40 protein-coding genes, 1 tRNA gene and 2 pseudogenes are annotated in these 55,742 nt (G+C 37.1%); 18 read left to right on the top strand and 25 right to left on the bottom strand.

What is annotated here, in order from left to right:
- Window positions 1-597 precede the first annotated feature (597 nt).
- The 7 genes and pseudogenes from NEOC84_RS00965 to NEOC84_RS00935 all read right to left on the bottom strand — a co-directional run.
- Window positions 598-1,368 (bottom strand): annotated as a pseudogene (locus NEOC84_RS00965) (helix-turn-helix domain-containing protein); the annotation flags it as partial.
- A 146-nt stretch (window positions 1,369-1,514) separates the two neighbouring features.
- Window positions 1,515-2,239: pseudogene (locus tag NEOC84_RS09840) on the bottom strand (IS5 family transposase); the annotation flags it as partial.
- Window positions 2,240-2,488: 249 nt separating this feature from the next.
- Window positions 2,489-6,430: a DUF4116 domain-containing protein gene (locus tag NEOC84_RS00950; RefSeq protein ID WP_166154438.1), complete on the bottom strand. Its 3,942-nt coding sequence runs from the start codon at window positions 6,428-6,430 to the stop codon at window positions 2,489-2,491.
- Between the two features lie 136 nt (window positions 6,431-6,566).
- Window positions 6,567-10,073 (bottom strand): tetratricopeptide repeat protein, encoded by a 3,507-nt coding sequence (locus NEOC84_RS00945; protein WP_166154436.1) that lies wholly within the window; start codon window positions 10,071-10,073, stop codon window positions 6,567-6,569.
- 150 nt (window positions 10,074-10,223) lie between these two features.
- Complete coding sequence (locus NEOC84_RS00940; RefSeq protein ID WP_166154434.1) at window positions 10,224-11,435, bottom strand: hypothetical protein; 1,212 nt, start codon at window positions 11,433-11,435, stop codon at window positions 10,224-10,226.
- 140 nt (window positions 11,436-11,575) lie between these two features.
- Window positions 11,576-11,704, bottom strand: a complete 129-nt coding sequence (locus NEOC84_RS10025) for a hypothetical protein (protein WP_278248287.1) — start codon at window positions 11,702-11,704, stop codon at window positions 11,576-11,578.
- 266 nt (window positions 11,705-11,970) lie between these two features.
- Entirely contained in the window at window positions 11,971-12,330 is a 360-nt protein-coding gene (locus NEOC84_RS00935) for a hypothetical protein (protein WP_166154432.1), read from the bottom strand.
- Between the two features lie 803 nt (window positions 12,331-13,133).
- Between NEOC84_RS00935 and NEOC84_RS00930 the strand changes: the two genes are divergently transcribed.
- Window positions 13,134-13,439 carry a hypothetical protein gene (locus tag NEOC84_RS00930; protein ID WP_166154430.1) on the top strand — a complete coding sequence of 102 codons (306 nt, stop codon included), beginning with the start codon at window positions 13,134-13,136 and terminating at the stop codon, window positions 13,437-13,439.
- 227 nt (window positions 13,440-13,666) lie between these two features.
- On the opposite strand, the gene NEOC84_RS00925 is transcribed toward NEOC84_RS00930, so the two are convergent.
- From NEOC84_RS00925 to ung, 3 genes are all read right to left on the bottom strand, one after another.
- The gene (locus tag NEOC84_RS00925; protein WP_166154428.1) at window positions 13,667-14,830 is read right to left on the bottom strand and encodes a hypothetical protein; all 1,164 of its coding nucleotides are present in this window, start codon (window positions 14,828-14,830) and stop codon (window positions 13,667-13,669) included.
- A gap of 59 nt (window positions 14,831-14,889) precedes the next feature.
- The gene (locus tag NEOC84_RS00920) at window positions 14,890-15,288 is read right to left on the bottom strand and encodes a hypothetical protein (protein WP_166154426.1); all 399 of its coding nucleotides are present in this window, start codon (window positions 15,286-15,288) and stop codon (window positions 14,890-14,892) included.
- Between the two features lie 341 nt (window positions 15,289-15,629).
- Window positions 15,630-16,319, bottom strand: a complete 690-nt coding sequence (ung, locus tag NEOC84_RS00915) for a uracil-DNA glycosylase (RefSeq protein WP_166154424.1) — start codon at window positions 16,317-16,319, stop codon at window positions 15,630-15,632.
- 206 nt (window positions 16,320-16,525) lie between these two features.
- On the opposite strand from ung, the gene NEOC84_RS00910 reads away from it, so the two are divergent.
- A complete protein-coding gene (locus NEOC84_RS00910) occupies window positions 16,526-16,780 on the top strand; it encodes a hypothetical protein (protein ID WP_039386540.1) in 255 nt (84 codons plus the stop codon).
- An 11-nt stretch (window positions 16,781-16,791) separates the two neighbouring features.
- Window positions 16,792-16,866, top strand: a tRNA-Pro gene (locus tag NEOC84_RS00905).
- 748 nt (window positions 16,867-17,614) lie between these two features.
- Here the strand turns inward: NEOC84_RS00905 and NEOC84_RS00900 are convergent.
- Window positions 17,615-18,739: a class I SAM-dependent RNA methyltransferase gene (locus tag NEOC84_RS00900; RefSeq protein WP_166154422.1), complete on the bottom strand. Its 1,125-nt coding sequence runs from the start codon at window positions 18,737-18,739 to the stop codon at window positions 17,615-17,617.
- A 257-nt stretch (window positions 18,740-18,996) separates the two neighbouring features.
- Here NEOC84_RS00900 and NEOC84_RS10020 point away from each other — a divergent pair, with 257 nt between their 5' ends.
- The 3 genes from NEOC84_RS10020 to NEOC84_RS00890 all read left to right on the top strand — a co-directional run bounded on the left by NEOC84_RS10020 (window position 18,997) and on the right by NEOC84_RS00890 (window position 20,895).
- Entirely contained in the window at window positions 18,997-19,131 is a 135-nt protein-coding gene (locus NEOC84_RS10020; RefSeq protein ID WP_278248286.1) for a hypothetical protein, read from the top strand.
- 131 nt (window positions 19,132-19,262) lie between these two features.
- Window positions 19,263-19,946: a UDP-N-acetylglucosamine diphosphorylase gene (locus tag NEOC84_RS00895; RefSeq protein ID WP_166154420.1), complete on the top strand. Its 684-nt coding sequence runs from the start codon at window positions 19,263-19,265 to the stop codon at window positions 19,944-19,946.
- Window positions 19,947-19,995: 49 nt separating this feature from the next.
- Window positions 19,996-20,895, top strand: coding sequence for a polyprenyl synthetase family protein (locus NEOC84_RS00890; RefSeq protein ID WP_166154418.1), 900 nt, complete (start codon window positions 19,996-19,998; stop codon window positions 20,893-20,895).
- A gap of 45 nt (window positions 20,896-20,940) precedes the next feature.
- On the opposite strand, the gene NEOC84_RS00885 is transcribed toward NEOC84_RS00890, so the two are convergent.
- From NEOC84_RS00885 to pilM, 5 genes are all read right to left on the bottom strand, one after another.
- Complete coding sequence (locus NEOC84_RS00885) at window positions 20,941-22,041, bottom strand: hypothetical protein (protein ID WP_166154416.1); 1,101 nt, start codon at window positions 22,039-22,041, stop codon at window positions 20,941-20,943.
- A gap of 2,079 nt (window positions 22,042-24,120) precedes the next feature.
- Window positions 24,121-25,191 (bottom strand): recombinase RecA, encoded by a 1,071-nt coding sequence (gene recA, locus NEOC84_RS00880; protein ID WP_166154414.1) that lies wholly within the window; start codon window positions 25,189-25,191, stop codon window positions 24,121-24,123.
- 231 nt (window positions 25,192-25,422) lie between these two features.
- On the bottom strand, window positions 25,423-26,706 hold the full coding sequence (locus NEOC84_RS00875) for a hypothetical protein (protein WP_166154412.1): 1,284 nt from the start codon (window positions 26,704-26,706) through the stop codon (window positions 25,423-25,425).
- A 5-nt stretch (window positions 26,707-26,711) separates the two neighbouring features.
- Complete coding sequence (locus NEOC84_RS00870) at window positions 26,712-27,332, bottom strand: hypothetical protein (RefSeq protein WP_166154409.1); 621 nt, start codon at window positions 27,330-27,332, stop codon at window positions 26,712-26,714.
- Between the two features lie 20 nt (window positions 27,333-27,352).
- Window positions 27,353-29,038 carry a pilus assembly protein PilM gene (gene pilM / locus NEOC84_RS00865; protein WP_166154407.1) on the bottom strand — a complete coding sequence of 562 codons (1,686 nt, stop codon included), beginning with the start codon at window positions 29,036-29,038 and terminating at the stop codon, window positions 27,353-27,355.
- Here pilM and NEOC84_RS10120 point away from each other — a divergent pair.
- The 3 genes from NEOC84_RS10120 to NEOC84_RS00850 all read left to right on the top strand — a co-directional run bounded on the left by NEOC84_RS10120 (window position 28,971) and on the right by NEOC84_RS00850 (window position 30,838).
- Window positions 28,971-29,411, top strand: a complete 441-nt coding sequence (locus NEOC84_RS10120) for a YggT family protein (RefSeq protein WP_347566620.1) — start codon at window positions 28,971-28,973, stop codon at window positions 29,409-29,411. The genes pilM and NEOC84_RS10120 overlap by 68 nt on opposite strands.
- On the top strand, window positions 29,408-30,451 hold the full coding sequence (gene dusB, locus NEOC84_RS00855) for a tRNA dihydrouridine synthase DusB (protein ID WP_166154402.1): 1,044 nt from the start codon (window positions 29,408-29,410) through the stop codon (window positions 30,449-30,451). The genes NEOC84_RS10120 and dusB overlap by 4 nt, the downstream gene beginning before the upstream one ends.
- A gap of 87 nt (window positions 30,452-30,538) precedes the next feature.
- Entirely contained in the window at window positions 30,539-30,838 is a 300-nt protein-coding gene (locus NEOC84_RS00850) for an acylphosphatase (RefSeq protein ID WP_166154399.1), read from the top strand.
- A 422-nt stretch (window positions 30,839-31,260) separates the two neighbouring features.
- Here NEOC84_RS00850 and NEOC84_RS10015 read toward each other — a convergent pair whose 3' ends face one another.
- Window positions 31,261-31,389 carry a hypothetical protein gene (locus NEOC84_RS10015; protein ID WP_278248285.1) on the bottom strand — a complete coding sequence of 43 codons (129 nt, stop codon included), beginning with the start codon at window positions 31,387-31,389 and terminating at the stop codon, window positions 31,261-31,263.
- 163 nt (window positions 31,390-31,552) lie between these two features.
- Between NEOC84_RS10015 and NEOC84_RS00845 the strand changes: the two genes are divergently transcribed.
- On the top strand, window positions 31,553-31,780 hold the full coding sequence (locus NEOC84_RS00845; protein WP_166154396.1) for a hypothetical protein: 228 nt from the start codon (window positions 31,553-31,555) through the stop codon (window positions 31,778-31,780).
- Between the two features lie 230 nt (window positions 31,781-32,010).
- Here the strand turns inward: NEOC84_RS00845 and NEOC84_RS00840 are convergent, their stop codons facing one another.
- The 5 genes from NEOC84_RS00840 to NEOC84_RS00820 all read right to left on the bottom strand — a co-directional run bounded on the left by NEOC84_RS00840 (window position 32,011) and on the right by NEOC84_RS00820 (window position 37,546).
- The gene (locus NEOC84_RS00840; RefSeq protein ID WP_166154394.1) at window positions 32,011-32,463 is read right to left on the bottom strand and encodes a hypothetical protein; all 453 of its coding nucleotides are present in this window, start codon (window positions 32,461-32,463) and stop codon (window positions 32,011-32,013) included.
- Window positions 32,464-32,746: 283 nt separating this feature from the next.
- Window positions 32,747-33,199 carry a hypothetical protein gene (locus NEOC84_RS00835; protein ID WP_166154392.1) on the bottom strand — a complete coding sequence of 151 codons (453 nt, stop codon included), beginning with the start codon at window positions 33,197-33,199 and terminating at the stop codon, window positions 32,747-32,749.
- A 632-nt stretch (window positions 33,200-33,831) separates the two neighbouring features.
- A complete protein-coding gene (locus NEOC84_RS00830) occupies window positions 33,832-34,053 on the bottom strand; it encodes a hypothetical protein (protein ID WP_166154390.1) in 222 nt (73 codons plus the stop codon).
- 178 nt (window positions 34,054-34,231) lie between these two features.
- Window positions 34,232-34,534, bottom strand: coding sequence for a metal-sensitive transcriptional regulator (locus NEOC84_RS00825; protein ID WP_166154388.1), 303 nt, complete (start codon window positions 34,532-34,534; stop codon window positions 34,232-34,234).
- 360 nt (window positions 34,535-34,894) lie between these two features.
- A complete protein-coding gene (locus NEOC84_RS00820; RefSeq protein WP_166154386.1) occupies window positions 34,895-37,546 on the bottom strand; it encodes an ATP-binding protein in 2,652 nt (883 codons plus the stop codon).
- Window positions 37,547-38,856: 1,310 nt separating this feature from the next.
- On the opposite strand from NEOC84_RS00820, the gene NEOC84_RS00815 reads away from it, so the two are divergent.
- Together NEOC84_RS00815 and NEOC84_RS00810 are read left to right on the top strand one after the other, a co-directional pair.
- Window positions 38,857-41,874 carry a Rossmann-like fold-containing protein gene (locus tag NEOC84_RS00815; RefSeq protein ID WP_166154384.1) on the top strand — a complete coding sequence of 1,006 codons (3,018 nt, stop codon included), beginning with the start codon at window positions 38,857-38,859 and terminating at the stop codon, window positions 41,872-41,874.
- Window positions 41,875-43,567: 1,693 nt separating this feature from the next.
- Window positions 43,568-44,983, top strand: a complete 1,416-nt coding sequence (locus NEOC84_RS00810; protein WP_166154382.1) for an F-box/WD40 repeat-containing protein — start codon at window positions 43,568-43,570, stop codon at window positions 44,981-44,983.
- Between the two features lie 323 nt (window positions 44,984-45,306).
- On the opposite strand, the gene NEOC84_RS00805 is transcribed toward NEOC84_RS00810, so the two are convergent.
- Entirely contained in the window at window positions 45,307-47,568 is a 2,262-nt protein-coding gene (locus NEOC84_RS00805) for a helicase C-terminal domain-containing protein (protein WP_166154380.1), read from the bottom strand.
- A 307-nt stretch (window positions 47,569-47,875) separates the two neighbouring features.
- Window positions 47,876-49,540, bottom strand: coding sequence for an RNA polymerase sigma factor (locus tag NEOC84_RS00800; RefSeq protein WP_166154378.1), 1,665 nt, complete (start codon window positions 49,538-49,540; stop codon window positions 47,876-47,878).
- Window positions 49,541-49,816: 276 nt separating this feature from the next.
- Between NEOC84_RS00800 and NEOC84_RS00795 the strand changes: the two genes are divergently transcribed.
- Window positions 49,817-50,689, top strand: coding sequence for a competence protein CoiA family protein (locus NEOC84_RS00795; protein WP_166154376.1), 873 nt, complete (start codon window positions 49,817-49,819; stop codon window positions 50,687-50,689).
- 64 nt (window positions 50,690-50,753) lie between these two features.
- On the opposite strand, the gene rpsT is transcribed toward NEOC84_RS00795, so the two are convergent.
- A complete protein-coding gene (gene rpsT / locus NEOC84_RS00790) occupies window positions 50,754-51,044 on the bottom strand; it encodes a 30S ribosomal protein S20 (RefSeq protein WP_166154374.1) in 291 nt (96 codons plus the stop codon).
- 140 nt (window positions 51,045-51,184) lie between these two features.
- Between rpsT and NEOC84_RS00785 the strand changes: the two genes are divergently transcribed.
- The 5 genes from NEOC84_RS00785 to NEOC84_RS00765 all read left to right on the top strand — a co-directional run bounded on the left by NEOC84_RS00785 (window position 51,185) and on the right by NEOC84_RS00765 (window position 55,483).
- Window positions 51,185-52,030: an RluA family pseudouridine synthase gene (locus tag NEOC84_RS00785; protein WP_166154372.1), complete on the top strand. Its 846-nt coding sequence runs from the start codon at window positions 51,185-51,187 to the stop codon at window positions 52,028-52,030.
- Window positions 52,023-52,478 carry a hypothetical protein gene (locus NEOC84_RS00780; protein ID WP_166154370.1) on the top strand — a complete coding sequence of 152 codons (456 nt, stop codon included), beginning with the start codon at window positions 52,023-52,025 and terminating at the stop codon, window positions 52,476-52,478. The genes NEOC84_RS00785 and NEOC84_RS00780 overlap by 8 nt, the downstream gene beginning before the upstream one ends.
- A 407-nt stretch (window positions 52,479-52,885) precedes the next feature.
- Window positions 52,886-54,118, top strand: coding sequence for a hypothetical protein (locus NEOC84_RS00775; RefSeq protein WP_166154368.1), 1,233 nt, complete (start codon window positions 52,886-52,888; stop codon window positions 54,116-54,118).
- Between the two features lie 81 nt (window positions 54,119-54,199).
- Complete coding sequence (gene rsmD / locus NEOC84_RS00770; RefSeq protein ID WP_166154366.1) at window positions 54,200-54,811, top strand: 16S rRNA (guanine(966)-N(2))-methyltransferase RsmD; 612 nt, start codon at window positions 54,200-54,202, stop codon at window positions 54,809-54,811.
- Between the two features lie 210 nt (window positions 54,812-55,021).
- On the top strand, window positions 55,022-55,483 hold the full coding sequence (locus tag NEOC84_RS00765) for an F-box protein (RefSeq protein WP_347566619.1): 462 nt from the start codon (window positions 55,022-55,024) through the stop codon (window positions 55,481-55,483).
- Window positions 55,484-55,742 lie beyond the last annotated feature (259 nt).

Below are 55,742 nucleotides of genomic sequence, written 5' to 3'. Positions count from 1 at the left end.
AACAAGTATTTTAGAAATAATAAAAGGTTTTGTTTCACTCACGATTTCCTCCTAGAAATCTAGTTGAATAATGAATGTTACCACTTAATCCAACCTCTTTGCTCCAGCTGCATTACCAGCCTTCTTTGCTACTACAGGTTGTTCCGCCCCCGTTCTTGGCATCGGTACTCTCATTCTTATGATTTTAGTCATTTGAATTTCTCTCTTATCATCCAAGCGACTGGTTCCCACAGTTCCGTACAAACGCCCAAATCAGACTCACGCCATCTATACGCCGGATGCCATCTACACAGTAATCAGGTATCTTGTAGATTCTTTACAGAAGATCGAAGCGCCCCTGCTTTTGACATCAAATTTCTGGCTTACGACGCGTCAACAATGGTTTAAGGTTTATTCGTCTTTCTGATTTATACCTTCCGATTTTATCTCGACTTTTCCTTAATGCTCACTACCATTACTCTTAATAACAGCAGCTTAAGGTGGTTTGAAGCCCGTTCCTGAAAACCGACTTCGGAGGGCCTTCTCCATCATTTGTACAGCTTAAGCACAAAGTTTTAGTTCATATTGAACTTCTTTGCGCGCCTGCGGCGCACCTTCAATAGCCAGATAAAGTTCATACTCATGATGCTCTCTTGCTCCACAGTACTCTGTCCCACGATCGGTCAATATATTCTTAAGACACGAATAGCTTGCTCTTCAAACCAGGGAATGACTTGGTCATTCAGCATATCCGCTGCTACCAACGCATTTTTCCTATCGTAGAGTTTGACAAAAGCTACCTTAGAATAGGTATCGATCACTGTCTGTTGATAAATGCGTCCTACGCCTTTAATAGTGCCTACATAATAGGTATCTTGAGATAATAAATAGCCTGGATGTTCAGTTTCAATTTCGCCCTGTGCTTCTTTTTCTTCCTTGGCTTTTTCGAAAGCTTTTAGTTGGTCCTCTGTTAATATCATTTCTTCCTGAGCTACTTTAGCTTCCAATGCTTTGAGACGTTTTTGAAAAGTCTCAAGATTGTATCGTAGCCAAACAGAACGCACACCTCCTGGCGAAATGAAAACCCCTTGTTTCTTAAGCTCGTTACATACTCTTAATTGTCCATAAGCAGGCTTTTGAAGAGCAAAATCAACCACAGCTTTTTCGATAGACTCGTCCACTCTGTTTTTTATGCAGGGTTTTTTACGCGTCATATCCTGAAGAGCTGCCTCTCCACCTGTTTCATATAGTTCTTTGAATCTATAAAAGCTATCTCTAGAATACCCCATCATCTTACACGCTTTAAGATACATTTCCTAATGTTTCAGCTAGCTTTAAAACACCAAGTTTATTTTTTATAACTTTTTGATGAGTTGCTAAATTTGACATTTTGACACTCCTTATTGGTTTAAGTCGCTCGCTTCAACTTCCCTGCTATCACTTTTAATGAGCAACAGGGCTTCAAGCTTCGCGACTTATAAATCGTGTTTCCTTTATTTTTATCACAAATGTCAGATTAAGTCCTATCTATTACACTTAAGGAGGCCAATCATGTTTTCATTGGCAACTCTTTCTCTGGATAAACTTTGGTTTGTTCTTTTATTCTCTTGAGTTAAAGGCTTCTTCTTACTTTTTTTCTTAGGCATTTGGGTTTGGGCATGCAGCTTTGTTAATCCTTGATACCCTGAATCGGTTAACACTCTTATTTGTGGATTGATTTTAACTTGGGATTCTTTGAATAGCCTAAAATCATGCTTTTTGCCATTGCCATGTGAGGTATATATTACTTTTTTACTCTTCTTATCGACTACTACTTGGGTCTTTAGGGTATGTTTTTTCTTTTTCCCTAAATAATAGCGCTTTTGTTTTTTTTAGGGCGCTCAATAGGCGTTTCTGTAGCATCAACCAAAATAACCTCATATTCTGTATCGCTTTTCAAAAGCTCTTTACGCCCCGGTAAAGCAAAATTTGGATGCTTGATTAACGTATCTTCAATCCATTTCACCGCTTTATAAGCTGAGCTTTCACTAATTCCATAGCTTTGGCTAATATGGAAATAGGTCCTATATTCGCGCATATATTCCAAGGCCATTAACAGCATATCTTCTAAACATAGTTTATATTTACGCCCGCCTTTAATCTTCTTGGCCGTATCGGCTTCCTGTAAAATTTGCACCATCTTATCAAAAGTACTACGCTTTACCCCTGTCAATCTGCGAAACCGTTCATCATCTAATTTCTCTATCTTATCAAATTTCATGGTGCCTCCTTTAAATGTTGAGTCACCATTTTACTAAAATTTACATTTTATTCCAGTTTCGAAAGAGGTCTAATAAAAGAACACCTATAGGAAAGTATTGTTTTGGCATGACGCCTTTACAAACATTCTTAGATGCCAAGCGTCTTGCACACGAAAAGATATTAAGATAAGTTACAACTGACAGAAATAGTATCTGCCAGGTAACTCCTGCTTGTCAGAGCAGGTAGTGTCTATGGCATATTATGTGATTTAGCTAAACAACACTGTGATTGGCTTACCATCTTGCTGATTTAGAATAGCTACCCTTAATGCTAATTCATTTCGCAGAACCTCAGCTTTCTCCAAATTATTATCCTGAATGGAGTGGAAGATAGCGATCCCAAGTTGCAAGATATATTGCTTAATACTAGCACGCACAATCTCCTGATTGTCTTGTAATCCCACATGAGCGAAAGAAAAAGCCCAGTAATCTTCTTGCACAGCGGCTAATACAATCTCTCTATCATTCTTAAGCTCTTCGCTGGCATACTGAAGTGCTGCACCTCTTTGCTTAACGGCAGCAAGCACGACTTCTTTATCTTTCTTTAATTCCTGGCTTGCAAACTGAAGTACCCAGCCATTCTGCTTAACAGCAGCAAGCACAATCTCTTTATCATTCTTAAGTGTTTCCTGTTCTAACTCCAATACTCTGCCATCTTGCTGAACAGCTGCAAGCACGATTTCTTTATCTTCTTTTAACTCCTCGCTGGCGTAGTAAAAGGCTAAGCCATTTTGCTTAACTGCAGCCAGTACAAATTCTTTGTTTCTCCTTAGCTCTTCGCTGGCATGCCCGAATGCCAAGCCATCTTGCTGAACGGCAGCAAGCACCACTTCTTTATCCTCTTTTAACTCCTTACTTGCATACTTAATTGACCTGCCATCTTGCTGAACAGCAGCAAGCACGACTTCTTTATCTTGTTTTAATTCCTGGCCTGCGTAATTAAGTGCCCAGCCATTTTGCTGAACAGCAGCAAGCACAATCTCCTTATCATTCTTAAGTACTTCCTGCGTCAACTCCAATACCATACCATCTTGCTTAACAACAGCCAACATAAATTCTTTATCTTCTTTTAGCTCCTCGCTTGCGTGATAAAAGGCTAAGCCATTTTGCTTGACAGCGGCAAGCACAATCTCCCTATCATTTTTAAGAGCTCCCTGCACCAACTCCAATACCCTGCCATCTTGCTGAACGGCAGCAAGCACCACTTCTTTATCCTCTTTTAACTTCTCGCTTGCATACTCAAGTGCGAAGCCGTTCCGCTTAACAGCAGTAAGCACGATCTTCTTATCATTTTTAAATGCCTGGCTGGCGTGCCCAAGTGCCCAACCATGTTGCTGAATGGCTGCAAGCACCACTTCTTTATCCTCTTTTAACTCCTCACTTGCATACTCAAGTGACTTGCCAGTTCGCTTAACGGCAGCAAGCACCACTTCTTTATCTTCTTTTAGATCCTCGCTTGCATACTCAAGTGCCAAGCCATCTTGCTGGACGGCAGCGAACACCATTTCTTTATCCTCTCTTAACTCCTCACTTGCATACTCAAGTAACCTACCATTTTGCTGAACTGCAGCAAGCATTACTTCTTTATCTTCTTTTAACTCCTCGCTTGCAAAATGAAGTGCCCTACCATTTTGCTTAACGGCAGCAAGTACCACTTCTTTATCTTCTTTTAACTCCTCGCTTGCAAAATGAAGTGCCCTACCATTTTGCTTAACGGCAGCAAGCACTACTTCTTTATCTTCTTTTAACTTTTGGCTTGCGTATACAAGTGCCCTACCACGTTGCTGAACGACAGCGAGCATAAAACTTTTATCGTTTCCAAGTCCTTTATGCGCATACTCAAAGATTAGGCTACCTTGGATTAGGTTATCTTGCTTAATAATGGCAGCAAGCACCACTTCTTTATCCTTTTTTAACTCCTCGCTTGCATGCTCAAGTGCCAGTCCATCTTGTTGAACAGCAGCAAGCACCGCTTCTTTATCTTTCTTTAATAGCTGGCTTGCGTGCTTAAGTGCCAAGCCATTTTGCTGAACGGCAGCAAGCACCACTTCTTTGTCTTCCTTTAGTGCCTGGCTGGCGTATTTAAATGCCAAGCCATTTTGCTGAACGGCAGCAAGCACTACTTCCTTATCTTTTTTTAATTCCTCGCTGGTGTATAAGAATGCTGAGCCAGTTTGCTGGACGGCAGTAAGTACCACTTCTTTATCTTCTTTTAGCCCCTCGCTTGCATACTCAAGTGCTAAGCCATCTTGCTGGACGGCAGCAAGCAGCACTTCTTTATCTTCTTTTAACTCCTCGCTTGCAAACCGGAGTGCCAAGCCATTTTGCTGAACGGCAGTAAGTACCACTTCTTTATCTTCTTTTAACTCCTCGCTTGCGTACTCAAGTAATCTGCCATTTTGCTGAACGGCAGCAAGCACAAACTCTTTATCATTTTTAAGACCTTCATGCGCATACTCAAAGATTAGGCCACCTTGGATTAGGTTATCTTGCTTAATTTGGAATAGGTTATCTTGCTTAATAATGGTAGCAAGCAAAACTTCTTTATCTTTTTTTAACTCCTCGCTTGCGTACTCAAGTGCCATGCCATTTTGCTTAAGGGCAATAAGCACCACTCCTTTATCTTCTTTTAACTTTTGGCTTGCAAACTTAAGTGCCAAACCATCTTTCTTAACGGCAGCAAGCACAACTTCTTTATCTTCTTTTAACTCCTCGCTTGCGTAACGAAGTAGCCAGCTATTTTGCTTAACAGCAGCAAGCACCACTTCTTTATCTTTTTTTAGTTCCTGGCTTACGTACTCAAAAGATCGGCTATCTTGCTTAATGGCAGCAAGCACCACTTCTTTATCTTCTTTTAACTCCTGGCTTGCATACTTAAGCGCTCGTCCATCTTGCTGAACGGCAGCAAGCACCACATCTTTATCTTCTTTTAACTCCTGGCTTGCAAACTGAAGTGCCCAATCATTTTGCTTAACGGCAGCAAGTACAATCTCTTTATCATTTTTAAAGGCTTCCTCCATATACTGCAATACCCTGCCATTTTGCTTAACAGCAGCAAGCACCACATCTTTATCTTCTTTTAACTCCTCGCTTGCGTACTTAAGCGCCCGGCCATCTTGCTGAACAGCAGCAAGCACTACTTCTTTATCTTTTTTTAACTCCTCGCTTGCATACTCAAGTGCCATGCCAGTTCGCTTAATAGCAGCAAACACCACTTCTTTATCTTCTTTTAACTCCTCACTTGCAAACTTAAGTGCCAGGCCAGTTCGCTTAACAGCAGCAAGCACAACTTCTTTATCTTCTTTTAACTCCTGGCTTGCGTACTCAAGTGACCTACCATTTTGCTTAAGGGCAACAAACACCACTTCTTTATCTTCTTTTAACTCCTCACTTGCAAACTTAAGTGCCAAGCCATCTTGCTTAACGGCAGCAAGCACAACTTCTTTATCTTCTTTTAACTCCTGGCTTGCGTACTCAAGTGACATACCATTTTGCTTAACGGCAGCAAGCACCACTTTTTTATCTTTTTTTAGACCTTCGCTTGCGTACTCAAGTGACATACCATTTTGCTTAACGGCAGCAAGCACCACTTTTTTATCTTTTTGTAGGTATACGCTTGTGTACTTAAGTGCCAAGCCATCTTGTCTAACGGCAGCAAGCCGATTTCTCTTTTCCTTATTTAATTGTGGGTCTGATGACCAACCCCCCAAATACCACGACTCTTTTTGAACAGCAACAGCTTCCTTATTTTTCTCTTTTTCTAGGTTAAGCTTCGCAGGCTCAGGGGTCCAACCGTTTTGCTGGACAGCGGTAAGCATAGCGGCTGTATTACTGGAAGGAAAGCTAAGTTGTGGAGATCCACGAGGTGTCGGCGGCGGGGAGTTAGGGTAGCATTTTTGATGGGTAAAGTCCCAAATACCTACAATTATATTTCCTAGAATAGGGATTAGCAAGATAATACACCGTTTAAAGCTTTTCTGGCTAAGATGTCGATAATAGGAGCTTTTGTTTATATTTTCTTTTTGTTTAGAGCGTAAAATGACCTGTTTTTGAAAAATATCAAATAGGTTAGTTACTGTACTGACGATGGGTATGTAATCAGCCACCTTATCTATATAACTGCAAGCTTGAGATAACTTATTTATTTCCACTGAATATTCCTCAGTAACGAGCTTAAATTAAAAGTAACTGAATACACTTATATTATTAAATTTAAAAGAAAGCAACAAGGTAATTAAATACAGCCTATTAGATAAAGTAGCTGTCCCTTCCTTAAAATGATTATTTTTACATAAGTAGGCAAATCTCTTTTTTATTTTTACTCTGTTTCTTTAGCTTATTTAATTCTCTTTCCTTACTTGCTTTTATCGTGATTATCCTCAAATTTATATGTTTCAACATTTTTTGTGCATCCTCTTTTTCCTCTATTGCATGCAATTGCTGGTAAATAGTTAAAGCTTCTTCCATATGTTTCTTGGCTAAATCGTATTTCTTCAGATCAACGAATAAAATGCTTAAATTAAATAAAGAATTAGCTACACCTTCGTGACTTTGGGTAGGATGCAGAGCACGTTGTATTTCTAATTCTTCTTGAAAATGCTGTTTAGCTTGTTCAAATTGCCTTAAATCTTTTAAAGCTCCTCCCACTGCTCTTAAAGAAGCGGCTACGTCAGGATGGGGCTTCAAGTTATAAAGACTACGTCTTATCTTTAAAGATTCTCTATAATGTTGCTCAGCAGCTTCAACCTCTTTCAAATCTTCTAATATTATTCCTAAATTGTACCACGCATTAGCAAGCTCAAATGATGGCAAAATAGCGTAGTTTAAGCGATAAATTTGCAAAGCTTTTTCAAAATAGGGTTTTGCTGCTTCGCGTTCTTTCAATAAGCGCATCACAGCACCCATATTAGTTAAGACAGCAGCTAAAGCGTTGCTAGGCTGATCGCCGTCGATAGCGTATTGCATCCCTAGCGCTTCTTTAATACAGGCTTTAGCTTGATTTCCTTGTTGTAGGCTAATTAAGACTGTTCCTAAAGTAGCTAATGCAGAAGCTAGCTTTGGACACGCTTTGTTCCCATGCAAATGACGTCTCATCTTTAGATTTTCTTCCAGGTAAGGGAGAGCAAGAGTAAATTTTCCTTGTTTTCTTAAAACATCTCCTAGGTTAAATAAGAGGAGAGCAATAGAAGGATGATTTTCATCTTTATAGAAACTGCGTTGCATTTCTAAAGCTTTTCTAAAATTCTCCTCTGCTTCGTTTACTTCTCCTATTTCTGCCAGCAAGAGACCTAAATTGTTTAAAGAATCTGCTTGAGAAGGATGAGGACGCTTGCCATATAAAGCTTCTTGTATCTCCATTCCTTTTCGAAATGCCTGCTTCGCTTCTTCAAATTGCTGAAGTGTAGATAAAACGGTTCCTAAATTGTTTAAAGAGATAGCCACATTGGGATGAGGCTGCGTACCATAAAGTTCATCGTAAATTTGTAAGGCTTGATTATAATGTTGCTTAGCTTGCTCTAGCTGCCCCATCTCTTGCAATACTACTCCTAAGTTATGTAAAGAAGCACCTACCTCAAAATTAGAATTATCGCCCCCAAGAACAAGATGCATCTGTTGAGATTGCTCATAATAGTTCTTAGCTTTCTTAAGGAATCCTAAAGCTTGTAGCGTAATCCCTAAATTGTTTAGGGAAATAGCCACATGCGGATGAGATTGAGTACCATACAAGTCGCGGAGCATGTGTAAAGTTTGCTTATAATGTTCCTTAGCCTCCTTAAGCCTTCCTAACCAGCGTAATACTTGCCCTACACTATGTAGGGAACAAGCTATATCCGGATGAGACTTACCCTCATATTCAGCTTGAAAGCAATGCAGGGCTTTTTGATGGGAGACTAAAGCTCCTTGATAATCTACGATTATCCTTTTAGCATGTCCTATTTGGCTCCATAGCTGACCTTGCGCTCCTTGAGTGAGTACTTCGGCAAAATGTTGAAGCATATACTCAGCGTGGCCTAACCATTTAAGAGCCAATTCCCATATTTCCGGCGTGCCTATTTCTATCTCATTACCTTTTTCTAAAAGAAGCTGGTAAGCTTGGTGGACAAAATTCGTCTCTTCTCCTTTTACTTCTGCCTCTTCATTCTGAAAGAGGGCCGCAGAACGTATGACCTCTTGCACTAGACGGTGCAGACTAAGCTGCTTAGTGTGTATATCATAGTGAACAAGAGCATAGCTTTCTAAAGCGTTGAGCAATTTTACGACTTCTTGGGCCTTTTGCTTTTCACTTGGCTTATCTTCTTTTTTAACCCACCATTCCATCCATTCCAGAGGAATGCCTGTAGGGTCTAAATAGCTACATAGGTGGAGCCACTTTAAAGCTAAGGGATAGCGAGTGAGGAGATTTTTGAAAGTCAAGCACCATACAGCCTTTAAAGAAGATCCGTAGCGTTCTACATCTATTTTTTGAATAATTTCTCGGGAAATTTCTTTCTTTTGACCTAATGCTTGAAGGAAATCTGTCACAAGCATTTTATTCTCTATTATATAAGCTGCTGCTTGATTTAAAGCTAAAGGATAGCCATGCAGCTGATTAATGAGGGACTTTAGCGGGAGTTCCTTTTCCTCTTGCTGATGTTTCTCATACTCTTTTAGTGGTTTTGGTAGATGCGTGGATAACCGAGCCTTTAAGAACTCTAATCCTTCAAGGGGAGTAAAGGGATTGACCTCTAAACAATCTTCAAGAAAAGGAGCCATCTTGTTGCTTCTAGCTGTCATCAAGATAAATCCCCCGCGTTGAGGAAAAGCAATTCTTTTTATCTTATCAACTTTTTCTAGCTGGTCATATTGATATTCTTCTTCCGCGTTATCATAAATTAGTAGCCAAGGTTTATTAAAAGGATGGTTTTCTAGCTGAAAGAAAAGTTTTTTTTCAATCTCCTTTGAAGTAGCTTTTTGATCTATACGTATATTTAGTTCATTAGCTAGCTGTCGATAGGCATAAGCACGGTTATCGGCCGTTTCACTATTAATCCACCAAATAAGAGAATAGCATTTTTCATACTCATTAGCAAAGTAGCAGGCTAGCTCGCTCTTGCCTATTCCTCCTAACCCCCACAGAACTAGCCAGATCGTAGGATCATGCCTTTTACTGTCTACCTTTGGCAGCAAAGTATCTTCTAGCTTTTTTAGCAAATCTGAGCGCTTGGTAAACCTTTTTCCTAAGGAAGCTTTTAAAGAGATAATCTGCATATTTTTTAAGCTCTCCCTTTGCTTCTGAGCTAGTTCAATTTTTTTTCTTTCTAATTCAATCTCTTCTTGCTCAACTTCTAACGCTATTTTTTTTACTTGCAATTTTTGGGTTTCAGTCTGATGTTTTAAATCGTTTTCGCCTTTTCTAATTTTTTGTGCAAGCGAGGCATGAGCAGCAATCAGCTCTCCGCCTTGCATAGCTGTTTCATAATGGCGATTACCTATTTGTTGAGATAAATGTACATTCCACCCTACGCTATCTGCTGTCACTTGTTGTAAGCTATAAAGCCTAGAATGGCTTCCTATTACGCTAGTCGCTACTTCATTTACTTCTTCAATTATATCCATGCCTGCACGATTCAAGTGCAAGCTGTCTGTGATAAAAGGGGTTATCAATTGCTCAGATAAGGGATGTAGACTCTGTGATTCTAAGCTAATGATCGGGAAAGAGATTGAACTAACAGGTGAGCTTTCTAAAGAAGAAAAGCCTGAGGAGGGATTAATAGAAAAAGAGGTTTTTTTATCTACAGACTCAATAGGTTGCATTGCATATTCTCCTTAAAAAGAGAGATCAAATTATTACATTTAATCTCTCTTCCTTATTTGATTTTAAAATTTTTTTATCAATCTTAAGTTTCTAAGGTTTTTATTCCCCTAAAAGAGGCTATTTACCACCTCTTTCTTTAAGTAAAGAATTTACATTAAAAGACACTTTGGCTTAGCAATACTAGCTACAGCGTTGAGTGTAGTAGTAGTCACTGTAGCTGCTGTCTCAGTTAATCGGCATCTTGTATCAGCGTCAATACGTTTGCCCTCTATTTCTACGTGTTTTTCAGCAAGATACTTCTCTACTTCCATCTTGTTTTTTTCTTTAAGTTCTTCTATTTCTTTTTCATTTTCTGCTTTTTTACCTTCTAGCTCTACCCGCTCTTTCTCTAAGCTTAATTTTACTAAATCGACCTCATGGGATTGAGCTAATTCTCTTTCTTCTATGGAAAATTTTATTTCTTTTTCATTTTGCTCGGAGACGAAATTAGCGCCTTGCATTAGCTGGTCAAAAAGTTGAGATTCTTCTTTAAGCTTTTGATTATGCAAAGCCGTCATAATTTGCAATTCATGGTTTTCATGGTGAGCTAAAACTTCTAAGCGTGACTTAAGTAAATCAAGTTCTTGCTTTCTAGCATAGAAAACTAAATCAATGCACTCTTGATAATCTTTAAATCGGCCATCCGTATTGATTCTTTGTAGATCCATAAATTGTTTAGCAGTTTCATAGTAGCGGTGTCCTACTTGAGTAGCCAAATGTATTGTAAATTCTACGGATCGATTACGTTCATCATAATCCATTCGTAGTGCTTCACCTGTCCTTATGCTTGCTATAGTGGCATCTTTCAACGCTTTGGCGATTTCAAAAGCTAAAGAACTACAAAGCTTATTCATCTTCATCGATTCATCATAAAATGAAGTTACACTTTCATCTATTTGTTTGCGTAAGGCTATTGTTTGGGTTGTTTGTTCAGATAAAACAATTTTTATCTTTTCTAGCATTTCCCTATCTTCTTTAATACTTAGTGCTCCTTTTTTAAAGGATTGATTAACTAATTTTTGACTATCTCTAGAAGGAGCCTGAATGACTGTTTCTTGAAATACAGGTGTAAGGCGCGAAGGGTCTAAAGCAGGAAGTATACTTTGAGAATTCGATTGTCCATAAACCACTGGGCTAAGAGATGTAGAGGAGGACGCATAAGAGGTAGGACGAAAGCTTGTGGGTTGAAAAGAACGAGACTGAAAAGAAGACGAAGAACTCCAGGTACGAGCATTCCAACTGCTGGCAGATTGTTGAGGCCCTGAGCTAGATGATATCGAACTGCTAGTTGCGCCCGATTGTTCATTATTAGTAGGTTGCATAATATTCTCCTTTAAAAACAGATGTTATTTAATGTTAAAAACGTATAAATTAGCTACACAAGACAAAATCCAATTTTTCCTCAAGTAATACTACTTAATATTTCTTAAATATGTAGATCTGCTCAAAGTTTCTGATACAGTTAATAAATTTTTAAGGCCTCCGCTAGGTCAGAGGGCTGATTTCTATAAAAAGTGTAAAGCATTTCTACAGTATCCTCATAACATTGCTTGGCTTCCTGCAATAGATTGCTTGCTCTATCTAGGCGCATGTATTTCTCTTTCTGCTGCAGGCAGCAAAGCTTTTTCAACCTTTCTTAGTAAATCTCGTCCCTCGAAATCCTTCAAGAGGAGCTTTTAGGTAGATAAAACGAGTGCTTTTCAAAGTTTGCTCCCGCGGCTTGGTCAGTTTAATTTTTTTGTTCCTAGGGCAGCTTTCTTTTCTTAAACTTCAATTTTTCTTTTTTTGCAATTTTTTGATTGCAACGTAATATCTTAAATCGCTTTCTTTTTTTCTAATTTCTTATGCAAACTCGCTCTAGGCGGTAAACCAATGTGCCCGCCTTGCAAAACCTGTTTCATAATGGCGATCACCTATGTGTTGAGATAAATGTATATTCCGCTCTAAGCTTTCTACTGCCACTTGTTGTAAGCTAAGAAGCTGTGAGTGACCTCCTATCACGCTAGTCGCTAATTCATTCACTTCTCCAATTATACCCATGCCTGTACAATTCAAGTGCAGGCTATCTGTATTAAAAGGTGGTACCAATTGCTCAGATAATGGATGCAAACTCGGTAACCCTAAGCTAAGGGTAGGAAAAGAGATTGAATTAACAGGTGAGTTTTTTGAAGAAAAGGGAAGAGTATGATTAATAGAAAGAGAAGGATTTTTTTTCATACAATCAGCAAGTTGCATTTATATTCTTCTCAAAAAAGCTTGTTTAAAAAAAATGCTTTTTTATATTTAAATTTAGTTTTATGGCAAAAAAGGAATTAAAAGAAAGGATAATTTTAAATAAGTCTCAAAAAAGGGACTGTCAAAAAGCTAGGTGAATAGCGGCGTTGTTACGTAAAAAAATAAAAAGCGTATGCGGCCAAGATTGCTCTTTAACGCTTAAGAGCTATAAAATTTAGTTTGTTAAAGCAAAACTATAGGCAAGCTAGGGGAAAAAAGCTTAACTACCACATAGGTAATTGGTTCGACAATAACAAAGCTTTAGTACAAAGAGGAAGCATATCTTTATGGTTTTCAGATGAAGCCATTAAAGGATGAAGGGAAAATAAAAGTACAGGGAAGAAGGGGCGCCCAAGAATTTACTCTGCTAGCGCTATCCTATGCGTGTTGATGATTAGAGCTGTTTATCATTTGCCCCTCCTAGGCTATTCTAAGGATTTCCCTTGTCGTTGATTGCTCTACTGGCCTTCAAGGCTACCTATTCCTTGTTATACCCGCATCTGCAGGCGTGCTAAAGAGCTTGGACAGGAGCTTAAAAAATTAAGCCTTAAAGCGTCCAACACACATAGCCTTTGAGTCCTCTGGAAGGAAGGTTTATGGCAAAGGAGAGTGGAAAGCACGCCCACCTAGCAAAGCGAAGGACTTGGAGAAAGATTCACTTAAGCATTTGCCAAGAGTCGCATAAGATTACTTTTAAGTGAGTGGGCAAGGAGTAATAAAGCCGATGATTTAGTGGCCAACCAGAAGTGCACCAAGCTGCCAAAGAACGCAAAAAACGCTTATGGAGATGGTGCTTACGCGATAGGCCAGCTTTCTGTCGATCATCTTATGTTGAGGGTATAGATCCTTTAGTACCTCCAAGAAGAGAAGGAAGACTAAAGCCAAGAGACGGACAAGTCCGCGGTGAAGAAGAGAAATGGTCCTCTAAGAGTCTTAAAGGCTTTGGAGGAGATTTTCGTTTTAGGAAGCTAGCCTATCAGCGAGCAGAATTACATGTTAAATCTTTAGCTATAAACAAGAGTACAAAACGTAGAATGCCCAAAGGGCAGTGAGTACTAACTTAGATGATAAGCTAGTATAAGGCTGTGTCTTAAACAGGCGAACTATTAGATTATTTACGCAACGAGGCCTCTCTTCAACGAAATTTCTTAATCTTTTGGCTTTTTAAGCTAGCATTAAAAAAATTCACAATTTCCCTATTTAAAATAGGGAACACTAAGGGATTTTTTTAGATTAAATCTAGATCGGACTAAATATCTGCTACAGCTATAAAAGGCTTTTAAACTGTCAGAGCAAATAGGCTAATATCATCATGATAACGCGGGCTAGCTGCGTCAAAAGTATGGTATTTAATATATTTGGATTGGTTAGCTGATTGTATGTCCTCTTCACGACGCATACTTGTATCGGGTACTCTCTCTGTGAATTCTTTACCCTTATCAATAATTTTATCTTTAAAGTTTTCTAATAGATTAGATGGCATGCTGCTTGAAATAATTTCCATGCATTCTTCTAAAGTTAAATATTCACCAATTCCATCGGAAAAGCCAATAATGGTATCCCCCGGACTAATGGGGGTAGCGTGCACATTAATTGCGCCACTTCCTAAGCCAAAATCAGGCCTAGAGGTAGCTAAAGAGGTATCAAAAGTTCCATTTGCTTTTTTAATGACAATCATCGTGTCTGCTAGCTCTATACTGAGTAAATAGTAACTTGAGCCAATTTTAATAGTTTGAGCAAAACTAATAGCGGGATGGTAGGAGGGATCTTCAAAAGTACTGGAATTTTTATGTATAGACCGAGAATCCGAAGTTAAGGTCCGCGCCAATTGCCCAAGTTGATCTGTTAAGAATTGCTGTGCCGATTCAATTGTTTTGAACGTACATGGCTCTAAAGCTTGCTCATAAGACTGAGTAAAATTTTGCAATAACTCTTGTAATACAGGTTGCATATACGGATTATTATGCCCTGCGCCATCTACCACATATCCAAAGCCTAGTCTTCTATTCGAGTAGCTGAAATCCACATTTCCATCTAATCCATCCTCACGTGAATGATAAGTCGTTTCTTTTGAAAAGAAGGCATCACTACACATAGGCACATGCTTTTTGAAAACACTTAAGACAGAATTTTGAACATGAGAGAATGAATGAATATAGCTATTATTGTAATGCAAGCATTTTCCAATGAGTTTTTTGTAAAAAAGTATCTGAGTTTCAGGGGCTAACTCTTGGTTTATTTCCTTGTTATGATGGCTGATGAAATTTGCTATATTTTTAAGGCTAAGAGGCCCACATCCAAACCATGCCGCTATTCTGTGGAAAATGGATGTTTGCTTTAAAGGAACAAATCGCAGGGAGTTTTCATTCAAACTTACCACGTATTTTTGAGAAGAATCGCTTAAAAAATGTTCAAGATGAGTGGTATCAAAATTTATACGCATATCTTAAGTATTACCTTGGTAAATGTATTTTTCTTTATAATGATGAAGAAAGCATGAAGCTATACACGCACATGTATTAAGTCGTTCTGGTCCTGTTCATCTAAATAAACTCTCCATCCGCAGGCAAGGCATACAAAGTCTTCCATTAAAATTGCAAAATTCTGCGCATTCATTTGTTGTAATAAGCCTAAATAATTTAAATCCACACGATATTGATTTTCATTGATGGAGAGGAAAGTTTTAATAGAGGTACGCCTACAAGGAGCTTTTCTTGCAATCCCATTCCTTACACTTTTAGGAATAAAATTATCTCCCTTATAAATCCTAGTAGTTAAAAATATTTTCGAAGCTCCATCAAAAACTTTTATTCCTAGCTCATTTTCATTTAAATGGATGTGTAAGACCTGATCGTGATCTAACTTTTGAAAAACCTTTTTTAAATCCTGCTCAATTATCATAAATTTACCTTAACTTTAAAAGATTAAGAAGCAGAAAAATTTACTACTAAGCGATAGAGCCTTTTAACATATTATAATAAATAACACATCTTTATTTCAATTAAACTTTAAATAAACAGCTCTTTTATTAAGAAACCTCTTCTACAGCAATTTTATTAAAAAATACGCTTTTCTATTTTTTCAAAACTTATTAATTCTTACCGCAAGATAAAAAAAATTTTTTTCTAGTTTTTTATAATAAAGCATTTAGCAACTTTAGGGGTTAGCAAAAACATTCTAGATATTTTTATAAAATTTTTGATTTTATAGAAGAAATACTCAGCAACTTACATGCCATTATTTTATGGTATAGCCCAATCAATAGGCTCTTGCTTTTTGGAACGCAGTATGTCATTGACTTTAGAAAAATGACGGCATCCAAAGAAACCTTGTTGAGCTGCATAAGGCGAGGGATGAGCTGCCATTAAAATGTGATGCTTTTTTTCCTCATGGCTAGCGATGATATGACGGCATTTCTCTTGCGCCGACTTTCCCCATAAGATAAAAATTAAATTTTCTCTGCCATCTACTAAATGTTCAATAACCGCATCGGTAAAACGTTCCCAGCCCTTTCCGTGATGCGACAAGGGTTCCCCTTGCCGAACAGTGAGAGTAGCATTCAATAATAAAACACCTTGTTGGGCCCAATGGATTAAGCACCCATGCTTAGGCATAGGTATTTGGACATCTGCATTAAGTTCCTTAATAATATTTTGCAAAGAAGGGGGAGGACGGACGCCTTCAGGGACGCTAAAAGAAAGTCCATGCGCTTGGCGAGGTCCATGATAGGGATCTTGTCCCATTATAACTACTCTAACCGAGTCATATGGCGTCATGCGAAAAGCATTAAAGACTAATTCACGGGGAGGAAAGACATTAAAACCTTGAAATCTTTCTCGTTCTACAAATGCTTCTAATTCTTGTAAATAGGGCTTTTGTAATTCGTCTTTTAAAGCATTTTGCCAAGACAATCCAAGTTCAAATCCTGTCATAATCTTCTCCTAATTTAAAAGAAATTAACAAACCTTTTCAAATGTCACTAATAAAATTTATAAATTTTCTTTTCTCTATGCTTGTAAGGCTTCTCTTAAGCACTAATCTTTTTGCTAAAAAGTTTTCACGGCCCTCTATCATCTTTTTAAAAACATTGACGATAAAGGAAGAAGGCCTTTATCATATGGCCTTTTAAAGGATACATATGATGAATATAGCTGAAAACAATTTAATTCGTTTTATCAATATATCAAAGAAAAAAGATGGAATTTTTGCCAACTTTAAAGTAAAAGGATTGAGAGGCGGTACTTCCTTTAGTGCTTCCATTTCTGTAGATATAAGTGCTGCTGAAGTAGATCCTACGGATCCTTTAGAAAAAATTATCGAACACTGTGCTCGCATGGCAGTCAGGGATTTCAAAAAAACTGAAATGCAATTCGAAGGCATGACTGCAAATTAATCATTTCTTATCTGAGTGTAGCGCAGCTTGGCTAGCGCACTTGCATGGGGTGCAAGGGGTCGGAGGTTCGAATCCTCTCACTCAGATTCTTATTCTTCTTTACTAAAAATTTTTCTGCTTAAAAGTAAGGCAAAGGCATTAAAGCTTTGTTCTTGAATTATTTGTTCCTGTAGTAGTCTGTTTAAGACATTTCATAGATGGCAGCTTCGTGTAGAATTTTTTTTAACTTTTACCGCACTATGCCCAAGCCCAAGAGGCTTACCAAGCTATAGAAATAATATTATCGGTGGAAACATTAGGCTTTTCAAGCACCCCCTTATCCCTTTATAAGTTAAAAAAAAATATGACCGTGCATGAAGAGATTCTGCTTATGAAGATTTCATTTTCCCCTTTCATGGTAAAATTAGGTAGATTTTTCAAAGCATAGAAGAGTGCTTATACGCTTTCGAGCAACTCTTTATATAATCATATACTTAATAAAAAGCTTGTTTTTACGGATAGAGTCGGCTTGGAAAAAGGTTAATGTCTTTTTCGGTTATGCAGACGTAGGTTCTTTAAAGAGTATTATATTGGAAAGATAAGGATTAAAAATTAAGAAGGGAATAAAATAACACGTGCTAGGGCTGCAAAGCAGGTGGATAAGTAAGGACTTCTTCATATAGCCTTGCTTTATAAGCTTTTTAACTAGCTTATGGCTACTCAAGAAAGAGGTTTGCACGTTAAAGTGATAAAAAGCCCGGTCCCCTACTCATACCTCCGAAAATGCCTATCTAGTTAATGAGAGCAGTTTTATAAATGCGAGGCTGCATAAGGAGTAGCTTGAAAGTGTATTATCTATTTTTTCTTAAATTTTGCTAATACTTCTAATTGGTTGGTGCCAGGAAAAAATAAATAAGCTTGAGCGCAGATAAGTTGCCAGCTCTTTGTTAATTCTTTCCAATCTTGTTTAAAAGAGTTCCAACCGCAGCTAATGTAATGCAATTCTTGAGGAAATTCATTTTCAAGCAAAGCGCTAAGCAAGGAGCGATCTAAGCCCTTACGGGGAGGATCTACAATTACTATGCTGGCATGATTTAATAGTTCTGTATGAGAAGAAGAGGAACCAGAAATTAAAGAAATATGAGAAAAGCCTTGGCACTGGCGAGCTTTTTCAAAAGAAATTTGGGCCCAAGGATTAATTTCGCAACATTCAATCTTCTCAGCTTTTTTTGCTAATGAAAAACCTATTACTCCTACGCCGGCGTAATATTCAACAATTCTTTCATTAGCTATTAGGCTACTTTTCAAATCATTTAACAATCTTTCAAATACAGCTAAATTGGCTTGAGCGAAGTTGGCTGGATGGAAGCAAACCTTAGCGCCCGCAATCGTTTCCCACAGATCTTCTTCGCCTTTTACTAATACCCATTCTTTGCCAAATATTACATTTGTTCTCTGCTGGTTGCAGTTGATCCATATTGAATGCCACCCCTCTGGATTCAGATCCCATAAAAGCTTGGCCGCTAAAAGCTCCTCTCTTCCACTAGAAGCATTTAAAACTAAAGAAAGCTGTACTCGTCCGCTTGGCCTATTAACAACACACTGGACATAACGCAACAGCCCTTCCTGAGTGATTTCATTATAAGGCTTGATTTTATAAGCTTTGATCCAGGTTTTTAATTTTTCAATGGCTTGGTTAATTGAAGGATGATGCACCCGGCATAAGGGTATATCCACTACTTGATGAGTTCCATTTTCATAAAGGCCGATAAGAGGATTTTCAGCAGAGCCTCTTACTGCCAGCTTAGCACGATGACGCCATTTCACCACTTGCTCAGAATAATAATTAAAAGGCACGCTTTGTTCAGAGAAAAAATGGTAAACTTCTTCTAAAAGAGGGGGTTTATCAACATTTTCATTGATCGTACAACCTGAACAAACAGCAAAATGCGGGCACTGGATATCTTTATAAGTATTCATAAAAAAATTTCCAAAAAATGTAAAGTAGTTGAGCCTTAAAGCTTTTTTAACAACTATCCTCCAGCCTTGATATTCAACTCTCTGAAGGAAAAGATTATAAGACTCTTTAGTAGATTAGAGAAAGAATATACATCCATTGAGCCTTTATTTTTTCTTCTGCCCTTATGGATAAGCACTCCCTCAATGCCAAAAAAGTTTAATTTTTTAAGGGATAGAGAAATAAAATTCTCTGTTCATAAGTAGGTTCATTTAGGTCGATGAATTTGTGCATAGGCCTGTTGATAAGCTTAAATTGTTATCAACTGACCAGTTTTCAACAATCTATCAACAACTTATCAACCGACCTAGAACAGAAGCAAATAGATAGGGTTATCTACATTTCCACACCTTAAGAGGAAGAAGAATAAATTTATTAAGAACTATATTCTTCTTTAGCTTAAGGATGCTTAAAATTATTATTTGTCTCTCTTGTCAACAAGAATAATCTTGTATTCTTCGTTTTTTTTTATTATACCTTTGAGCTATGAATAATTTTTCACCTGACTATTTTTTTGATCTTACTAACTTTGCACATGCTAAGCTTTTTAAAAGTTGTACTTTTGTATGGAACGCTTTGTCTCTTATCTCCTCTTACCTGCAAACCCTTACTTTAGGAGAAATTGAAGTTCTTGTTCCACAGGGAACTTATTTGGTAAATCCTCATCTAATTTCTATCGGCCAAGGTACTATTATTGAGCCTGGTGCTTATATTAAAGGACCTTGTATCATCGGCCAAAATTGTAGTGTGCGTCATGGAGCCTACATTCGAGGTAATTTCATTGCGGGAAATGAATGTGTAATTGGCCATGCTACCGAGGTGAAGAATGCTATCATGTTTGACAAAGCTCAAGCTGGTCATTTTGCTTACCTTGGCGATACAATTTTGGGCTCACGTGTCAATTTAGGCGCTGGAACAAAATGTGCTAATCTTAGATTAAATCGTAAAAATGTTTCTATCTATCTAGATGGGAGCTTCATTGAAACAGATTTAAAAAAATTTGGGGCTATTATAGGTGATGATTCGCAAATAGGTTGTAATTCTGTAACCAATCCTGGAACTTTGTGGGGCAAACAGGTGATCTGCTATCCATGTGTAAATGCAGGAGGATTTATAACTTCAAATCAGCTTATTCGTTCATCTCAAAAAATGGTCGTTACTCCTCTTTAAAAGTCTTGCTAAAAAATTTATTATTAAAATTACTTAAAACTTACTGTCTATGATTAAAAATGATCCTTTTTCTTCCATTTTAGCACCTTACCAACTCACTTTCGAATCAAGCTTGTGTCAAGCTATCCCCCTTCTAGGCCCTAAAACAAACTTGCGTGACGTCTGTGAGTATGCCTTAATGAATGGTGGCAAGCGTTTTCGCCCCTTTTTAGTCCTAGTAATTGCTAAAGCTTTGAAGGCCTCAGTAGATGTATCTTTTGCTGCTCTTGCTGTTGAGTTTTTCCATACCGCTTCTTTATTGGCGGACGATTTGCCCTGTATGGACAACGATGATGTGCGAAGGGATAAGCCTAGTGCTCATAGAGTGTATGGAGAATCTCTAGCATTATTAGCTAGTTATGCTTTAATTGCTTCGGGGTATGAATTTCTCGCTAAAAATGCAAAAGTACTAAGTTTATCGGGAGCCCTTCATGCTGCCCAGAGTGACAGGATTTGCCTTCTTGCTCTAGAAAACTGCACATTTAATACAGGTCTTTTAGGGGCTACAGGAGGGCAATTTTTAGATATCTATCCTCCTGATTTAAGTATAAACACTTTGAAAGAAATTATTCGGATGAAAACGGGCTCTTTATTTGAGATTTCTTTTGTTTTAGGATGGTTGTATGGGGGAGGAGCTTTAGATAAACTTACAGACATGAAAAAAGCTGCTTATCACTTTGGCATGGCCTTTCAAATTGCTGATGATTTTGGAGATATCGAGCAAGATGCTCATCGAGGGAAGCTGGTCAACTTGGTAGCTAAGTGCGGTAGAGAGGCTGCTTTTAAAATGTTTTTAGAGGAAATAGAGGCGTTTAAGGTGATAAGCCAGCAGCTTAATTTGGAGGCCCCTGAGTTAAGCGCTTTATGTGACTTGCTTACTTCGCAAATCCATGAAGAAAAAATTAAATAAAGCGCGGAAAATTCCGCGCTAGTTTTGCTTAGGTAGGCAGGGTTGTTAATCCTTCTTCAATAAGTTTGCATAGCCCTCATGAGTCCCTTTTAGCTTAGCAAGAAGGTTTTTTATTTCTTCAGAGGAGATAGAAGTTTCTTTCAAAAAGCCTTCTGTAAGCTTAATGGCTTTTTTAGATTCTTCTCTTAGCTCTTCTGTTTCTATGCCAGTATTGATTGACGCTATTAACCGGTCCAAGCTATCTCTTGCTATGAGCGAACTCCTATCCTCTTCCTTGCTACTTAAAGGATTGGTGTAGTTACTCAGGGCCTCCTGCAGAGCTTTTAATTCTTCATGCAGCTTACCTTGTAGAATTTTCATTTCTTCTTCTCGATTAGAATCGTTAAGCTTTTTTTCTTGAGCTTGATTGATAAAATCTGTTTGGACAATTAAAACATCTACACCGCTATTATTTAACTGATCTACATCAGTTTCGATAAGCAAGCTTTTATTCTCTTCATCGCTACTTGAAGGATCGATGGAGTTGCTTGAAGCTTCATGTAAAGTTTTTACTCCTTCATGCAGCTTATCTTGTAGATTTTCCATCTCTTCTGTTTTATTAAATTCATTAAGCTTTTTTTCTTGAGCTCGATTGATAAAATCTGTCTCGGCCTTTAAATCTCTTTGGCAGCTATCATTTAAGCCTCTTACAGTAGCTTTGATCTTATTTAGATAGTTTATATTTTCTACATTAAACCTAGTGGTATCAATTTTTTCCAATATCTCATTTATCTTCATTGCATGGGTTTTAACCGCTAAGGTTAAAAGATAATTTGCCTGATGAAACGAGTAAACATCTATAGCCTGCTCAGAAGATTTTAATTGAATTTCTAGCTTAGACTCTCCTATCGTATCTTCAAGTTTTGCAATAATAGTCGTGCTAAGCAGCTTTAATGACGCGGAAAGTTTATCATTCCTATATTGTTCGCCGGAGATCCAATGTCTTGTTTTAATGCTCCTTATAAAGCTATTTAAACTATCCTTGATTAGGTTCCATGTATGGCCTTTCCATGAGACGCTTTGCTTGGGCATGCTATTTAAGCTTCCTAGGATTTTATTCATTTCAAGTTCTTTTATTTCTTCTACTCTGCGCATAGGGCTACTCATCTCTATCTCCTTTAATTAATAGATTATTAATACAAACATATGATCATTCTATAATAAACTATTAATTATAAGGTATATTTATTTTCAATTTGTTTTAAAATTAATAATTAATTGCTGTTAATTATAAATTTTGTTTGATTGAAATTAATAGCGGCGCCGTAAAAATGATGTAATACTTCTTGCGTTTAACAGGTAGCCTTCTATTATGCTTTATCATCTAAGTTAGTACCCTCTGGCTAGAAGGCATTTTAACTTTTGCCACCTTATTAATAATCGCTCTTCTAAATATATAATGTGCGTCTCCAACAAGCTAGCTTCCTAGAGCGAGAATCTTCCGATGAGACCATTATGCAGGATTTTTTTAAGCAAATACATCTCTGCTCTAGCAAGCAATCTGCTAAGTTAGCAGCAGCACTTTTTCTAAAGCTGCCTAGCTTTATCGCCTCTTTAAGGCTTTAACAAATTTTAAAGCATCATCTCTCTTGTTTTTATAGGATTTATCGTTTTCTGGCTTCAGCCTTCCTCCTCCTAAAAACGCTAAAGAGTCTGTACCTTGCCTGTAAGATAAGAGGAAGAAAGCTTGCTTGTAAGCAGCATCTCCATAGACACTCTTTGGTAGCAAAGGATCATCTAGGTAATAGGTAATCAATCCCATTTTTTACATTATAAAGGCAGACTGACTGCCAATAAACTGATTTACGATCTTTTAGAGGAAAGATCGGTTTATATTTGAATAGGGGAAAATAGATAATTTACTCGCACAAATGGTTTGTTTTTAATATTCATTCAATTGCCTCTTACTGCAATTGAGCATACGATACAACACATAATTCTCTTTTCGTTTAGGCATAGCCTTTTCTGCAAAGTTATCGCCCTCTTTTATAGCTCTTTGTAATTCTGAAATGGCTAAGTAAATTGCGCCACAATTTTCAATTGGTTTAAGCTTAAGGGCTATAAGGAGGCTAGAAGAAAAGGTGAAAGTTAAGAAGAAGCTTAATTGTTTGCTAATAGGATAATTGGCTCGATCTAAAGCTAATAAGTCATGAGGAGAAGATGGTAGCGATTGACCCACCTACTCAAAAAGAAACTCTATCTTTTGGCTATTTAGGAATTGGAGGATCGTTTCTTTTGCCCTTCCTTAATGTAGGTAAGCAGCCCAAGCTACGCTTATAGATTGTTGTACTCTCTCTCTACTTTAACAACTTTTGGCCCTGTTTTTTTTGCCATGGCGCTTAATTTCTCTATTGTAGAGAAGAGTTTACAAACATACTTTCTTCTTTTCCATTCTCTTCTATCTCTATCGATCTTCTTCTTCTTTAAAGTTAGAAAAAAGCTGTTTGCAATCTCAATAATTATACCTTATGTCATTCTTCTCTATAATATTAACCTTCACTTAGGGCGATCGCTTCGCTAAAAATTTGGACAAGCTAGCAAATTCTAGTGCATCTGTAGGCTATAAATAAAGTATCAAGGCAACCGAAGAAATGGCTAGAGGGATATGAAGAAAATAATAAAGCTAAAGGTCGAAAAACTACACGTTAGAGGATCAATTAGAATTGTTAATTGATGCCTTGGTAAAAGCCATGAAACCTGTATTGATAGAAATGAATTAAAATTTTTATTTCTATAAGGAAAAGTTTATAAGCCAGAAATAAATATTTACCGATATAGGCTATAGCGAAATAGGCAAAGTTAAAAGCTGCCTTACATTCTCTTAATACGCTTTAGAAAAACTTCGCCCGTATACCCAGCCCTCTGAAAGATGTCTCTCTGTTTAACAAAAGGGATTTTATAAAGTATGTGACTGCATAAGGAGTAGATTAAAAGCGTATAACTTAATATTTATACGTCTTAAAAATTAAAGCGATATACCCAATTCCCTGAATGTTTTTTTGTTTATTTAAAGGGGGTTCATTTACAAAACATGCGATTGCCGAAAGAGCCTCTCAAGAGCGCATGATTGGAAATTAAAGCGAGAAGATTTTATTTGAAAAAGAGGGAATGTAAAAAGGACTTTTGCCTGCTTTGGCAAAAGTCCTAAATAAAAGGGCGATAAGTCTTGTGGCTTAAAGATTACAATTAAACTTCCATAAGCTCAGCTAAAGATTCTTCATTCTCGGACGCTTTACTTGTTTTGGCTGCAACCTTATTGTTAAGATGCTCTAATACTAAAGTTTCTAGTTCTTCTAGCAACTTGGCATTATTCTTAAGCTCTTCTCTAACGGCTTCTCTACCTTGACCTAGACGTTGGCCTTTGTAGCTAAACCAAGCACCTTTTTTATCCACAATATTGTATTCAGCTGCCATGTCAATAACTGCTCCGGTACGAGAAATACCTTCGTTGAACAGAATATCAAACTCAGCAGTTAAGAAGGGAGGGGCCATTTTATTTTTTGCTACTTTGACTCGTACGCGATTACCAATCTCTACATTGTCATTTCCTTTAATTCCTGCTGTACGACGAATATCTAAGCGTACAGAAGAATAAAATTTTAAAGCTCTTCCACCTGTGGTAGTCTCAGGGTTGCCATACATAACCCCAATTTTCTCACGAATTTGGTTAATAAAAATAGCGCAAGTGTTGCTTTTAGCTAGAGCAGACGTTAGCTTGCGTAAAGCTTGTGACATCATACGTGCTTGCAAACCTACGTGAGTATCGCCGATTTCCCCCTCAAGCTCTGATTTAGGCACTAAGGCTGCCACAGAATCGATGATAATTACATCAATAGCATTCGAACGAGCTAACGCTTCTGCAATGTTCAAAGCTTCTTCTCCACTATCAGGTTGGGAGATTAATAGATTATCAATATTAACTCCGATTTTAGTCGCATAGCTAGGATCTAATGCATGCTCTGCATCAATATAAGCCGCTACACCACCATTACGTTGAGCATTAGCGACTATATGTAAAGCCAAAGTAGATTTACCTGAAGATTCAGGCCCATAAATTTCCACTACGCGTCCTCTGGGAACTCCTCCAATGCCTAAAGCTACATCTAAAGAGAGAGCGCCAGTTTTAATTACACTAATTTCTCGCTCGGAAGAGTGTTTGCCAAGCGACATAATGGCACCATCGCCAAATTGCTTTTTAATTTGGCTAACTGCCAAATCGAGTGCTTTTTTACGTTCTGCATCGTTAGCTTGAGCCATAATGATCTCCAATTTTAATAAAAATCCAAAGAAAGAATAATAAATTTATACGAATAGATAAAGAGAAAAAGCATGAATGCTTGGTATGGAACAATTAAATTACCCAAGCACTTTTTTTAAGGTTTTTTACTGATTTATTTAATTAAAAAACTATTTTTTCAAAGAAGAGGGTGTCTTTCAACAGTAGCTAATTTATACCTCATAAGTAAGAAAAAAGCAAGGAAAATTTAGCTATTCCTGCGGCTTTCCATTATAGTAATGAATTTTTCGAATAAAACGGCCTTCTCCATCATAAATAGTAGCTGTTCCTTTTCCATTTAAAATTTCACTTATAGGATTTTTATCTCCTTTTTTGTAATATTCACCTTTCACGATTAGGTCTCGGTCATATTCCTCGATAAGCATTAAACTTCCATCTTGGTACCAGGCTGTAGCTAACCCATTGCGTTTATTATTAACTATTTCCCGCTGACTCTCGAGGGTGCCATTATCATACCAGGTTTTTACATACCCATTAATATTACCTCGATACCAATTAATTAACATTTTGGGACGTGCTTCTTTTAGGCCCTTTAAAAGAAAATACTCATATTCTTCCCCATTTTTTAAGCCATTCTCTACATGATAAAGGCGCTGTAGACGATTGTTTTCATCAAAAATTTTTACTTTACCTTGTAAAACTCCGCCTTGAAATTGCTGTAATTCTTGCACATTTTTTTTATTAAAGCTGGCACGATACCCTTCGCCCTCGATGATTTCAGCTATAAGATTCCCCTCCCTATCAAAATATTGGCCAGAAATCAATAGTCCTTGGCTAAAATGTTCCTGAGCAGCAATTTTTTTTGATGGCCAGTAGCGTACAGCTTCACCGTGGCGAACGCCGTGGCAAAAAATGATCGTTTGTAAAAGCTGGCCATTATCAAGATAGTATTCTGCTATGCCATTCGCTTGATTCTTGTGAAAAGGAATACGTTTCCACATCCTTCCATTCGGATGGTAGTAAATAGAATCTCCTTCTAACAAACCCTTTTCATAAGTTATTTCAGTCTGAATATTACCGTTTTCATCCCATGCGCGCGCGCATCCTTCAAATTGCCAGCTTTTTTCGGCGCTAGATGTTAAATCTGCAATACCTCCAATAAGAGTAACTTCAAGCTTTAAAGTACCATCTTTATACCACTCTCGGTAAGACCCATACGCACGATTGTTAACAGCTTCTAAATATTGGCGAGGCTGTCCATTTTCATAGTAAGTAGTAATATATGCTGGAGAGCTTCCTTGGCTATCTTTTTGATAGACTCTTAAAACTTTTTGATAAGGCTGAGCTCCTAGAAAATTTACATTTTCGTATTGATTCAAGCGTTCTTTATTGGTGATAGTCTCATTAAGCCCATTGCGATCAATTAAGTTGATGCTAATCAAAGCTGGCTGCTCATCCCTTAAGCTGGTAGGTATACATCCATGAGCTATATAACAAAGAAAGATAAGAAGGGGGAGGAGTTTAAGTTGTTTCATAAAGCTTAAAGAAATTCTCTTTTTAATAGTTTTAAATTTAGGCTAAAAACTTCATTATTTTCGGAAATATTTTTTCTATTAATTTTGAAATCTAAAATAAGAAGTTGAGGGGGATGAGAAGGAGGGGCGTAAGGTCCAATAGGAATAGCTTCAATGCGCGATAAAATTTTTTGAATATCTTCCACATTCACTTCTACAGGATGGACAAGAGTTTCGGTAGTCTCTTGAAAAAGAGGGTAAGACTGTACGACTCCTTCAGTAAAGGCTAAGCTATTATTATTGGATAAATACTCTAATCTTTTTTTCAAAATGTCATCAAAAGCAAAATTTTTATCGTTTTCAAGTTTTTGGAGACTTTCAATTTCTGGTTCAAGAAAAACCAAACTTTCTAAATATTTATCAATATAGTAATGATCGGCTTCACGAAAATGCTCTATAACAGCCCTATTGGTGGCTTGCTTCTTTTCACGCATGATAGCTGTCTCACGGGTACAATGGATTGTCTCTTTCAGATGGTTCAACCTTTCTAATTGCGAATAAAAATAGAGGGTCACCAAAATTAAGGGCAGTAATCCGATGAACAAACCATAAAAGAGAAGTCGCTGGCGAGGAATATTTTCTAACATTTTAACTATTCTTATTATTTTTATGAAGAAGAGGGATAAAGAGTTTTATCTTTTAAGTAAAACGAGGTTCTATAGCGACCATGGCTGCTATTCCATTTTACTTCCCCTTTAGGGTCTACGAAGGAATTAGGCTCAATCAATGCATCATGGAACTCGCGAGCTTGCTTGGGTATCGAACTTGTAAACTCCATTTCAACTTTTACCTGATATTTTTCCTGCCTCTTATGTTGTTCAGGTCTTTTAACTAAAGCGTAATGAAAGCTTTCTATTTGAATAGGGGGTAAAGGAAGTTCCTCCCCTTTACATTTTCCTCTAAGAACATCTTGGGAGCCTAACCAAGCTAAAACATCGCTTACTTTAGGAATGATGGGTAGAAGGGGGAAAATATCAGGCTTACCCTGTAGGTTTTTTTCAACATAATGGACCCGTTCTAAAAGATCTTTTGCGGAGAGCTCTAAAATGCCTTTAGTTTGGCTATCAGAATCATTGAGCAAAGAATTGCTTTTTTCATAAGAGCTCTCAAAATTAGCGTAGGGTTCATTCATAACCTGTAAGAGTTCAATATAATCTTGCCTAGCATTATCGAGATGATAAGCAAGATAAGATTGCGTAAATATATATAAAGCTGAAGCTAAAGCGATACATAAGCCTGCATAGGCATATAATGATTTGGTCAATCTTTTCCAAGGATGAGGATAGGAAAATTCCTGCCTACGAAAGTTAATTTTGTCTTTTAAAAGAGGAAGGCCTGCTAAAGCTATGCCTAAGGGGGCTGCAAATTCTTGCATTTTTTCTACACTTAACTGAGGAAAAATCTCTGGCTGGGGAAAAATTTGTTGCATTTTTAAATCTGAAGCTAAAGAGGTTCCCAAGTTGGGAATTAAAGCAGCTGAACCAGTAATTAATAATTCCTTTACTTCCTGCCCCCTGGCTTGTTTGGTGAGAGAAAAAACTACACGTTTAATTTCTAGGCGCAAACTTTCCCAAGCTTGGTAAGTAGGAACAGGCTGATTGGTGCCCAGTAAGTTACCGTTAGAGCCAGCAAGGTTAATCGACCCATCTTCTTCTATCAACGCATCTTTAAGTGTTTGTACTCCTCCTAAAATGGACTGAGCAGCCATAAGCTTGGAACCTTGTATAAGCACGGCTGTAGATTGTTGAGTGCCAAGATGTATGATACAATAAGGGTTAGGCGAAGACACACAGGTGATAGCAAAATTGTATAAAGCTGCGGGTATAGCAGTGATAACCTCAGGTTCTATCCGAAGCTTGGAACAGTATTTTAAATGTTTTTGAATGTAATCTTTGCGGGCTGCTAAAACAGTTAATAAAGACCCCTCTTCTGAATGGCCAATCTTAAGATAATCTAAGACGGCTTGGTCCGAGGAATAGGGTAGCAGAGGTTCGGCTTGAAAAGCTAATACTTGTTCTATATCTTTTTCTTTTTTTAATTTTATTTCGAGATGCCGTAAAAGCACTTCAGGAGTATCTAACGCTGTGATCACTAGATCTCTCTGCAGGCTTTTTTGCAAATCAGGATGTTCTTCATAAATGTAAAGCGGATTTACATTATCCAACTCTTCTATTATTTCAAACAGCTTGCTAAAATGAGGCTTTCCTTTATTGTAGGTTAGTTGAATGCCCCTTAAAAAGGTTTTTTCTAGCTCCAGGCCTAATGTAATAGAAGCCTCTGGCTTATCCAACATGCGCTTTTTCCTAAGCTTAAAATATTCCCAACAAAGGCCTTATTATAGATTAAAGTTCTTAGACAGAAAAGACTTTTTTTTATATATTAGAATCCTACTAATTTACTACCCCCTATTTTTTATGTGGCTGATTCCTATTGTTGATCTGCTTTTTCAAATTTATATGTTGATGCTGTTTGGCAGAATTATTTCTTCCTGGGCACCGCAACTCATGCAATATAGGTTTATGCAATTTATAGCTTTCTATACCGATCCTTATCTAAATCTTTTTCGAAAAATTATTCCTCCTTTCGGAATGGTGGATATAAGCCCTATTCTTGCTTTTTTTAGTCTAAGTCTTCTTAAAGATTTAATTATTTTTTTAATTCGATGAAAGATAGAACATCATTTCTCCAGGTGCCTTTTCAGCTAGGGGCTATTCAACTTCCTAATAATATCTTTTATGCTCCTTTAGCGGGATGTTCCGATTATCCTTTTCGTCAAATGTCAGCTAATTATCATCCGGGGTTGATATATTGTGAAATGGTCAAAATGGATGCCCTAGTGCGTTTCGATCAAGGAACATTTCATATTTTGGATTATGCTCGCCGCATGCATCCTATTGGAGGACAAATCTGTGGAAGTAAACCAGAAATTGCCGGCCAGGCTGCAAAAATTATTGAAGATTTAGGTTTTGATGTTGTCGACTTAAATTGTGGCTGTCCTGTCGATAAGGTGACTAAGGATGGAAGTGGATCGGGAATGATGAAAAACCCTGCCTTGATTGGCGAGGTCCTAGAAAAAATGGTGGCAGCTGTTAAAATTCCCGTGACGGTTAAGATACGAGCTGGATGGGATGAAAATCTTATCAATGCTCCTTTGATCACGCAAATAGCAGAGCAAGCCGGTGCAAAAGCTATATGTATTCATGGCCGTACGCGCCAACAGGGTTATCGAGGAGCGGCCAACTGGGATTGGATTAAAGCATGCAAAGAGGTTGCAAAATCGATTAAAATTATTGGCAATGGAGATATATTCGATGCCGTGGCTGCAGAGAAAATATTTGAGCATACCGGCTGCGACGCCATCCTCATCTCTCGTGGAACTTTAGGCCAGCCTTGGATCGTAGAAGACATCATGAGAAAGCTTCAAGGGGAAGAGCCTAGGAGCCGTACTTTAGAAGACTGCCGACAGGCCTTGCTTGAGCATTTCAATTATACGATTAATTATCAACAGACACGCCGTGCGGTGGTAGACATGCGCCGAGTAGGCTGTTGGTATCTAAAAAAATCTGCTGGGACACGAGCTTTTAGGGAACAGATAAGCCGAGCCGAATCGGTAGAGCAGGTACAGGATTTGATTTTAAATTTTCCGTTAGGAGAAATGAATGGAAATGAAATGATTGATCAATCAGAAGACGAGACATCTTGTTAAAAGGAGCTAGAAATCCTATGAGAGGGCTATTTAAGATTAGCTTAAGTTTCCCAGAATCAATTAATTTGCTAACCGTATGGCTTAATAATGAATAAATTATTTCCCCTTCAAGAGCCATTAGAATTACATGCTGTAGCCTCGGGCCGCGTGCAAGGTGTCGGTTTTCGATTAGCTACTCTCCATTATGCCTCTCAACTAGAGCTTACAGGCACCGTGCGTAACCTTGAAAATGGAAGTGTAGAAATTATAGCGCAAGGTCCTAAGGAGAAATTAGAAAAACTTCTTGCTCTTATCCAAGCACGCTTTGGAAGTAGCTATATAACATGTTTAGAAGTTATTTATAGCCCACCTTCCACTTCTTACCCGCATTTTCAAATTCTACCTTGAGAAGGGGCTCAAATGCTTAGTTTCTTTTTAGCATAATTCTAGACCTTAAGCTATAAATTATAGCTTTTAAGGCTATAGGTAAGCATTCATTATCCTTGGCTAATCTCTAACATTTGTTTATCCATGCTAAAGTTCCCTTTATTACCCAATTTTTCGGTAAAATACTTAATTCCTGGTGTCAAGGAAATATAAATGGCATTCCAGCCCTCATCTTAGAAGTCTGTTCTGCAAGGCGATCCTTTTACTACTTCAACTTCCTTACCTTAATTTGGCCCATGGCTTTTATCTCTTCTCTTTAATAGCCTTGATCTACCTCTTCTAGGCAGCTGCATTGATTACAATTTAAAGAGCATCCTTAAGCCTTCTTTATCAGATAGGTTGGCTGCTGTAAAGTGGCAATCTAGTAAAAAGCTTTTGAGTATCTAGTGACATATGTCTTTTTCTTCCTTTGATTTTTTCCCTATTTTTAGCCTTTTAAGACTTCCATGGTCTGCATTTTTCATGTTCTGGTTATCCACTAGGGCTGCTGCCGGCCCTTCTTTTTTGCTCATGGACATTCTTTCCTTCTTGTATAGGTATGTATTCATCTTTTCAAATTTCTCGGCAAGCTTCCTTCTAGGGAAATACTTCAACATAGCTTTTCAGGAAGGAAAGTTGTGAGGAAAATATCTCTATCGGCATCCTGGATCGTTTACATAAAGAATAGCAACAGACATGTCTTGCTTGGAAAGGTTTCCAAGTCTTCTTTCTCTTCCGTGGGAAATAGAAAAAAATATGCTTGATTCCTTCTCTTTCTTGGTCGCTCAATCCAGCAGAATAGCTAAGCATTATGCTTCTTCTATTGCTGAATTTGCTTTTATTTTATCAAGAAAGGAGCGGCCTCGTAGAATGCGGGAGGAGATAGGGATAGCAGACTTTATTGACCAGGCAGTAGGTAGCTAGGTGAAGAATAAGCCTAGCATAGGAATAAGCTGTTAAACACCTGAAAATGGAAGGGGATTTGTAAGCTGGACGCTTTACATGTATAAGGAAATAGGTAGGACTAATTTTGGCTCTTCCTTTAGAGCATTTTCCACTTGTAAATTAGCTAGCTTTCTATCATGAATTTTTCTTCTGGCCTTGTTTAATCCATTCTCCAGTAAAAAAGTTAATTTTTAATTTTATATAAATTATTAAATTTTTATTACCAAAAAACTTGGAGAGAAAGCTAAAGGTGGGTAAATTATCCCTATAAGGTAGCGTACTCGAGATGCCAATATGCCGATAGGAGACAAAGCTACTGCTATGGATAGATCTAAAGCATATAAGGCAAGTTTTTTTATATTTGAAGCTTCATTCGACACAGCCTGCTGCTCTATGGGCTTTCTTTTCAAAATCCTCCCTAAACATTTTGTAATAAGGTAAAAACTTAAACCAGCCACGCTGGCAACTAAGCTTGCAACAGCTCCAACTTTTCTCCCTACTTTAAATGCAACAGTGGCGGGAGAGCTTATTAATTGAATGAAGCAGTAAACTCTTCCTTTCCAGCTAGCCTGCTTGTAAATAGTAGGTACGTTTTGTCCAAAATCCGCTCTAAAAGGCTTTAAGACCTGATAGCTCGATGGAAATTCGTTAGCAAATTCCATTAATAAGCCCTTTGTATATTGTTTAATTAGGACTGATATTTTGTAATTGGTTAGATCAATATCTTTCTTAAGGGCAACTAGCTATGCAATTTAACCTTTTGAGCTATGCATTTACACTTCATGGCATCCAAGGCCTAATAGCTCGTTTCTTCCAACCCAGTCTACCCTAGAGTTTTACTACTTAATTGCAAGGCTATTAAAGCTCTTTTAAATTTTATTACAGTTTAATTTATTTATTTCTTTCTATAGTAAAAAACTTAATTTTTGATTTTTATATAAATTATTAAATTTTTATTATCAAAAAGCTTGGAGAGAAAGCTAAAGGTGGGTAAATTATCCCTATAAGGTAGCGTACGCGCGATGCCAATATGCCGATAGGAGATAAGGCTGCTGCTATCGATAGATCGAGAGCACGTAAGGCAGATTTTTTTATCAGTATAGCTCCATTCAACAGATCCTGCCGGCCAATAGGCTTTCTTTTCCAAATCCTTCCTAAACATTTTGTACTAATGAATAGAACGTGGATAGCCACACCGGCAGCTGAACATGCAGCCATTCCAACTTTTCTCCCTACTTTAAATGCAACAGTGGCGGGAGAGCTTATTAATTGAATGAAGCAGTAAACTCTCCCTTTCCAGTTAGCCTGCTTGTAAATAGTAGGTACGTTTTGTCCAAAATCCGCTCTAAAAGGTTTTAAGACCTGATAGCTCGATGGAAATTCGTTAGCAAATTCCATTAATAAGCCCTTTGTATATTGGTTAATTAAGACTGATATTATATAATTAGGTAGATCAATATCTTTCTTAAGGGTAACTAACTATGCAATTTAACTCTTTGATTTACGCTTTACAGCATCAAGAGCCTAGTAGCTCGTTTCCTTCCATACCATCTATCCTACAGTCTTATTACTTAATCGAAAGCTTGTTAAAGCCCCTTTAAGTTTAAATCTTTGTTATAGTTTCATTTGTTTTTTTATTTATTGCAAGAAAAAATTTTTAGCTTTTTGCTTTATAAGCAGCTCATCTTGAACCTATTCCGCTCTCCTTTTGAAAAGGGCACCAAAACATATGAAAATAAAAAAACTTTTAAGGGTATTTTTATAGAGCTAGAGGAGATAAAAAAGTAAGGAGGTTTAACGTGCATCAACCCCTGCTCTTTAAATAGCCCTCTTTTGAGGCTGATACTTCTAATTTTAATTTACTAAGTTTCTACAATCTATAGAGAAGTGGGATGCTTTTTATTAATTATCATAAGATGGGCTAAGAGGATAAGTATTTTGCATACCTTAGCAATTTTAAGATAGCATTCTAGAGATGCACCTTTTTTAAGCCCCTCTAAAATGCATTTAAGAGGGGCAGCATGAAAACATCAAATATCTTTATTAGTAGCCATAGGATCTTTTCCTTGAGAAGGTTCTTTCCCCTCAGAAGGTGAAGATAAACCCTGGCATCCTGATTGAGTATAACATCCACAATGCTTATCTTGAGTACAACTACACTCTGAGCACTTGCAATTGTTCATGTTGGAATCAGCGGAAAGAAAACTAATCGCCATAAAAAAAGCGCCCAAAAAGCTTAATAAAATTTTCATATTTTCTCCTTTTTTAAATTGTTTAAGTAGGTCTATTTATTATTTTGTACAGAGCTAAAAACTTTCTATTAATTTTCTCCCAGATCAGTGACTGCTTTGCTTACCAAGAGGTTCGCTTGATGAGGAAGAAAGAAAAAATCCCTATTTAAGCTACCTAGGATTAGTCCCTGCGTGAAATTCATTCAAATCGCTTAAGCAATATCCTAATCTCCTCAATTTTCTTTTTTTGCTCCTCGTGATCGTGACAGAGGCAAGCTTGGGCCACGCATGAGGATAGATGGGTATCCAAGATACGCCTTTCGATGCTTTTTATAGCTGAACGGATGGCTCTAAGCTGAGTTAAAATTTCTGGACAATACCTTTCCTCTTTAATCATCTTTTTTATTCCTTCTAGCTGCCCATTTATCCTATTTAGATGTGGGAGTTGATCGTGATAAGAAGCTTGTTTAGCTTGTTTATGTTCACCCTCTGAATTTTTCATAAATGTTTTCTATTTTGTAAATTTTTACCCTACCCCCCTATGGTATAAAACTCATCGAATTATGTCAATAGGTTATCAAATTTTTCATCGACTCTCCTTAATTTTATTTCAGCCAGACCTGTTTTAATCCCACTATTTTTTCAATTTAAGGAAGCTTAAACATAAAAAAATAGGAATTTGCTTAATAAAGGCTTAGTTAATTGCATCCAGTTAATTAACATGTATGAAAATATTTATTGCTCGAATAAGCGATAGATAAGATATTTTAAGCATCATCCGTATGGATAGCGATGGGAACCGAGAGAGATTCCTTCTATAAAAGTAATAGATCTAAATTTTTATTTACTTCTATCCAAGATTTTACTCATTTTTTAGAGGAAAATAGAGAGTAAATACCGTTCCTCTTTTAGGGCGATTATGAACCTCAATTTTTGCTTGATGAAGATCAGCGATGGTTTTTACTACGGCTAGCCCTAATCCCATTCCATTGGATGGCGTGCCAGGAATTCGATAAAATTTTTCAAAAAGTCGAGGAACAAAATTAAGAGGAATACCTGGTCCTTCGTCCGCGACGGAAAGAAGAATAAAACCTTCTATTTTATGAGAAGAAATTAAAATTTCTTTACCTGGCTCAGAGTAAGCAGCAGCGTTAATTAATAAGTTACAAAGAAGAAGTTCCATCAAGGAAAAATCAAAATAGATAGGAGGGAGATCTTTATCGACTTCAACTTTTATGATATGTTTTTCAAGGTTTTTCTGTAAGCTTGCTAAGCTGGCATTAATCAATTCCGAGATGGTTTGTAATTTTTTGGAGACTTTGAGAAAACCTGTGCTTAATTGAGACATAGTCACCACATTTTCTACCATGCGACTTAAATAATTAGAAGATTCTTCAATCTGCTGAATCTTATGCGAACGAAGGTCTGCATTCTTGGCAAGCTCCGCACTTTTTAGCTCACGTGCTGCCCCTCTGATGGAATATAGAGGTGTCTTAAACTCCAAGGAAAGAGAGCTTAAAATGTTATGTTGAACTTTTTCGATCTGTTTAAGATATTCATTTTTCCGGAGCTTTTCTTCTTTAAAGGTCCTTTCCACATAATGCGCTACTTGCTGGCAAATTGTTTGAAGGAGGGTTATTTCTTCTTGCTGTATCACTTTAGGGAAGGTAGGCCGAAAAGCTAGAATACCCACTGTCTCTTTAAATCCTTTTAAAGGTAGGTAAAGATTGTTAACAGATGATAATGTATCTGTAGACCATCCTGCCATTTTTGTATTTTCAAATACCCAGGTAGCTACGGCTTTCTCTTTTTCATCTTTCAGCAAATCGGTCTCAGCATGGATCATAAGACCATCATCAATTTTTTTTAGAAAAATTTCGGCTCTTCCGTTTAGCAGATTATTTAGGCGAGCGCAGATAGATAAGAATAATTCTTTATTAAAAGAAGTAGTCGCTAGCTCCTTTACAATTTCATAAAGCACTTGTGACTTTTCTTCTCGATGCCTAAGCAGTTGCTCCCGTTTTTTAATGCGGTCAGTAAGGATGCTTAAAACGCAAGTAGCTGCTGCAAAAGATAAAAACAAACCTGTCTCCACTTCTCCAAAATAAGTGGAATTAAAAGAAGGTAAAAAGAGCATGGACCAAATTATAGAAAAAAGGGATGCCGATAAAACAAGCGGGCCTTTTCCTAGGAATAGGCTAAACCCTAAGAAGAAAAAAAAGAAAATAAATCCTATCATTTGGTAGCTTAGATATAAAGAGCATACTCCCCCTAGCATAGCAATAAGTAGGGTGAAAAAAAGAGCCCATCCGTAATCTTTATAGGTGCTTGTAAATTCTAATTTAGCCCAGGGAGATACATTGAGGGGAACAGAGGCATCATGGTGGATTACATGTACATCGATACCGCTAGCCTCTTGATTGAGAATATCCAGAAGATTACTTATTCCCATCAATTTTTTAAACAAGGTGTTTTGGGGGCGACCAATAATAATTTGAGTAACGTTCTTTTGTTTGGCCATCCTTTTTAAGGCTATTCCTATAGAAGGATCTGCCGTAGTGATAACTTCTGCTCCGAGTTCTCTAGCAAGAGAGAGGTTTTTGGCTAGCTGTTTCTGATCCTTTTCGCTTAACTTCTTCCCATTATCGACATGCAAAGCAATCCAAGGAGCGTCTAGGGTAAAGGCGTAACGGCGTGCAAGGCGAATTAAGCGCTGAGAATGAGGGCTAGGGCTAATCGCTACCATTAGGCGTTCAGAGGGTTTCCATAAGCTAGATCTTTCAGCACTGGGCAGTAATCCATGCAAATCATGATCTACTTTTTCTGCTGTTAGCCGCAGCGCTATTTCTCTTAAGGCCGTTAATCGATCGACCTGGAAAAAGTTTTTTGCAGCAATTTCAGATTGAGGTCCTATATATACTTTTCCTTCTTTAAGGCGCCTTAAAAGCCCCGTAGGAGTGATATCTACTAACTCGATTTGAGAAGCTCTTTCTATAAGGCTATCGGGAACAGTTTCACGAATTACAATGCCTGTAATTTCTTCCACTACATCCTTACGGCTCTCAATATGTTGGACATTTAAGGTGGTGTAAACATCGATTCCTGCTTCAAGAATCTCCATTACATCCTGCCATCGTTTTGTATGGCGCGACCCTGGCACATTGGTATGCGCTAGTTCATCTATAAGAACGATATGAGGCTTGCGTTTGATGATTGCATCTATATCAAGCTCCGTGAAAATGTTTCCTCTATAGCTAATGGATTTTTCAGGAATACTTTCTAAGCCAACCGTAAGAGCAGCGGTCTCTTTTCGTCCATGGGTGTTAATGACCCCTATGACAATATCTACTCCTTCTAAGCGACGCTGTTGGCCATCCTCTAGCATCGCATAAGTTTTACCTACGCCAGCAGCCATCCCAAAAAAAATTTTAAGTTTTCCTCCTCTACTTTTCTCTTCTTCCCGGTTAATCAACTGAAGTAAAGCTTCTGGATCTGGGCGATCTTCTTCAACCATAGGATGCTTGCCTTTTTGGTACCTTCTATAACTTTAATTTGATTTTATCACAAACCAATTGTCTTTACTTCCTCTTTTTACTCACTAGCCTTACCAAGGCTGTGGCATTAAAGGAACCAATACACAATTTTATTAACTTAATGTAAGAAAAATTTTTCATTGTTTTTCTTTTTCTCGAAAAAAGGCCTGTCCTCCTTTCCTTTGAAGCCAAAATATCGCCCGTTCAACTTACTATCCTATTGTTGGTAAAAAAGGGATAAATTTAATAAATTTTTACCTTATGGATGAATGGTAAGCTGGGTTAATTAAAAGTTCAACTATTCGAGGCTAGGTCTCCACGGCAGCTAGATGCTTGAAAAATATAGCAAGCCCTTTGCCTCTACCAATAGGCGCTGCTTATTCCTTTTCCTTTAATTTATGTTCGATCATTAGTTGCTTCTTTTTCCCTACTAAAAGAACCGCCATTGGTAAATGTTGCCAATTTAACATTCCAGCAAGCTAAAGCAAGGCTTGCATTGTAGCATTTTATCTAGCTAGTCATCTTCTTGGCTTCTGGCTAACCTTGATAAACCCTTGAACTAAAATCGCATTATTGTTGGGTAGGCAACATCCTACCTAGGTGAGCCTGTAACAAAGCATTCAAAAACTGTTAGGGGCAGAATTTTCTACAAGCCGCATGTAGATAATCTTTACATCCTTTTTAGGTTTTTTAGATAAAAATGATTTTGGAATTAGTTGTTGTGCCTCTGGTAAATCCTCAAGTTTTCCCTCTTTCACCTTTTCCTTTTTTACAATAAAAAATGATTGTATAGGGCTCAGGTGAAACGTTGATTACGATTGGGGTAAAATTGTAGAGTACAAAAAAATGGAAATGCTTTTTTTGAGAAGCTATGTGGAGCTTTTTTGCAAGAAGTGAGCAGATGAGGTAGGTAGACGCGCGAAAAGAAGTTTGTGGTGAATCTTTAAAATGGAAAAGAGTAAGGCTCACATGCTTTTGCTAACTTTCTTCACAATTTTGCTTGGTTTAAGTACTTTAACTTACGCTAGCTGCCATCAGCCATTTTAAAGAATAGCCTTGTAGCTTAATGTCTAAAAAACTTCCTGAAAGCTATTCAGCAGGACTATTTCGCCTTCAGGTTATTTTTTTGCTTTAAGTGAGGGGGATAGGAAAAAGAATAGCTAAAGGAAAGTAGTAAAATAGCCCGTATGAAAGTAAATTTTTATTTTCAATTGCGTTGGATATTAAAATTCAGTTATATATTTATTTTTTAAACATTGAGTTAACTTATTTTTTGATCCAAGGAAGCAATATGTTGTCATTTTCATTTAATCCTATAGCTACTCATACGACCCTAGATGGTACTTTTAATTTTTTTGAAAAAACCGGGAGTGAAAAAATTTATGCCGAAGTTCCTAACCAAGTAGGTTTTTTTCCTGTAAGCATATCGCCAAAAGTCAGGACCGAGGCATTAGCTTATTTATCCTCCGCTGCTAAAGTAAAACGATTATTACAAGGTTTCTTTGTACAACCTACATATCAAGCAGAAACACATGCAGTAACCCTTGAGCCGTCCTCTCCTGAGATTGAGGCTTGGAAACGTAAAGCGATGCTAAGATTGCCTCCTGACGCCATCTCTATTTGTCGAGCAGACGGGAAAATCAGCTATGCAATTGGCGATACTGTTACAACATGGGATTGGGCAACGGATACTTATGAAGTCATTGAAGTAAAAAATGCTGCGGGCATTACAGCTTTAGCAGAAAGAAGCGATGGCTCACTGATTATGGGTGATGAAAAAGGTCAACTGCATGTGGCAGGAAAAATCATTAATACAGGGATTCAGCAGTCTATTACTGACATTCTTTATTTTCATGATGCCTGGGCGCTTATAAAATACGAAAAAATTTCGGAAAACGAAAGAAGGGAGATAGAGATAAAAAAGCTTAATTTTCTTACAGGCGAAGTAGGCGAAGTGGATCGGCAGACACAGATTCTAGCTTTAGGCGATGGCTCCCTTATTATTTTAGATAAAACCAAGGATAGTATTTGCTGGGAGCAATTCGATCAAACACAAAGAAAATTTATTGACATACCCACCCGGGATAAGAAAGAGAAAATTTTTGCTATCCGCTTAGCTTCTAAGACAAAAGTTTTACTTTTACATAAAGATAATAAAGAGCTGCTTACAATGTATGATATAGAAACTCACACTGAACAAACATGGAAAAATGACCAGCTATGGATTGATTGTTTACGTAATTACCCTTATGTTTGTTTAGATGACCAGACGATTGCTGTTGGCTCATCTGTGGGAAGAAATGCACTAATAAACTTCTATTATAGAGAGGGCCTTGAAAAAGAGCCTATGAATGCTCCTGAAGCTGGCTCTTGGGGTGTCAATGCTATGATAACACTTTCAAATGGCTCTATAATGTATGGCACGCATACTACCCCTTCAGGAATACATTTAGTAGACATAGAAGGGAAAATTGCCTTTACTCATACTTTTTCTAATGAAAATCCTCAAATTAAAAGTCTAACAGAATTACCCAATGGTGCCATAGCCATTAAATCTTACGACTCTATTATAATTATGCAGCCTCAATTGAAAGATAACTCTCCTCTATCCGATAATGAATCGAAATATAATACCTATATATCTAGCTTAGAAGCAGCTTTTAAACAGGCAAATTTTTATAAAGCACGCCGTTATTATGAGAAAGCTAAAAAAATAAAACCAAGCAGTAATGCCCATAGCCTTATTTCTCTTCTTCATCTTAAAAAATCTCTAAATAAAAAGCTTTATAGGCAGGTTCTTCTTGATACATTATACGGTCAAAATAATGAAAAGGTAAAAGATATTCATTTAGATCAAGAAGTTTCCACCTGGAAAACTAAGACCTGTAAAAAGAGGTTATTTATAGGAGAAGGAACTTTTACTTTTACTGAGGCTTTTATCAAGAAACATGAGGAGACTCACTCCCTTTTAGCTTCCTCCATTGTTGCTACAGAGCTGGCTGTCCCTTCTGAAAAGAAAGAAGAAGTCATGCAGAGAGTTTCCCATCTCAGAGAACGAGGAGTGACAGTATTGTTTGGCATTGATGGACAACTCCTTCATAATCATTTTAGAGAAAAAAGATTTAAACGTATTCATTGGAATTGTCCCTTTACTGGAACAGGCGTTAGCCAAGATATCTTTAAAGCAGCGATTCCTCAGTTTTTTCTTTCTTGTGCTCAGCTACAGTTGTCTGGCGATCGAGTACATATAGCTTTAATGCAAGAAAAAAGCAGAAATTATTGGAAAAAACGGCAAACAGAAAATCCTATCGTCTTGGGTGCCACCTCGGCAGGTTATCGTCTTATAAGAAAGCGTTTGTTTGGGACGAAACGTTACCCTGGCTATCAGCATGCTAAAACAAGCGGAGAAGATCACTCAAAAGGCGAGCAGCGGGAATTTGTCTTCGAAAAGGCGCATCCGCCTTCTGCAAAAGCGGAATCTGAGTTTTTAGCGTGCAATAAGTCTTTAGATAATGAATTTTTAAACGCTGCAAAAAAATTAGAATCGTTTCTTGAAAGTTATATTCTAGAGTTACAAGAGGTCTTTCACAAAAATGTAGAAGATATAAAAAACATCAGTGAAACATCAAAACTTAGTAAAGCAGATCTTTTGAATAAAGCTAAAGATTTAGAAGAAAAATTTAGTGTTTCACTATCTAGCATAAAAGATGATTTATTAAAGGGATTGAAAGAAGTAAAAAGTAATTCCTCAGCTGCTTTAAAAAGTAGGTTACCACAAGAGATTCAAAAGGTGGTTAAGGCACGTATAAAAGAACTAAAAAAGCTTTTTTTAGATAATGTAGAAAAGTTTGGAATCGATTATTTAAATCACGCCAAAAACTCTGTAATTGCGTGGGCTAGTATTAACGAAAATTTGAAGAATTTTTCTAAAGAAAAAGTGCAAGCTTCTAGAGATAAATTTTTAAACTTGAGTAAAAGTTTAAAACTTCCTTCTTCTTATGAGAAAAATTCTTTAGAAAATTTGTTCTTAGAAAAAGTAAAAAAAGTTACAACCGAATTTTCAAATCGTCAAGAACAAAGGAAATTGCTTGCTTTAAAAATTCTAAAAAAAACGGAAGTTACTTCATTAGCTTATATAAATGCTTTGATGGATCCTGATAAGAAAAAATTTGCAATTAAAATATTTAAAGATTCTAATACAAGAAATAGGCAATTAGGCCAGCCTGATAAGTTGAATTTTACCTCGCAAGATTGCTATTATGAATGTAGTTCTGATGAGGATTCTTCTGATTGTTATGACTCTGACTAAGTTTTTAAACCCTAGTAAATTTAAAGGTCTTGATAGGGGCACTCTTGCTTGAAGATGCTTAAGGTTTAAGTTGCGTTGTAGAGCTGCAAAGATGGTTAGATACTCTTCCCCTTCTTTTTAACTTTCCTCTAGGTTATTTATACTATTTGCCTTCTGGGAAGGCTTGCTTACCGGCATTCGTAATAATTCCTAGTTCTGCCTCAGCTAGGACAGGGGCATTCTTGATACTTTCGTCTTATTATACCAACTCAATGATTTTTCCTTTGATTCCTTCTGATTCTATTTGATTTATTTCTGGAATAGCTTGAGGCATAAACCCACATTCCGCAGGTTATAACGATCTCAAGATATTATTTTTTAGTAATAAGGAATGGAATTTAAATTAAAGGATTAATTTATTTAACGAGTTAGGAACCAAGGGATTAAATTCAAAGAGAGGAACGTGGGCCTCCAGCTTTTTTTAGAAAAAACTATTCGTGCTCCTCCATAAGCAAATAAAGTGAAAACATGAAAGATGAAAAAGTATTGTAGCAAGAACTTTACCCTCGTAGGATTGTTTTTACATTACCCAATGAAATAGAAATAAGGGAATATGATAAATTAATTAATCCCTCATAATCCAAAAGCTTTTACGGCTACAGGGGGATTGGATAACTATTTAACAATTAGGAACTTATGTTTTGACCTAAGCCTCATTTCAGAAATTATAGGTTAATGGAAATTAACCTGCGGAATGTGGGCATAAAGACCATCTATTCTTATTTCCAAGGCAATGGCTGTAGTCGTAAAAATTACCCTTGTGGCTGTGACCATGGCGATTTATATTTCCCTATCAAATAGGATAGCAAATTAGGATTGGCTGATGCTTTTGGGGATACTTTTTATAGGGGCATTCCTAATAATTTTGCTGTTAACCTTCCCCAGTAAGTAAGGCTTACCTAAAGTTAAGACCCTTAAATTTTTTTAATTTTGAGGATAAACGTTTTCCTTATCCAAAGAAGCAAGGAGAAATAAAAGTCATTCCAATTTACTAAATCGGCCTCATTATTCATGGCGAATCTATACACTTATGCTCGACTAGAACAACGATCAATTTATCATAAATGAATAAGTTGCTAAAACCTCTACTTTAATTATCCTGCCCATCTCTACACCCTAAACTAACCTACAATATTTTTTAGTTATCCAAAAATTTATTATCTTTTTTGGTGGTGTGGGAAGTAGAAAGCTTAGCTCTAAAGGCAACCTATCATCAGATTAGTAGCTATAGGTTTATCAATAGAAGAGAAAATGCCTACATGGAGTTTAATGTTTTTTATTAAACGTTTAAGTTAAAATTTAAACTTGTTAGAGACATGCCATGTGTGTCAGTTATAGCTTAGCTATACATAAGGATAGGTGTAGATTAATGTCTGCTTGCAAAGCCTATAAAAGATAATTCTCTAAGCTTTTTTCTTAAGAGTCTTTATTTAAGGCTATTTAACGCTCCGCTTGGCAACAAGCAAAAGATCAAATTTTAAATTTATTAATCACATGCGAGGTAAAAAAAATCTTTAAATAAAATGGATGTAATATTAGATTTTTTTATAAATTTTTTTTGTTTGCCTTTTAAAAATTTTACCAATATAAATGAACTGTTTTTAATTAAAATAGATTTCATTTAAATATAAATGGGAATGAATAAGAGGTAAAAATGCAAGTTAATATTTCATCTTATTTTCCCCCTACTCTGCTAAATCCTTCTTATTCTTCCCCTTCACCCGCTTTGCACCTACCTGAGGAACTCATTACCTATATTTTTTCTTATCTCTCTAGGAAAGATTTAGTCCATGCAGGCATGGTATGTCGCCAATGGAATAGGATAAAAGAAGACCCTATTCTTTGGACCTCTCTTTATCATTATGATTTTCCATTTTTTACTTCACCTAATTCGTCATATACTAGGGCTATGTATATTAATAGCTTTGTAACTCATAATAACTTAAAAACAGGAAAGATTCAAAAAGAAATTCAGCTGCCACCGTATGTGGGAGGGAAAACATTCTTTGATTTTTCTGATAGTGCTGGCTTTTTATTAGTAGAATTTGCTGGCAAAACGCGTCTATGGAATTTAGCCCATGGCCGGTTTCAGGATTCTCCTACTCAGCTTAAGGGTGACATTTGCTCTTTGTTTTCGCCCGATGGAAGCCTATTAGCGACAGCCTCTTCGGATGGTACTGTTCATCTTTGGAATATCATTACCTCTACACTTGTCCACAATCTTAAAGGACATACAGGCATGGTGATCCATGCAGTTTTTTCCGAGGATGGAAAGATGCTTGCCATCCTGTCGGATGATAGATTGGTGCACCTTTGGAAAATCTCTACAGGAGAATGCTTACATATCTTTTCCCATAATGAAGAGATCATTCATGCAATTTTTTCACCTGATGGAAGAACTCTTACGGTAGAAGATGATAATAATAAATTACATCTTTGGGACATTGCCAAGGGGCAACCTATCCATGTTTTTAATTATGATGGAGAAATCTATGAAAACGTTTTTTCTCCTCATGGAGAGTTACTCGCCACCATCTTTGAAGAAAAAAGTGTACGTGTTTGCAAAGTGCCTACTGGTGAGCTTCTCTATACATTAAACCATGAAGGAGACTTATGGGATTGCTGCTTTTCACCCGATGGAAATCTACTGGCAACGGCTTCACAAGATCATACCGTGCGCCTTTGGGAGGCTGTGAGTGGCAAACTTCTTCATGCCTTTAAACACGCTGGAGAGGTCAATAAGGTCGCTTTTTCACCTGATGGAAGTAAGCTTGCCGCAGCATGTCAGGAGAATTATGCTATCCTTTGGAATATCTGTTCTGGACAAGCTATCCATTACCTTAAACACGAGAAGGAAGTGCAAAGTGTGTTTTTTAGCCCTGATGGTAGTGTCCTTGTAACCACTAATTTCCAAGGACAAGTGAATCTTTGGACAGTAGCAGAAGGGGTACAATTTGCTAATTTAAAAAGCAGCAGCACTACTTATAATGAAATACGCGTGGTTTTTTCTAAAGATGGAAGTATGATTGTTCTTGCAACAGATTCAAGTATTCGTATTATTAAGTTTTAATCCTTTTTTTCTTAATTCTTCGTTTTCATAAATTTAATCTTTACCCAGTACTTAAGCCAGCAGGTAATAGCTTTTATACGTTAGCTAGAGCAGGTTGGATGGTTGACAATCTTGCAGCAGAAGCCTGCAAGGAAGGCTTGAGGAGGTTTATTTACTTATACAATCATATTAGCCGCTCTAAATTAAACTTAGCTTGCTATCCCTTAAATATCTAAGAGTTTTTTACTTTAATTCTATAGAAGGCTTTTTAAGTTCTTTACCTTCTAACCAAGATAACCGTGCCACCGAACTTTTTTCATGCAAGGTTAACAAACTTTATCCTTTTAGCTAGAATTCTTTTTAGCTAGATAAGAAGTCCTCTTATAAAAATTTTGCATCTGTTCGCGTAAATTCTCGCTGGGAATAAAGATATGCTGGCAAGGAGGAAGGCTGTTCAAAAATTGCTGCCCATACTTTTTTGTAATTAACCGTGTGTCCAAGCATACAATACAGCCTCTATCATTTTTATTGCGGATAAGACGACCAAAACCTTGCTTGAATTTCACGATTGCATTAGGCAGAGAATACTCCATAAAAGGGTCGCCCCCTTTAGCTAAAATTGCTTCGGTACGCGCTTGAGTAATAGGCTCGGTAGGTACCTTAAAGGGTAGCTTAACAATGATGACACAACGAAGGGCTTCTCCTACTACATCGACTCCTTCCCAAAATGAGTCTGTTCCAAATAATACAGATCGATCTGTTTTTTTAAATTTATTAAGGAGGGTTTGGCGATTGTCATCGCCTTGTTTAAAAAGAGAATATTTATATTGTTGAAGGCGTGCTTGCAACACTTGGCAGCACATTTTAAGCATAGTGTAGGAAGTAAAAAGCACAAAAGCATTTCCTTGGCTGGCCTGAATACATTCCCAAATTTTCTCTGTCGCTGCTAGGTTAAATCTGCTATCAAGAGGATTAGGAATATTGTTAGGAATAGCTAATAAAGCTTGTGTGCGATAGTCAAAGGGAGAATCATAAATATTTTCTGTTAGCGTAAGTTTGCTCATGTAAGAAGGGGTAAGCCCTAAGCGCTGCTTGGTAAAAGTAAATTGCTTATTGGTAGCCAAAGTAGCACTGCAAAGAATTACACTGCTAAAGGGTTTGAATAAATACTCGGCTAGAGCTTTTGCGATATCTAATTCGGCATCGGCAATATTTACATTAATCATCGTTTTAAGCATCTGGGCTTCAATCCACCTTACTTTATTAGGAGGAGGAGCTGTATCTACAAATTGCTGCAGGATAAAACTCGCTTCTGCCAATCTTCCGCAAAGAGCCTCGATTTCATAACGAATACCCTTAGAGACTTCATTAAGAGGCTCTTGACCTAGCGCTTTAAGAGCATTTTCGATGCTACCGATCACTTGTACATATTTTTGTAAACTGGTAGCTAAAGCGTGAACATGGCTTTTAATTTCTCCTACCCATAAAGTATGCTTATAATGTTCAGGCAATAAGCGTAGTTTGTTTTCATTAAAAGGTTCTTCATTAGGCCTTATGCCCGTTTTTGCCATGTTAATGAAGGCATGAAGCTTATCAAAGCCTTCAGTAATCAGCTTAAGAAGATCGATACGTATGCCAGGAAGATCAATATTGAATTTACTTAAAAGGGAGCTGATTTCTGCTGGGGGCGCTTTAGAATTATAGTGAGCAAGAATTTTTTCTTTAAGTTGAGCTAACTTTCCTTGGGTTTTACCACCTTTTTCTGCTGCTAAGCGTCCTACAATTCGCAAGAGATCTAGCTGATTTACTTTTTGAGCAAAATATTCCGTAGCAATATCTTCAATATGATGAGCTTCATCTAAAATAACTTTGGTATAGATGGGCAAAATGGAAGGGTCTTGATAATTTTTAGATTCAGCACGGCTAGCCAAATCAGCAAAAAGCAAGTGATGATTGACGATCAATAAATGAGCTTCGTTAGCTTCTCTTCGAGCCTTAAAAAAATGGCAGTCTTGATAAAAAGGACACTGGCTTTTACTGCAAGTATCATTTTCTGCACAAACTTTGTCCCATAAATGCCCGGAAGGTTCAAAAGTTAAGGAAGATTTAGAACCATCATTGGTCGTATGCGCCCAAGCATCAATTCGCGCAAATTCCTCTGCTTCTTGGGGAATGAGAAGAAGTTGCTCTGCTCGTGTTTCCTCCACTTTTCGCAAGCAAACATAGTTGCGCATCCCTTTTACAAGGACTGCTTTGACAGTGATATTAAGCGCTTGGGCTAGGATAGGAATATCTTTTAAAAGAAGCTGCTCTTGCAGGGTAATTGTATGCGTGGAGATAACCGAACGTTCTTTTCTTTGGGCGGCCCAGAGTATAGCAGGAATAAGATAAGCAATGCTTTTACCCGTTCCTGTTCCTGCTTCTATTAAAGCTATTTGATCTTTATTATAAGCTTCAATGATGTTTTGCATCATTTTTTGCTGTTCTTCACGTGATTCAAAACCTCTTATAATTTTACTAAGGTTTCCTTCAGGTTGAAGAATTTTTAAGGCTTTCTGCGCATCAAGTCCTTCACTATTCTTTTCTCTGGGTAGTAGGCTGCTCATGAAAGTTAGAGAGGGTGAAGTAAAAATAAAATTATTTTAGAATTTGAATGGAACTATATCGCTTTACAAGGATCTTTTCAAGGCCCCTCTTCTTATATTAAAATAAAGGCTAACCTTTATTTTTAAATGGTAAGAATAAGAGCAATTTCAGCTTATGGATTAATTTTTAGGGCTACAGGTAAAAAATAGGGGAAGGAGCCTATTTTATTCCCTTCCTGCTTTTTATGATTACGGTTTGCTTTTTTGTTAAAGTGATAGATAGCTTTAACTTTTTTATAGAAAAGCGGAAAGTTAAAAATCACTTCCTCTATTCAACCTCTAGCAAATCTAAAAAGGCTTTTAGCTGTTTAGAGCGGGTAGGATGACGCATTTTCCTTAGGGCTTTGGCTTCAATTTGTCGAATACGTTCTCTCGTCACATTAAACTCTATTCCTACTTCTTCAAGCGTTTTAGGCTTACCATCTAATAATCCGAAACGTTGGATAAGAACTTTTCTTTCTCGATCCGTTAAGGTAGAGAGCACTTCATTCATTTTATCTTTCAAAATAGAGTATCCTGTGGCTTCTGCTGGTGAATCGGCAGTCGTATCTTCTAGGAAGTCTCCAAATTGACTCTCTCCCCCATCTCCTACTTCTGCTTGTAAAGAAATAGGGTGCTGGGCAATCTTGTAAATCTCACGCACGCGCTCAGCAGTGATACCCAGTTCTACAGCAAGCTCTTCAGGATTGGGCTCTCTACCCGTTTCCATCATCAATTTTTTAGCGCCCCGTAAGACCTTGTTAATAGTTTCAATCATATGGACAGGTATGCGAATAGTTCTAGCTTGATCGGCGATAGCACGGGTAACAGCCTGGCGAATCCACCAAGTTGCATAGGTAGAGAATTTATAGCCACGTCGATACTCAAATTTTTCCACGGCTTTCATAAGGCCCATGTTACCTTCCTGAATCAGATCTAAAAAGGAAAGGCCTCTATTCGTATATTTTTTGGCGATAGAAATAACCAAACGTAAATTGGACTCAACCATTTCTCTTTTAGCTTCCTGGCTCTTGTCCATCCAACGTTGCAGCATGCGTACATCTTTTTTAAACTCTTCTAATGTTCTGCCTGCGGCAATTTCACGTTTTTTAAGTTTTCGTTTAGCAGAGGCAAGCTTGGCAGCGGCAAATTTATTTCTTTCTGCCCGTGGAGTTAATTCTTGAATTTCCTTTTCTAATTGTAAAAAACGGTCATAAGCTCGTAAGATAAGCTCACCAAAGTCTTCAATAATATTGTGTCTAACATGAAAGCGGCGCAAGTAAGCTTGAGTACGAATACGACATTTTTCTATTTCTTCCAATATCGAGGGTTTATTCTCTTTATTTAGCTCTGGATCATCAATTTTCTTAAGAAGCTCTACCAGATGTTGTTCTTCCTGTTTAAGAAGGGCACATAATTTAGGTAAAATGTTAAGAAACTCTTGTTTATTGGATACTTCTTTTTCTGCAACACACTTGTCAAAACGCTCTTTTCCTTGTAGCAAATATTGGGCAATTGCTATGGCCTCAGCCGTGGAGTAGCCAAACCTCATAATGATGCGTTCGATTTGGATTTGCGCTTTTTCGATTCGCTTGGAAATTTCAACTTCCTCTTCTCGGCTTAAAAGAGGAACCGAGCCCATTTCTTTTAAATACATTCTTACGGGATCATCAGGAGTGCCTTCAGAACGTTTAGGAAGGCCTTCTAATTCTTTCGCTTCTTTCTTACGCTCCTTTTGGCGCTCAACTTCAGATTGGTTAAGAATTTGAATGTCCATGCCACTTAAAAAGATCAACACTTGATCAATCTGCTCGGGCGAATCAAAAGACATGGGAAGAATATCGTTAATTTCCTCGTAGGTGATATATCCTTGCTCTTTAGCAATGGAGACGAGTTCATCCACTTTCTGTTGATGTTGGTGAGAAAAATTGCTTTTAAAGTTATCTTTATTCATGTTGCTTTTATGTAATGGGATTGACGAATTGCAAATTTTTTGTGTAATATGTTTTTAAAAGCCCTGTGGAAAAGGTAGCTTTGTTGGCTCATAAAACGTTGAGAAAGTAATATTACAATCAATATTTCCTTAAAAAGGGTATAGGAATATTTAACTATTATATTGATTTTTGTCAATCTATACCATCTTTTTCTTTTAAGTAATGTCCAAGGAAAAATTAAATTCATACTTGGATAAATGCATTTTGTCAAAAGATTTTTAAGTGGGCGAAAAAATATGCACTTTTATGCCTTCGATGAAAAAGGAAATCAGGTGTCTGCTCATCAAGCAGATAAAAGGCTGTATTATTTTTGCAGAGAATGTCTAGGCCTGGTCAAATCTCGGGGAGGCCTCTTGAGACATTTGCACTTTTATCATCTAGAGCCTAATCGATCATGTCGACAAGATGGTAAATCTCTTGTTCATTTACAAGTGCAGCATTATTTACAAAATTGCTTGCCTGGTTGTGAATTAGAAAAAAGATTTCCTCTTATCAATCGTATTGCAGATCTGTTTTGGGAAAAAGAGGGCTTAGTAATAGAAATTCAATGCTCTCCTATCTCTGCCCGTGAAATAGACGCGCGCAATCTAGATTATGCTAGCCTAGGCTATCGAGTTCTTTGGATATTACATGATCGCTTATTCAATCGTCATCGTTTGACAGCTGCTGAGTATTTATTACAAGATTCCTTTCATTATTTTACTAATATCGATTCTGAAGGAGTAGGATATATTTATGATCAAGGCGATAGAATAGAAAAAGGTAAACGAGTGCTTACGCTAGGCTTTCGAAAAGTAAACTTTTTCTCCTACCATTCTCACCTTAAAGAATCCATGGTGTTTGGTAATTATCCACCTTGGATAAAAAAAAGGCTGGAATCATGGAGAGGATATTTTACAGGCGATTATTTAGATTATTTTTTAACAATGCAAGAACCAGAAAAAGCTGCTTTATTGTCAGCTCTTTCAGTAGATGAGCAATCAGGAGTTATGCAAGTAGGAAAAAAACTACAGCCAGGTATAAAGAGAAAGTTAAAAAAATTAATCCGTCTAATTAGCTATTTTTATCGCTTAGGATTAAATTTCATACTTGAGAAATTAGCAAAATAATATCCTGCGGAGCAAGTGCCCCTTATCTTCTAAAATTTATGGTGCAAATGCTTCGCAAAGGTGTTTATAAGGCTTTGGCCGCGCGAGCAGCAAAACGTGCTTTCGTACGATTGGCTTTATTGACTTTATAGACGCCTTTTTTTACACCCTTATCCATTAGGCTGTAGATTTCGCTTAAATGCTTATGATTTAACGCGGCATCTTTTTTAGAAAGGTTTTCTTCTAGAGCACGTACCGCTGTTCTGACTTGCGATTTGAACACTCTATTAATCTGATTTCTTTTGATGCTTTGAAGATCTCTTTTTAATGCTGACGAACGTTTTTCTTTTTTTTTCTCGGTAGGTGCTTGAGCCATTTTCCCTCTTAAATGTTTAATGACATAAATTTATATAAGAAGAAATTATAGGCATTGCTGTATAATTCGTCAAAGCCAAACTGAAATGCTTGGTATTAAAAACATCTACCCTTAATAGCATTAAGCTCAAGAAGTATTGTATGAAACTTATCTTAGACCAAAATCTTTCCTTGTTAGAGGCTTTAACTCTTTTATCCCCAAATAGTTCCAAAACAACTTTACGTTCCTGGTTAAAAGAGGGGCGGGTGTATGTCGATGAGAGTGTAGAGAAAGTCAGCAGCAAGCTTATTAAAAAAAATCAAACCATTACCGTAGGAGCAAGGCCAGATCCTTATATACAAGATTTACGAGTATTATATGAAGATTCTCATTTAATAGTGATTGATAAGCCTTCTGGTTTATTAAGTGTGACTAGCGCTTTCGAAAAAGAAAACACAGCGCATGCTCTTTTGAAAAAACATTTTCGTCCGCGCAAGGTCTATGTGGTTCATCGGTTGGATCAAGATACCTCAGGTGTTATGCTATTTGCTTTTTCAGAAAGAGCTTATGAAAAATTAAAAGCCATTTTTGCAGAGCATCATATTGTAAGAGAATATATAGCTATTGTAGAAGGTCGTATGGAGCAATCTCAAGGTAAATGGGAATCTTATCTTTATGAAGATGAAAATTATTTTGTACACTCTTCTTCAAATCCAGAGCGTGGTCGTTTGGCTATCACGCATTATCAAGTGATAGAAATGAGTAAGCACTATTCCTTGGTAAAATTTACTCTAGAAACAGGAAGAAAAAATCAAATTCGCGTTCAATGCAAAGCTGCAGGACATCCTGTGCTAGGAGACCTTAAGTATGGCTCTTCGGTTAGTCCTGTACGCAGGCTATGCTTGCATGCTCAAGGGCTGGGATTTAACCATCCTATCAATGGCAAACAGATGCAATTTAAATCTTCTCTTCCGCAAGCTTTTAAAAAATATTTTAAAAATGCATAAAAATCTGTTTTGGCTTTCTTTTTTATCTTTAGCCGCAGGCGTGGTCGGTTGGTTTACTTTTCGAGCACTTTATTTGACCTATTTTTACCTAGCTTTTACGGCCTCTGCTCCTGTAGAAAACATTCAATGGGCAATTGTGCCCCTAAGCGAAGATCGTTTGGTAGTTAAAGCAGACTATCGCTTTGTGGTTAATGATAAAGAATATCATGGAAAAACTTTATTTAAATATGATGTCTTTCGAAACCCCTGGGCAGCAGAAGAAGCTTTAAAAACATATAAGGGCCGTGAGCAAAGGGCTTGGTATTCACCTCTAGATCCTCAATATTCTTCTTTAGATCAATCTTTCCCTTTTAAAGAAAATATTTATGCAATCATTTTATGGATTTTATTGCTATATTTTATTTGGATAGGAAGGTCTGTAGCCAGGCTTACATGCGCGTTTACTTAGATAGCTAATATAAAGTATTAATAAAAAACTACTCGCCTACAAAAAACGATTTCAGGGGACCTTAGCTTTTTCCTTTTCCACGCTACTAGATGGAGAAATCTTTTAACAATCTTTATTAGCCTTAAGCTTATAATTTCTATAAGACTAAATTATAAGCTAGCGGATAGCGATAGAGCTTATAAAGGTCTTGCCTTGTAGCCCAAGCGCTAATGCTAGCCTTTCTACCTCTTAAGATGGGCTAAGAATAAATGAAAAAGAGTTTATTTTTGCATGAGATCTCTTCAAAAAATTTAAAGATTTATCTTGTTTTGAGTTTAAGAGAAATAATGTATAAAAATTAATGTTGAGGTTTAAACTTATTAATCCTTCTGGCAAGATATCCTCTTAATATTTAATAAATTGAACTTATGTATAAATCCTATAGCTCACGTTACACTATCCTACTTATCATTATTGCCTTCTACCTTTTGCCTGTCATGCTTTTGAGTAGCTATGGGAGGCTGTATATGCCTGTACAAAAAGGGTGGAATTTACTGGCTTTTGGGATATTTTGTAGTAGTATAGGGCTCATAGGAATTTTTTGGATGATGTGCCGTTTAAGCTATAGAGCCGAGCAGTATGCAAGGGATAATCAGTCATCTGTTCTAGAGGCTTCAGAATTTTCTCCTAAACAGTCCAATATTGTTGAGCTAGACATGACTCAAGCTAAAGCTCTAGAAGAGCTTCAAGAACAGTATAATGAATTACATGCGCATGTGCTAGCTGCTCAGAAAGATTTAGAAGCAAAAACTAAAGAATTGCTGGAAAGAGAACAGAATAATCAGCATTTACAAGAAAAGCTTATTGCCTCTGCAGCAGAGTATGAAATGAGCAAGCAGGCTTATGAATCCGCTTTAGACCAGCAAAAATTGCTTTTAGTCGATTCTCAAAAAACAATCACTGAGCAACGCGAATGCATTGATAAAAAATTGCAGCAAATTGCTCAACTAGAGATTAAAGTGTCAGATTTGACGTATGAAATTAAAACATTGATTCAGCTAGCAGAAATTGAAAATCAAAGCATGCCTATTTACTCAAGTCTTCCTTTAGAGCAGGCAAGCTCAATCTATCCTCCTCTTTCGGACATATTTGAAGAAGAAATTGCCTGTCTTCCCGAGAAAAAAGTTCGAAATAGCATGCAAGCCAATATACAATTAAAGCGCTGCATTGATATTGCCCAAAAAATTACGGGAGCAAGCCATTATTATAACACTTCTTCACGCTTTAAAGATTTGGCTGTCGATAACTATACTTTAGATTTAAGGCGCCTCTTTGATAGTTTACGGGCAGAAAATGCCAGCGCTATTATTTTTTATTCTCAAAAAGAAAATAAAATTTTATTTGTTAATAATCAATCCAGGAGCTTGCTAGGCTGGAGTCCAGACAAATTTGTCCAGAGCTTTAATGAGATTGTAGAGCCGAGCAAAGATATTTGGAGGCAGGGTATTGCCAGCTTAGCTATTAAGAATGACAATCATATCAGCCTAAAGATGAAATCTAAAGCAGGAGCACAGGTAGAGGTTCATGCTTTGTTAGGCATCATCCCTACTGGCATTTTTCGCTATCATGTGCTAGGCGTTTTATACTCTTCCTTATCTTAAACAAAAAGGGCAATAAATTTTCTTATAAGTAAAAAAAATTAGTGTTTTTGCTTATGGAGGATTAATTTTTTAAAGTAATTTATGTTATATATCATTGCAGGTCGCTATAAAAACAGAAAAATTCAGTCCCCTAAACATACTCTCACCCGTCCCACTACCAATAAGCTACGGGGAGCGCTCTTTAATATTTGTCAAACTTATATAGAAGATGCTTCTTTTTTAGATCTTTTTTGTGGATCAGGGGCGATGGGGTTAGAAGCTATAAGCAGAGGGGCGGCTCAAGCAACCTTTGTAGATGAAGCTAAAGCAAGCCTTCAATGTGTGCGTGAGAATATACAATCTTTAGGGGTGGAAAAGCAAGCTCATCCTTTATGGGGAGAGGCTAGGGTTGTGTTAAAAAAGCTAGCAAAGCAAGCAGAGCAATTTGATATCATTTATATTGATCCTCCTTACGAAACTAAAGGTCTATCAGAAGAGATCATCAGAATTATAGATGAAAGCACCCTGTTAAAGGTTGAAGGAATGTTATTTATTGAGGAAAGCAAAGCGATGGTAATAGATAAAGAAAAGTGGCTTACCTTGCAATTAGAAAGTGCGCGAAAGATGGGGCGTACCCAACTTGTGCAGTTTAGAAAGATTAGCTACCCTCAACCTTCCTGCTCCCATCAACATGAGTTACTTGATAAATATTAATTTTCACCGGGGTAACTTATCTAATATCTTTTCTTACACAAGCTACTTTATTTCAGCTGGCATGCTTTCTCATGGATTCCTCTCTACCCGTGATTTCTTACCCCCTTTCAGAATAATAGAATTTTTGGGAAGGAGGCCCTAAGCATCTAAGGATAATTCTATGGCGTTCTTTCAAAGCGTTAAGAATGTTTTTAACCCTATTAATCAAGGATGCATTATAATGGGATGCTTTTTTTTTTTAACTTTAATCTTTTTAATTGTATAGATCTGCACCCTTGGCGTCTTATTACTGAGGCCCCTCCCTCAATAAAAACGATCCCAGAGGAATTGATCGTGCATATTTTTTCTTTTCTTTCCCCCAAAGAGCTTGTGAATGCTCAGCAAGTATGTAAACACTGGAAAAAAATAGGAGATGAAGAGACATTGTGGAAAAGATATCCTCAACAGCATTTCAAAGACAAACCCTTACATATTAGCTTTTGTCTAAAAACACCTCGGTCTTTTAAAAATAGTTATCTTTTTTATAGCCGTGGGAAATTAATAGAACGGAAAATTAAGCTAGAGGCTGCTGCTTTGCGCGCCCATCCCGATTATAATGTAAGTTTTACCGAGATGATGGTATCGATGAATCAAAGTCAAAGCTTTAATCATCAAAAGAGATTAAGGTTTTGAGAGGAGACGGGCAAAGAGAATAATACTGATAAGATAATCTGTATAAATATCAAGAAGATCAAGTTTCATTTTTTTCTCCTCTTTTCAAAGAAAAAGATATATCTTTAGAATAATCTATTCAACTCATCTGCGCGTAAGATGTGTAACTTAAAAAGACTATTTTCGATTAGGTCATCTGTCTTTTTTTATAGATTTTTTTTTAAATTGAAAATCTATTAAAAAAGCTGGCGTTCACCTTTATAATGTTATTGATACAAAA

Origin of the sequence: Neochlamydia sp. AcF84 (assembly GCF_011087585.1) — a bacterium.
Taxonomy (GTDB): domain Bacteria; phylum Chlamydiota; class Chlamydiia; order Chlamydiales; family Parachlamydiaceae; genus Neochlamydia.
This window is presented reverse-complemented; position numbering and strand designations above follow the sequence as displayed.

Bases quoted from the DNA above. Each gene is read 5' to 3' on its own strand.
- NEOC84_RS00920 (WP_166154426.1), bottom strand. From the start codon at position 15,288: ATGATAATTGAGCAGGATTTAAAAAAGGTTTTTCAAAAGTTAGATCAC.
- NEOC84_RS00835 (WP_166154392.1), bottom strand. From the start codon at position 33,199: ATGGAATTTGCTAACGAATTTCCATCGAGCTATCAGGTCTTAAAACCT.
- dusB (WP_166154402.1), top strand. From the start codon at position 29,408: ATGAAAGATAGAACATCATTTCTCCAGGTGCCTTTTCAGCTAGGGGCT.
- NEOC84_RS00940 (WP_166154434.1), bottom strand. From the start codon at position 11,435: ATGCAACCTACTAATAATGAACAATCGGGCGCAACTAGCAGTTCGATA.
- NEOC84_RS00795 (WP_166154376.1), top strand. From the start codon at position 49,817: ATGCACTTTTATGCCTTCGATGAAAAAGGAAATCAGGTGTCTGCTCAT.
- NEOC84_RS10025 (WP_278248287.1), bottom strand. From the start codon at position 11,704: ATGCGCCTAGATAGAGCAAGCAATCTATTGCAGGAAGCCAAGCAATGT.
- NEOC84_RS00815 (WP_166154384.1), top strand. From the start codon at position 38,857: ATGTTGTCATTTTCATTTAATCCTATAGCTACTCATACGACCCTAGAT.
- NEOC84_RS00800 (WP_166154378.1), bottom strand. From the start codon at position 49,540: ATGAATAAAGATAACTTTAAAAGCAATTTTTCTCACCAACATCAACAG.
- NEOC84_RS00945 (WP_166154436.1), bottom strand. From the start codon at position 10,073: ATGCAACCTATTGAGTCTGTAGATAAAAAAACCTCTTTTTCTATTAAT.
- NEOC84_RS00910 (WP_039386540.1), top strand. From the start codon at position 16,526: ATGATGAATATAGCTGAAAACAATTTAATTCGTTTTATCAATATATCA.
- NEOC84_RS00820 (WP_166154386.1), bottom strand. From the start codon at position 37,546: ATGGTTGAAGAAGATCGCCCAGATCCAGAAGCTTTACTTCAGTTGATT.
- NEOC84_RS00775 (WP_166154368.1), top strand. From the start codon at position 52,886: ATGTATAAATCCTATAGCTCACGTTACACTATCCTACTTATCATTATT.
- NEOC84_RS00785 (WP_166154372.1), top strand. From the start codon at position 51,185: ATGAAACTTATCTTAGACCAAAATCTTTCCTTGTTAGAGGCTTTAACT.
- ung (WP_166154424.1), bottom strand. From the start codon at position 16,319: ATGACAGGATTTGAACTTGGATTGTCTTGGCAAAATGCTTTAAAAGAC.
- NEOC84_RS00900 (WP_166154422.1), bottom strand. From the start codon at position 18,739: ATGAATACTTATAAAGATATCCAGTGCCCGCATTTTGCTGTTTGTTCA.
- NEOC84_RS00780 (WP_166154370.1), top strand. From the start codon at position 52,023: ATGCATAAAAATCTGTTTTGGCTTTCTTTTTTATCTTTAGCCGCAGGC.
- NEOC84_RS00925 (WP_166154428.1), bottom strand. From the start codon at position 14,830: ATGCGTATAAATTTTGATACCACTCATCTTGAACATTTTTTAAGCGAT.
- recA (WP_166154414.1), bottom strand. From the start codon at position 25,191: ATGGCTCAAGCTAACGATGCAGAACGTAAAAAAGCACTCGATTTGGCA.
- NEOC84_RS00810 (WP_166154382.1), top strand. From the start codon at position 43,568: ATGCAAGTTAATATTTCATCTTATTTTCCCCCTACTCTGCTAAATCCT.
- NEOC84_RS00885 (WP_166154416.1), bottom strand. From the start codon at position 22,041: ATGAGTAGCCCTATGCGCAGAGTAGAAGAAATAAAAGAACTTGAAATG.
- NEOC84_RS00840 (WP_166154394.1), bottom strand. From the start codon at position 32,463: ATGGAATTTGCTAACGAATTTCCATCGAGCTATCAGGTCTTAAAGCCT.
- NEOC84_RS00830 (WP_166154390.1), bottom strand. From the start codon at position 34,053: ATGAAAATTTTATTAAGCTTTTTGGGCGCTTTTTTTATGGCGATTAGT.
- NEOC84_RS00825 (WP_166154388.1), bottom strand. From the start codon at position 34,534: ATGAAAAATTCAGAGGGTGAACATAAACAAGCTAAACAAGCTTCTTAT.
- NEOC84_RS00890 (WP_166154418.1), top strand. From the start codon at position 19,996: ATGATTAAAAATGATCCTTTTTCTTCCATTTTAGCACCTTACCAACTC.
- NEOC84_RS10020 (WP_278248286.1), top strand. From the start codon at position 18,997: ATGAATTTGTGCATAGGCCTGTTGATAAGCTTAAATTGTTATCAACTG.
- pilM (WP_166154407.1), bottom strand. From the start codon at position 29,038: ATGTTGGATAAGCCAGAGGCTTCTATTACATTAGGCCTGGAGCTAGAA.
- NEOC84_RS00875 (WP_166154412.1), bottom strand. From the start codon at position 26,706: ATGAAACAACTTAAACTCCTCCCCCTTCTTATCTTTCTTTGTTATATA.
- NEOC84_RS00805 (WP_166154380.1), bottom strand. From the start codon at position 47,568: ATGAGCAGCCTACTACCCAGAGAAAAGAATAGTGAAGGACTTGATGCG.
- NEOC84_RS10015 (WP_278248285.1), bottom strand. From the start codon at position 31,389: ATGAGCAAAAAAGAAGGGCCGGCAGCAGCCCTAGTGGATAACCAGAAC.
- NEOC84_RS00870 (WP_166154409.1), bottom strand. From the start codon at position 27,332: ATGTTAGAAAATATTCCTCGCCAGCGACTTCTCTTTTATGGTTTGTTC.
- NEOC84_RS00935 (WP_166154432.1), bottom strand. From the start codon at position 12,330: ATGAAAAAAAATCCTTCTCTTTCTATTAATCATACTCTTCCCTTTTCT.
- NEOC84_RS00850 (WP_166154399.1), top strand. From the start codon at position 30,539: ATGAATAAATTATTTCCCCTTCAAGAGCCATTAGAATTACATGCTGTA.
- rsmD (WP_166154366.1), top strand. From the start codon at position 54,200: ATGTTATATATCATTGCAGGTCGCTATAAAAACAGAAAAATTCAGTCC.
- NEOC84_RS00895 (WP_166154420.1), top strand. From the start codon at position 19,263: ATGAATAATTTTTCACCTGACTATTTTTTTGATCTTACTAACTTTGCA.
- NEOC84_RS00845 (WP_166154396.1), top strand. From the start codon at position 31,553: ATGTCTTGCTTGGAAAGGTTTCCAAGTCTTCTTTCTCTTCCGTGGGAA.
- rpsT (WP_166154374.1), bottom strand. From the start codon at position 51,044: ATGGCTCAAGCACCTACCGAGAAAAAAAAAGAAAAACGTTCGTCAGCA.
- NEOC84_RS10120 (WP_347566620.1), top strand. From the start codon at position 28,971: ATGCCCCTTAAAAAGGTTTTTTCTAGCTCCAGGCCTAATGTAATAGAA.
- NEOC84_RS00765 (WP_347566619.1), top strand. From the start codon at position 55,022: ATGCATTATAATGGGATGCTTTTTTTTTTTAACTTTAATCTTTTTAAT.